We start from the raw sequence: 57,671 nt of genomic DNA on the forward strand, positions 1-57,671 counted from the left end.
TTACATCTCGATCATGTTTTTGGATCAGCTTTTATAGCTGAAAAATATGATTTGGGGCTGGAAGCGAATCAAGGAGACGAGTTTTTGATTGATCAAACAGTAAGCTATGCTGCTCAGTTTGGAGTTGAGGTGGATAAAAATCCTCCGGCCATTTCAAACTATTTGAACGAAGGAGATGTTGTACAGTTTGGAAATTCATCGTTAGAGGTAATAACCGTTCCGGGGCATTCTCCTGGAGGAATTACTTTTTATAGTAAAGAAGATAAAATTGCAATTGTAGGAGATTCTATTTTTCAAGGAAGTATTGGACGAACTGATTTGCCGGGGGGCGACTTTGATACATTAATCAGTCATCTAAAGAGTAAAATACTTACTTTGGATGAGGACGTTCAGCTATTCCCCGGGCACGGACCATCCACAACTGTTGGAAGAGAAAAAAGTAGTAATCCTTTTTTAGTATCGTAAAATTCAATTATTCGTGAAAAGAATTGTTTGAGTTGACGCAGAATACAAAGCATTTCTGAAGAAAGGTGTATAGAAGATGGCAAAAGTCATTGAAATTTATCCGATTTATTCTTCAATTTACAAGGTGAATAGATAAAAGAAGTAACACCAAATAGATATAAAATTTTAACTATGGCAACTGATAAGTTTGTCTCTCGTCACATTGGTCCTAGAGATTATGAGATTGATACAATGCTGAATCGAATAGGCGTTTCATCTGTTGAAGAATTAATCGACCAGACTATACCTGCGTCCATCAGGTTGGAGAAACCACTGAATATTACCAAAGGATTAACTGAGCGTCAGTATTTTAGAAAAATACATGATATTGCCCAATTAAATAAGGTCTACAATACCTACATCGGAATGGGATATTACGATGTGATTACTCCGGCAGTAATCTTACGTAATGTGCTTGAAAATCCGGTTTGGTATACATCTTATACACCTTATCAGGCTGAGATTTCGCAAGGTCGCCTGGAGGCATTGTTGAATTTCCAGACCGTTGTAACTGAAATGACAGGGATGGAGATTGCTAATGCATCGTTACTTGATGAAGCTACAGCTGCAGCTGAGGCTATGATTATGCTTTTTAATGCCAGAAGCAGAAAGCAAGTGAAAGCTGAGGTTAATACCTTTTTTGCTGATGAAAAAATGTGGCCTCAAACCAAAGAAGTGTTAATTACCAGAGCAAAGCCTTTGGGCATTGAATTACAATTTGGTAATGTGCATGATTTTGAATGTAATGATGAGGTGTTTGGAATTATGATGCAATATCCTGATTCAAACGGATCGGTTGAGGATTATAAAGAAATCACTGAAAAAGCCCACTCAAAAGATTGTAAAGTGGCTGTTGCTGCTGATTTGCTCTCATTAGCATTGTTAACTCCTCCGGGAGAGTGGCGAGCTGATGTTGTTTTTGGTACCACTCAGCGTTTTGGTATTCCAATGGGCTATGGTGGACCTCATGCAGCTTTTTTTGCCACTAAAGAAGAATTGAAACGTCAGTTACCGGGTCGAATTATTGGTGTTACCAAAGATGCCAATGGTCGTCGTGCTTTACGTATGGCGCTTCAAACCCGCGAACAACATATCAAGCGTGAGCGCGCTACTTCCAATATTTGTACAGCTCAGGCATTATTAGCCACTATGGCTGGTTTCTATGCTGTTTATCATGGAAAAGAAGGAATCACACGCATAGCTGAGCGTGTTCACTCCATTGCTTATCAAATAGCGCAAGAAGTGGAGAAGTTGGGTTATAAGCAAGTGAATAACGATTTTTTTGATACTATCCGGATTGAATTACCTGAAGGAGTAAAGGTTGAATATGTTGAAAGGTACAGTTTAAAGCTGGAAATGAATTTCCGCTATTTTGATAACGGAGATGTAGGAATCAGCATTGATGAAACAACCAACCTTGATGATATTAACTGGATTGTTGAGGTGTTTGCCAAAGCGGCTGGCAGAGATGTACCAAGGATAGAAGCTATTGGTTCTGATTCAAATGTTAAAGAAGAACATAAAAGGACGTCTGACTTCTTAGCTCAGGATATATTTAAGAAGTATCATTCTGAAGCTGAAATGGTACGTTATATAAAGAAATTAGAACGGAAAGATATTTCACTGACTCATTCCATGATTTCATTAGGATCGTGTACAATGAAATTGAATGCAGCCACAGAAATGTTACCACTAAGCTGGATTGAGTTTAACGGTTTACATCCGTTTATTCCAAAAGATCAGGCTGCCGGATATCATTTAATGATGGACGAATTACGTCAGGATTTATCGGAGATTACAGGTTTTGCTGATGTTAGTTTGCAACCTAACTCAGGGGCAGCTGGTGAATATGCCGGGTTGATGGTTATTCAGGAGTATCATAAAAGTAGAGGTGATGAGCAGCGTAATGTTGCTATTATTCCTTCGTCAGCGCACGGAACCAACCCTGCCAGTGCTGTTATGGCTGGTATGAAAGTGGTTGTGGTAAAATGTGATGAAAAAGGAAATATTGATGTGGCAGACTTGCGCGAAAAAGCAGAGGCCAACAAAGATACTTTATCATGTCTGATGGTGACTTATCCTTCTACGCATGGTGTGTTTGAAGAGTCAATCATTGAAGTTTGCCAGATTATTCATGATAATGGAGGTCAGGTTTACATGGATGGAGCTAATATGAATGCTCAGGTAGGTTTTACCAGTCCTGGACGTATTGGTGCTGATGTTTGCCATCTGAATCTTCATAAAACATTTGCGATCCCTCATGGTGGAGGCGGACCTGGAGTTGGACCAATTGGTGTGGCTTCTCATTTAGTCGATTTCTTACCACAGCATCCCGTTATTGATAATGAGCGCAAAGGTATTACTGCTGTTGCAGCTGCACCTTGGGGAAGTGCTAGTGTTTTGCCAATAACTTATGGTTACATCAAAATGTTGGGTGCCGAGGGATTGAAAAAATCTACCGAGATGGCAATTCTAAATGCTAACTATATGGCCTCATCATTAATGGATGATTACGGAATTCTTTATACGGGTTCTAATGGTCGTGTGGCTCATGAGATGATTTTGGAATGTCGCCATTTTAAAGCTTCATCGGGTATTACAGAAACTGATATTGCCAAGCGTTTGATGGACTATGGTTTTCATGCGCCAACTTTATCATTCCCGGTTCATGGTACTTTAATGGTAGAGCCAACAGAGAGTGAATCGCTGCAGGAGTTAGATCGTTTTATCTCAGCTATGAAATCGATTTATGCAGAAATAAAAGAGGTTGAGAATGGAACGGTAGATAAGGATGATAATGTATTGAAAAATGCTCCTCATCCAGCTTATAAGGTAGTATCTGATGAGTGGAATCATTCTTATGGACGCGAAAAAGCAGCTTATCCGTTAGACTGGATCAGAGAAAACAAGTTTTGGATTGATGTGGCCAGAGTTGACGATGCTTATGGCGATAGAAATCTGGTTTGTAGCTGTGCTCCAATTGAAAGTTATTTATAAAAAGAACTTAACGAATACCGAAATCCCGTTGTTTGACAGCGGGATTTTTTTATTGTCAAAAACCGGAAACTTTATTGAAATAGTGGCGTAACACAACAGCAGAAATCAAATTGTAATAATATTTTAATATGAGAAAATTGTACTTTCTTTTAGTAGTGATGATTGCTACTACTGTTGTTTCAGCTCAAGGATTACAGAAGGTTTATGAAGGTAGCAAGGATTTTGACCAGGTTTCGGCTGTTAAAATCAGTGGAGATTTTTGTAAAGTTGAATTTCAAAAAGGAGACAAGGTTAATGTGACTGCAGAGTTATCAGCTAATAAAGAGTTGGATAATTACGATGTGGCGATGAAGGTGACAGATGGTGTGTTAACAGTTGATGTTAATAAGCCTTCCTCAGGCTGGAGTTCTCACTCAGGCTTTGTAACTGTAACTTTACCTGATGGAGTAAATATTGATGTAGTGACAAGTTCTGGTTATATAACATTGGCCGGCTTTAAAAATGCAAAGGTTAAAGCTGAATCAAAATCAGGCAAAATTAAAGTTAGCAATCTGGAAGGAAGTGCTGACTTATCAACCAAATCAGCTACTATTACGGTTGATAATATTACTGGTGATATTGAGACTTCAAGTAAAGGAGGTGCTCAAACAATTAATAATATTAAAGGAAATGCTGAAATTGTTTCATACAGTGGAAGTTTGATTATTGAAAATGTGGAAGGCAATTGTAAAGGGGAAACAACTGACGGCAACCTCACTATGAAAAATATTCAGGGAGATATAAAATTAAAATCCAATTCGGGCTCAATAAAGCTATCAGATGCAACAGGTAACATTACTTCCTTCTCTGGAGCAGGTAGTCTGAACTTATTTAATGTGAAAGGAGTCTTTGATATTACTTCAGGAAAAGGAGAAGTAATTGGTACCAGAGTTGAGTTTACTGCTTCTTCGAATATAAAAACTACCGAAGGAAAGATCAAGCTCAAACTAAATAATTCAAAAGAAGACTTAGCCTTTGAATGTGAGTCGGAAAAAGGTATGATAGTAGTATACGGTAAAGCTAAGAAGAAGAAAAATAAACAAGGAAAAGGATCTATTTTGATTACTACCTACAGTACAACCGGAGCTCAGAATTATTATTAAGAGTTATATATTAAAGTACAAGAAAGGCTGTTCAGCATTGATGTTGTTCAGTCTTTCTTTTTTTCTAAAATACATGTCCAATTGGAATTTAAAACAAAAAAAGACCATCTATTGAGATGGCCTCACGTACAATATTTTTAATTGTTATTGTCTTGCAATTTGATCCTCGATAATCTCAGAAAAAACATCTTTGATATCTAATCCGGCCGCGGCAATTTGTTGTGGAATAAAGCTGGTTACTGTCATTCCTGGTGTTGTGTTTACTTCCAATAAGTAAATTTTATTATCCGAAATAATATAATCAATTCTAACAATACCCTTACAGCCTAAAATATCATAAATAAGGGATGATATTGATTGAATTCTATCCCTGACTTTATCTTCGATGCGGGCAGGAGTTATTTCTTCAACTTTTTCGGCTGTATATTTGGCTTCAAAATCAAAAAACTCGTTCTTGCTTACTACTTCAGTAATGGGGAGTTTAACTTCCTTATTTAAGGTTTTATAGAGGCCACATGTTACTTCGGTACCTGAAATAAATTGTTCAATAATTACTTCATTACTTTCGGTAAAAGCTTTGGCAATGGAAGGTGTTAACTCATTTGATTCTTTTACTTTGCTAATGCCAAAACTCGATCCACCTGCATTGGGTTTAACAAATAATGGTAGTCCCAACTGTTCAACTATACCCTCTGCATTGTATTCGTGTCCTTTACGAAGAAGAACCGAGTCGGCCACCGCTACACCAAAACCTTTTAAATAGGTATTACACGTAAATTTATTGAATGAGATAGCAGCAGGCTCAACATCGCAGGTGCTATGAGGAATATTAAGCATCTTCAGGTAGCCCTGCAGTAATCCGTCTTCACCCGGGGTACCATGTATGGTGATATAGGCACAATCAATAGTGATTTTGCTTCCATTCATTTGAAAGCTGAAATCATTTTTATCAATAGGATATTCATTCCCATCAATTACTGCGCACCACTTTTCTTTGGTGATTAAAATAGGATAACGGTTGTAAATGGTTTCATCAATAAAAGATAAAACACCGTCTTTACTCTTTTCAGATACTACAATTTCAGAAGAGTACCCGCCATAAATAATGCCAATATTTTTCTTCATAATAACATATAATGGAATACTTAATCGAGGTCTCGTCCGGCAATGTAACCTCTCCATTTTTCAAGAGCCTGCACCATGTCATCAGGTAACTCCGAATCAAACGACATAAATTCTTTGGTTGTTGGATGAACAAAGCCTAATGTTTTGGCATGAAGAGCCTGACGAGGTAAAATGTTAAAACAGTTTTGAACAAATTGTTTGTATTTGGTAAAGGTGGTGCCTTTTAGTATTTGATCTCCACCGTAGCGTTCATCATTAAATAGCGGATGACCAATGTGTTTCATGTGCACCCTTATCTGATGTGTTCGGCCTGTTTCTAAACGGCACTCAACCAACGAAACATAACCCAGGCGCTCTAAAACGGTATAGTGAGTAACAGCATGCTTACCACGCTCTCCATCTTCAAAAACGGCCATCTGCTTTCGGTCTTTCAGGCTGCGGCCAATGTTACCAACAATGGTACCTTCGTCTTCTTTTGGTTGTCCCCACACGATAGCCCGATAGGTGCGTTTCGAAGTTTTTTCGAAGAATTGACGAGCTAAAAAGTTTTTAGCTTCTTCGGTTTTAGCAATAACTAAAAGTCCTGATGTGTCTTTGTCGATGCGATGCACTAAACCGGGACGAGGATCTTCAGAATTGAATATAGGTAGATCCTTGAGGTGATAAGCCAATGCATTTACCATAGTACCTGTGTAGTTTCCGTGTCCCGGATGAACTACCATGCCCGGTTTTTTATTCAATACAATTAAATCGTCATCCTCGTATACAATATCCAAAGGAATATCTTCAGCTATAATCTCAATCTCGCGCGGAGGATAAGACATTACAATGGTAATAACCTCGTTGGCTTTTATTTTGTAATTTGCCTTTACTGGTTTGTCATTAACCCTAATATTACCTGCTGCTGCAGCATCCTGAATCTTATTTCGTGAAGCGTTTTCGATTCGATTGACTAAAAACTTATCAATGCGTAAGGGATTCTGTCCCGGATCAGTAACAAATCGATAATGCTCGAAAAGTTCTCCATTCTCCTCCAGTTCCTCAAATTCATTCTGAATTTCTTCAGCCATCTTAAAATTCCTCATAATTATTACCTGCTTCTTCTTCTTCAACAGGTGGTTCAACTTTCAATGCATCAAAAGAAAGACTATCTGTAGATAAAGTGTCAGGTAGTATTTTTGAAGAGTCGGTACTTAACCAAACATCAATAGATGATCCTAAAGGAATACGTGATCCTGGATCAGCCGTTGGTTTTTGCTTCCAGATAAAAGCAAACAAGGAATCGTCCTGAGATACAACTGTTGAGTCGTAAATAGTTGATCCTAAATTTAATGAAACAGACACCAGGAAATGACGGGCTTCATCAGTTGCCAATCCGGTTAAGTCTGGTATATTCGTTTTTTTATCACTTAATCCCTGACCTAAAAGCAAATCAATAACAGAGCCTTTCTCTATTGATGTGCCTGGCTCAATAGGTTTTCCTTTATAATGTTGCCCCAGTACCTCATTGGTGTATTCGCTAGGTATATAAATGAGTTCACCGGTTTTTAAACCATACGATTCAAGAATCGCTTTTGCGCTTCGCAATGAGTAACTACTTAAATTAGGTACTTGTACTTTTTCAGCCGAATAAGCATTTATCGTAAAGTGGATGGTGCGATTTTTCTTAACCTGTGTTCCTGCCTGAGGTAGTTGTTCAACAACTGCACCCGGAGCAAATCCTGTAATGTGCACCGAATCGATGATGTTAAAGCGGAAGTTTTTTTCTTCCAGCAACTCTTCAAACTGATTCTGGGTTAAACCGGTGCAATCGGGTACTGGTTGGGTTACGCCATGCAGCGTATAAATATTTAGGGTTATAAATGTACCAATCAACAATAGGGCTATAATTCCAATAGCAATACCCAGGTTTTTAAGAAACACTTTGCTGAAAAGAAATTTTAGAAATGACATTTATACTTCAGTTAATCATTGAACATGAACAACACCATTTACGAATGTTGTTTTATCTATCGGTAAACCGATGTCCAAAAGTAATACAAAAAATGTAATCAAACGATTTGTTGATCATAGGGCATAAAAAAAGTAAAGAACCCAATCTGGATTCTTTACTTTTAATATCTTGAAGTATGCTTTCAGCTAATTAAGCTTTGTGTCTTTTTTCGCTGGAAACAGTTAATTTCTTTCTTCCTTTAGCTCTTCTTGAAGCTAATACTTTACGTCCGTTTGCAGATGCCATTCTCTCACGGAAACCGTGCTTGTTACGTCTCTTTCTATTCGAGGGTTGAAATGTCCTTTTCATCGTTTTGTATTTTTATCTTACGACTAATGCTTTAATCTTCTTTTTTCGGACTGCAAAAATAATCGTTTTTTTTATCTTCCAAAAGAAATTTAGGAATTTTATCTCAGGTAATTAACTCTTTTTAGTATTTACATCGATAGGTGAATGATTTTCTTAGTCTCAAAAAATTCTTCTTCGAAATAATTACTCAATGGAGTTACGGATACTCTCTTTTTAAATTCTTCTAATTCCTGATTAAAATCTCCACCTTTTAAATATATAATACCGTTGGTTATGGCATTATGGTTCTTTGGTAAAATTTTGTTCTTACAAAGGTCTACAAAAGCAGGAAATGCAGTTACCGCTCTACTTATTATAAAATCGTATTGTTGCGGGTGGTTTTCTACTCTAACTTGTTCAGCCTTTACGTTATTTAAGCCTAGTTCACTAGCTACAGCATTTACTACTTTAATTTTTTTACCTATCGAATCAATTAGCTGAAACTGACATTTTGGGAACATTATAGCTAATGGTATACCAGGAAAACCTCCTCCTGTTCCAACATCCAGTATGCGTGTTTCGTCAGTAAATTGTATGTATTGTGCAATAGCCAACGAGTGTAAGACATGTCTTTCGTAAAAGTGATCCATGTCTTTTCTTGAAATAACATTGATTCGCGAATTCCAATCGTTGTATAATTGACCCAATAAACTTAGTTTTTCCCTTTTCTCACCATCAAGATGAGGGAAATATTTTTCTATTAACTCCATGTTGTTTCTTGCGGGTGTCAGCCCAATTTGATATCTGAATTTTTTAAAGTGTTGAACAGTAATTCACGGGCTCTAAAAAGTTGTGCCTTTACTGTTCCAAGAGGTAAATCAAGTTCTTCGGCAATTTCTTCGTACGAGAATTCTTTGAAATACCTTAGTTCAATTAAAACACGATAGCGTGGTTTTAACTTTTTAACCACTGTACGCATTAAAATCTTTTTCTGTTCTTTTATCAGATTTTCTTCCGGGTCGGGAGTTTCATCTTTAAGATGAATGGGTTGATCATTTTCTTTATCCTCGGTTATTCCACCATCAATGGATACTAAATTATTTCTTTTCTTTCTCAGAAAGTCAATGCAATTGTTGGAGGCAATTTTAAATAACCAGGTACTAAAAGCATAGTTTGGCGAGTACTGATGAATGTTTTTAAAGGCTTTACCGAAAGCTTCAATAGTAAGATCTTCGGCATCACTTTTATTATTAACCATCTTTAATAACATGAAATAGATGGCATCTCTATATCGTCCCATCAACTCAGCAAAAGCTTTCTGATCACCGCTAACAGCGCTGTCTACCAATTCTAAATCATATTTTGCCTTGTCCGATAGATTTGGGTTTATTTCCATTTCTTTTTGTTTGCACTAAACATGTTTTGAAGCCACACACTTCCAATAATAAAGGGGATGACTACATCAAATAAAATACTCCATATATATAGATTCTTCTCACTCAGAGCCTTGCCTGCCTTAGCTAAAACGATATACTGAACAATAATTCTTGATAAAATCAACCCTAGGCTAATAGGTACAAAAATATGAAAAAAAAGTGAACAAATGCCTAGTGTCCAAAATATTTGCCTGCTCAATGGTTCCAAAGTAAGCAACCATTTGATAGAAAACTTATAATGTTTTGATGTAGTTAAATGCCTTGCTTTTCGGGTTAGCCACTCACTAAAGTTGACCGGTGGTATGGATGTGGTTTGGCTACTTAGATTAGTTATAACAGTTGTGTTGGTTGGTGTAGCGCATTCCTTTATAAAAAGATCATCGTCACCCGAAGCGATATTTAAATATTGCTGAAATACATTTGATTTCTGGAATAGGCTTTTTCTGTAAGCTAAATTTCGACCAACAGCCATAAAAGGTTTCTTACGAAGGGCAAATCCCATGTATTGAACCGTATTAAAAAAAGTTTCGTATCGCAGGAATAAGTTGAATAAAGACTTTTTCTTTTCAAACCTTCCATAACCAATTACAATTTCTTTCGAGTCATCAAAAGCTTTGCTTATCTCTTTTAACCATTGGTCTGATTCGGGATAACAATCAGCATCGGTAAATACTAAATGTTCGTTTTTGGCGGCTTTTACGCCCAATGTAAGTGCCAGTTTTTTGCCTTGATAGAATTGTTTATTTTCAGGTATGGTGGTGTAGTATAAATTGTTGTGCGATTTTTTTAATTCAGCCAATATCATGTCTGATTCATCACTGGAGGCATCATTCACAACAACTACCTCAAAGTTGGGATAATCTTGATTAAGAATTATCGGGAGGTGTTTCTTTAGGTTTATTGCCTCGTTTTTAGCACAAATAATAACTGAAAGATTTGGCGTTGTATGATTGGTAGCAGACGGTTTTAAACGTGAAACCTTTAGCATGAACCATAAATAATAAAATACCTGAATAGCCCAACTAAGACCTAAAATACCTATAAAAACAATTTCAAATTCTATTTTCACCGTCCTGTTTGTTTCTTCAAATTTGCAATAATTTTTTGCAATCTACGCGGCAAGAGTTTTATTTTTTGTGTTTAAATTTTAGATAACTATAAAAAATGCCTGTTTATCAACTTGTCTGTTGATGAGTTTCGTATATTTGCAGCCCTTTTTTGATGATTGAAATTGCAAAAAGCAATTCTTTTGGTTAAGTTTTTGTAAAATAGTGTGATATGAAATTTGAGCTGCAGCATACAGATATAAAGTCCAGTGCCAGGGCTGGTAAAATAACAACTGATCATGGAGAAATTGAAACACCAATATTTATGCCGGTTGGTACAGTGGGCTCGGTGAAAGGTGTGCATTTTCGTGACTTACATGAGGATGTTCAGGCTCAAATTATTCTAGGTAATACTTATCATTTGTATTTGCGTCCGGGATTAGAAACATTAAAGGCTGCCGGAGGATTGCATAAATTCAATGGTTGGGTTAAGCCCATTTTAACAGATAGCGGAGGATATCAGGTTTTTTCTTTGAGTGATAACCGTAAGTTAACTGAAGAAGGTGCTGTATTCAGATCACATCTGGATGGATCAAAGCACTTATTTACTCCTGAAAATGTGGTTGATATTCAAAGAACCATTGGGGCTGATATTATAATGGCATTAGATGAGTGTCCTCCGGGAGACTCTGATTATAAATATGCAAAAAACTCAATGGAGTTGACCCATCGTTGGTTAAAAAGAGGTATTGATCGATTTGATACAACCGAACCTTATTACGGACATTCACAAACATTCTTCCCAATAGTTCAAGGTGCGGGACATCGCGATTTGCGCACCCAGTCTGCCGAATTTATTGCAGAACAAAATAGGGAAGGTAATGCTATTGGTGGTTTGGCTGTTGGAGAACCAACAGAGGTTATGTATGAAATGGTGGAGTTGGTCAATGGAATATTGCCAAAAGATAAGCCTCGATACCTAATGGGAGTTGGAACGCCAGCAAACTTGCTTGAGAATATTTCCTTGGGTGTAGATATGTTTGATTGTGTAATGCCTACTCGTAATGGACGAAATGGAATGTTGTTTACTTCTGAAGGGATTTTAAATATGCGTAATGAGAAATGGAAAAATGATTTCTCACCAGTGGACCCTAATGGTACTTCATTTGTAGATCATCATTATACTAAGGCCTATCTTCGTCATTTATATATTTCAAAAGAAATGCTGGCAGCCCAAATTGGCAGCTTACATAATCTTACCTTTTATTTGTGGTTGGTAAAAGAAGCCCGTAAACACATTATTGAAGGTGATTTTGCCAGCTGGAAAGAAGTGATGGTAAAAAAACTTACAACCAGACTCTAAGAGTTTGGTCATGAGGGAGAATCTTTTTTAACTTTTTATTACACAATTTTTTTGTTCTTTTGTAAAAGCTCAAAAGAGGCGTTGTTAAACTAAAACCGACGTTTTGAAAAAACTGGATCTATATATTCTTAAAAAATTCCTTGGTACTTTCTTTTTTGCTATCTTATTGATTATTAGTATTTCGGTAGTGTTTGACGTTACTGAAAAAGTTGATAATTTTATCGATAAAGATGCTCCGTTAAACGCAATCATTTTTGATTACTATAAAAACTTTATTCCTTATTTTGCCAATCTGTTTACTCCGCTCTTTGTATTTATTGCAGTAATCTTTTTTACTTCAAAAATGGCTTATCAAACTGAGATAATTGCCATTTTATCAAGTGGTGTAAGTTTTCGCCGAATGATGTTTCCTTACTTTATGGGGGCCGCTATTATAGCAATATTTTCCTTTTTGTTAGGTGGTTATGTTATTCCTCCAGCTAACCGAACAAGATTGAAATTTGAGGCTACCTATGTGAAAGATAAACGAGAGGTTGGTTTGAGTGATATACATATGCAAATTGAACCAGGCTTGTTTGTGTTCTTGGGTAAATATTATTCGTATCAGGAAAAAGGAGATTATTTTAATCTTGAAAAATACGATGAGAAGCAGTTGATATCCAAATTGTCGGCTCGAACTGTAAAATTTGATACCGCTTCCGGAAAGTGGCATTTGAGTAATTACATGATCCGTGAATTTACTAATGATATAGAACAAGTTATTGAAAAAGGACGCGAGTTGGATACTTTGATTCCTAATATGAAACCTGCAGATTTTAAGGAGGAAAGAAAGTATTTTGAAATGATGACCAACCCTGAGCTCAATAGATATATAAATGAACAGACAGCGCGTGGAGTAGGTAATTTGGAAGAGTTTTATATTGAGAAATACAAGCGAATAGCTTCTCCTTTTAGTGCTTTTATTCTTACGCTAATTGGTGTTTCTTTGGCATCACGTAAAGTTCGTGGAGGAATGGGATTGCATATTGGAGTTGGCATTGCTTTAAGTTTTTCGTATATTTTATTCATGACAATTTCAACCACCTTTGCCATTAATGGTAGTATGAATCCATTATTGGCTGTTTGGGTCCCAAATATTCTTTTTGCTATAATTGGAATATTCCTCTATCATAAAGCGCCAAAGTAGTTGGTGATAAGCTATTTATTATTGATTAAAAACATTAGGGTTATGTTTAAATGAACGTTTCTCTTTTGTTAAAAAAATAAAATTAGTAATTATGCACCCTGAAAAATTATTGACCAGGGTGATTTTCTCTTGGTTAATAGTAGGTTAAATCAAATTATTGGATTATGTCATTGAAAAAACACATCCTTGACCTTCGTAAACGAAAGGAACAAGTGGAAAAGGGTGGTGGCGACAAAGCCATTGAAAAGCAGGTGGCGAGAGGAAAACAAACCGCTCGTAACCGTATCCTTGCACTGTTGGATAAAGATTCTTTCACCGAATACGATCTTTTTGTTGAGCACGAAGCTCGTGATTTTGGTATGGACAAAAAACAGCTTCATGGAGATGGAGTAATTATTGGTACAGGTACTATTTATGGTGCCCCAATCTGTATTTATGCCCAGGATTTTACCGTTGAAGGAGGTTCATTAGGATTAATGCATGCCCGTAAGATTACAAAAATCATGGATCACGCCTTAAAAATGCGTGTGCCTATAGTCGGTATTAACGATTCAGGAGGTGCTCGTATTCAGGAAGGTGTGAACGCATTGGCAGGTTATGGTGAGATTTTCTATCGCAATACCATGGCTTCTGGTGTGATTCCTCAAATCTCTGTAATATTAGGTCCTTGTGCCGGAGGTGCAGTTTACTCACCGGCCTTGACTGACTTTGTGTTCGTTGTGGATAACATTTCTAAGATGTTTATTACCGGACCCGGTGTAATCGAGTCTGTATTGGGTGAAAAAATCTCAATGGAAGATTTGGGTGGTGCCCGTGTGCATGCAGAAACAACCGGTAATGCGCATTTCTTTGCAGATAGCGAGCTGGAATGTTTCGATCAAATCAAGAAATTGATCACATTTATTCCTTGGAGTAATACAAAGAGAGCGAAGACTTTCCCACCAAAGCCTCCTAAATTTAAAGGCAATATCGAAGACCTTATTCCATCTGATCCACGTCAGCCGTATGATGTGCGTGATGTTATTAAGGCAATCGTTGATGACTCAGATTTCTTTGAAATTCAGGAGTTATGGGCTGCTAATATTGTTATTGGTTTTGGCCGTTTGAATGGCGAAACTGTTGGTTTTGTAGCTAACCAACCATTAGTGTTGGCTGGTGTATTGGACTGCGATAGTTCTGATAAAGCTGCACGTTTCATTCGTTACTGCGATGCTTTTAATATTCCAATTGTTACCTTGGAAGATATGCCTGGTTACTTACCGGGTGTCGATCAGGAACATGCTGGTGTGATTCGTCACGGTGCCAAAGTTCTTTATGCTTATTCAGAAGCTACTGTGCCTAAGGTAACTGTTATCTTGCGTAAAGCATATGGTGGTGGTTATATCGCAATGAACTCTCGTCACTTAGGTGCTGACTTTATGTTTGCATGGCCAACCGCAGAAATTGCCGTGATGGGGCCAGAAGGAGCTGCTAATATTATCTTTAGAAAAGAAATTGAAGAAGCTGAAGATAAAGATGCAATGCGTGCTCAAAAAGTGGAAGAGTACAAAGAGAAATTTGCCAATCCATTTGTGGCTGCGGCTAAAGGATATATCGATTCTGTGATTGAGCCGAGCGAAACACGTGATTTGCTTCTTCATGCAATTGAAGTATCAGCTCATAAAGAAGATCATCGTCCAGCTAAAAAGCACGGAGTTCCACCATTTTAATAGGAGGTTGTATGACTAAAAAGAAAGTTGAAGGATTGGTTGATTTTGCAATACTTAGCATGAAGTATAAAACAAAATTGACCAAGAAATTCGAAAATCGAACAGCATATGAAGCTCCGAATCCAAACAATGTATTGTCCTATATACCGGGTACAGTACGAGAAGTGTTTGTGAAAGAAGGGCAAGAATTAAAAGAAGGAGAATCATTAATGATTCTTGAAGCAATGAAAATGAGAAATCAGATTGCCATGCCTTTTGATGGAAAGGTGAAAGCCATTCATGTAAAGGAAGGTGATAGGATTCCAAAGAGACATCTTATGATTGAGATTGAATAAAAATAAAAGCTGCCCTAGGGCAGCTTTTTTCTTATTATTTCATTTTTCCACTCCACACAAAATAAGAAGGATCCACTTTAAAGTGTGGTTCATCTTTAAATAATCCAAATACTGTAGAACCACTTCCCGACATGGCTGCGTAAGCAGCACCTTGATTATATAGTTCTGTTTTAATTTTTTCTATTTCTGGATATTTTTTGAAAACACTGGTTTCAAAATCATTCTTAACTATATCCTTCCATTGTTCTACCGGAAGGTTCAAGTCGTTTGGTAATATTCTGTCAGATGCTTTAGGGGTAATGCCAGAGTAGGCTTCTGGGGTGCTTACGTGTATGGGTGGTTTAACCAAACAAAGGTAATAATCACTTAAATCGAGATTAATCGGTTGTAATAAGTCTCCAATGCCTGTTGCAAAACTTGGTTTATTGTCAATGAAAAACGGAACATCTGCACCCAATTGGATAGCTTTTTTCTTTAACTCATCATTACTGATATTCAGTTCGAACAATGTGTTAAGCATTGAAAGCATAAAAGCAGCATCGGAAGAACCTCCACCTAAACCGGCTCCAAAGGGAGTAGCTTTATGTAAATGTATTTCGATGGGTGGAATAGTATGATCTTTTTTTATCAACTCAAGTGCTTTCACACAAATATTCTCATTAGTGGGTGCATCAACCGTTATTCCTGTATTGAATAATTGATAATCGTTATCCAAATCGTTATTCACAATTATTTCCAAAGCATCGCTTAATGGGATGGGATAAAAGACTGTTTCCAGATTGTGGTAGCCATCAGGCCTTTTGCTTACAACGTTCAGACCTATATTTATTTTTGCATTCGGAAATTGTATCATTCAATAATATTTTAGGCAAAATAAATGATTTCTCTGGTAATTTCCTTGTTCAGCTTTTACATCCCAAAATTTATTTGCTTGGTTGCTAGATAATCAACTTTTTTTGAAAATATTAGTGTTCGTTACATCCCGAAATTCTCAAAAGTGATTAGTATATTTGTTCCCCGCTTTTAATATTCAAAAATCGTTAATGGCTAATAAACAACAATATAATAAAAATACAATGATGAGCAATGAGCTTGGTAAATTGCCACCCCAGGTACTTGATCTGGAGGAAGCAGTTTTAGGAGCTCTGATGCTTGAAAAAGATGCTTTTGTTCAAATATCTGAGCTTTTAAAGCCGGAGCATTTCTACAAAGAAGCTCATCAGTTTATTTATCAGGCCATAATGAATTTGGAGGCGCAGGAGCAACCTGTTGATATGTTAACTGTAACACAGGAGCTCAAACGTCTTGGTAAGATTGAAGAAGTGGGCGGTGCCTTTTATGTGTCGCAATTAACCAGTAAGGTTGCCTCAGCTGCGCATATTGAGTTTCATGCCCGAATTATTTGGCAGAAGTTTTTACAGCGCCGAATGATAGAGATTTCCAGCGAGCTACAGACCAAAGCATACGACGATGGTATTGACGTTAATGATTTGCTGGAAGAGGCTGAAAGTACCTTTTTTATGCTATCGCAAGGTAGTATGAAAAGAGAGGCGGTTCAGATCAACCCTGTTATTCAGGAAGCGATTGACCGTATTAAAGTTGCTGCTGCCAGAGGTGATGGTTTAAGTGGTGTAGCTTCAGGTTTTACTGCTTTAGATAGAATTACTTCAGGTTGGCAAGGATCAGCATTGATTATTATTGCTGCACGTCCTGCTATGGGTAAAACAGCCTTTGTATTATCCATGACTCGCCAAATGGCCTTGAATCATAAAATTCCGGTAGCTATCTTCTCGCTGGAGATGTCAAACGTAGAATTAGTAAACCGTTTGGTAGTTTCCGAAACAGAGTTATCGGCCGATAAAATTAAGAAAGGTAACCTGGCTCCCTATGAATGGGAACAGTTAGATCATAAGATTCAGAACCTTATTGATGCACCAATTTTTGTGGATGATACAGCAGGTTTATCTGTATTTGAATTAAGAGCCAAGTGTAGAAGGTTGAAAAAGCAACATGATATACAGTGTATCATCATTGACTACCTTCAGCTGATGAATGCCAGTGGTATGAGTCCAGGTAACCGTCAGGAGGAGGTAAGTATCATCTCAAGATCATTAAAAGGATTGGCTAAGGAGCTGGATGTTCCGGTGATTGCACTTTCGCAGCTGAATCGTGGTGTGGAATCGCGTGCTGGAAATGAGGGTAAACGTCCGCAGCTGTCCGACCTTCGTGAATCGGGTGCGATTGAGCAGGATGCTGATATGGTGTGTTTTATTCATCGTCCGGAGTATTATAGAATTACTGAGGATGAGCAAGGTAACTCTTTGATTGGTATGGCTGAGATTATTATTGCTAAGCACCGTGCAGGACCAACGGCCGATGTTCGTCTTCGATTTCGTTCGGAGTTGGCACGCTTTCAGGATGTGGAAGAAGATATGTTTGATGATGGAGGTGGTGGCTTTAGTCAGGAACCTGCAGCACAGAGTTTACCTTCAAAAATGAACTCTGGAGGAGAGGATGGAGCACCTAACCTACCTGATTTTCCGGATATGAATGCGGGCTTTGATAAAGATATGCCCTTCTAATTTAATGGTACAGCTTTTATTTTATTATCTTGTCGTTTATAATGCAAGGTAGTTTCTAGTGCCTTCTGTTTTGATGCATTATTATTGCATGAATCATGTAACCTAACCTTTTTGAACATGAACGAGAACAACTCATTAGCTGTTATTACCGGGCCGACAAGTGGAATCGGAAAAGCTTTTGCTCAGGAATTAGCTAATCAGGGATACAATCTTGTTTTAGTCGCCCGCAATAAACCTAAGCTGCAAGAGTTGATTAGGGAACTAACCGATAAGTTCAATGTTAAAATAAAAGGTGTCGATGCTGATTTGTCTGTAGCAGAGGATATAGCCAAAGTTGAGAAAGTTATTTCATCGTTATCAAGAATTGATTTGTTAATTAATAATGCCGGTTTTGGGGTTGGAGGTTATTTTATAGAGGTTCCTCTATCGAAACAACTGGATATGCTAACTGTGCATTTGAATAGTACTATTCGATTCTGCCGTGCTGCAATTCCTGTAATGGCCAATCAGAAGGTAAAAGGGAATATTATTAATGTTGCTTCTTTTGCAGTGTTTATTGATGTCCCTGGAAATGTAATGTACAGTACAACAAAGTCAGCAGTTGTTCATTTTTCAAAGACATTACAATGCGAGGTTAAAGATTACAACATAAAAATACAGGCCTTGTGTCCGGTATTTACTCCAACATCTTTTCATGAGTCTATCAATCGTGATTTGTCTTTTATGAAGAATATTCCTGATTTCTTTTGGACTCCGGTTGATGATGTTATCAATAGCTCCTTAAATGGGCTTCATTCAGGCAGTGTAATATGTATACCCGGGCGATTTAATAAATTGATCTATTGGTTTAATAAATTCCCTTTATTTTCAATTTTAATACAAAAGCTGACATTAATGCTGAATAATAGGGATAAGGCTCCGGTTATTAATGAAATAGACGAAAAGAAAAAGGAAAAAGTGAGTCTTGTTGAAAGTGAAGTAGTTGATTAAAAAAAGGCGCAAATGCGCCTCTTATCTTCTCTCCAGTAGTACTACATTTTCTACATGGTGTGTATGTGGAAACATATCTACTGGTTGTATCTTAGTTACTCTGTATCGAATATCAAGTAAGTTTATATCTCTGGCCTGAGTTGCGGAGTTGCAGCTTACATATACAATTTTGTCTGGTGCTGAATTTAAAATAGTTTGCACCACATCGGCATGCATCCCGGCTCTTGGTGGATCAACAATCATAACATCCGGATGACCATTCTTGGTTAAAAAATCGTAATTCAAAACGTCTTTCATATCACCAGCATAAAAGCTGGTATTGGTGATGTTGTTCAGTTTCGAATTCTCAATAGCATCTTCAATGGCTTCAGGCACATATTCAACACCGATAACTTTTTTTGCCTGACGAGCCACAAAATTAGCAATGGTTCCGGTTCCTGTGTAAAGGTCGTAAACTATATCATTACTTTTTATATCTGCGAATTCACGAGTTACCTTATACAGTTCATAAGCCTGCTCAGAATTAGTTTGATAAAAGGATTTAGGACCAATTTTAAATTGAAGTCCTTCCATCTCTTCAAAAATATGATCGCGACCACTGAATAATTCTATATTCTGATCTGTAATGGTATCATTCGCTTTTGAATTAATCACATAAAGTAATGATGTGATTTGAGGGAATGTATCCTTGATGTGATTTAATAGCTTTTCTCTATTCTCTTTATCTTCATGAAAAAGAGTAAGAATAACCATTATCTCACCAGTAGATGATGTTCTGATAATTAATGTACGCAGAAAACCTTCCTGTTTCTTCAGATCAAAGAAAGTAAGGTTATTCTCAAACGCATATTTCTTTATTTCTAAGCGAATCTGGTTCGATGGATCGGATTGAAGATGACATTTGTTTACATCAATTACTTTGTCAAACATACCTGGTATATGAAAACCAACTCCGTTTCGTTGAGCTATTTCTTCTCCCGAATTGAGCTCTTCAAAAGATAACCATCGGTTATTCGAAAAGGTGAATTCCAGTTTATTTCGATAAAAAGCAGTTTTGTCTGAACCTTTAATCGGCATTGATTCGGGAAGTTCAATCTTACCAATGCGTTGAAGGTTGCTTAATACTTCGCGCTCTTTGTATTTAAGCTGATGCTCATAAGGAAGAGCCTGCCATTTACAGCCACCACAGGTGCCAAAATGCTCACAAATTGGTTCGGTTCTGATCTCGCTGTATTTATGGAAATGCACCGGATATCCTTCGTAGTAACTTTTGCGCTTTTTATTAACTTGTACATCCACTATATCGCCCGGTACCACCTTTTGAACGAAAACCACACGGTCTTCAATACGGCATAATCCTTTGCCTTCGGCTGCTACATCAGTTATTTCAACTTGTTTTAGTAGCGGTTTATTTCTTCTTGATCTACCCACTGTATCATCATTTTTCGGCCGCAAAAATAGGCAAAATAGTTGAAAAGATTACTTCAAGAGAGCAATTAAGGATCGCATCTGATTAACCAAATTTGCAAACAGATGCGATCCTTAATTGCTTTTACAGGCATTTCCAAATCTTTAGTCGGTCAGTAATGATTATTTATGTAATTTTGTTGATCAAAAGCAAAACAATTAAAAATAGAAATTGATGGAAGAGAAAGTATTAACTTTTAAAGATATTGATTCGAGTATTTTAAAGTCATTGCCAAATCCAACAGGAGAAGCTTATGAGATAAAAATTAAAATACCTGAATTCACCTTTTTAGGTGTAAAGAAGCAGCCTGACTTTGCTGATGTATTTATTACTTTTTATCCTAAAAAGCGAATTATTGAGTTGAAGTCGTTAAAAGAGTATGTTTACCACTTACGTAATATCACCGTTTCATACGAGCGTTTGATAAACGTTTTCTACGATCATATGATGGAAACGTATGATCCGGAACGCATGCGAATTACCATGGTTTGTAATCCACGCGGGGGAATCAGTTCAAAATTAACAGTTGATTCTGATTGGAAAGTCAGAGGAGGAAAAGAAAACTTTAGCGACTGGAAAAATAACCTGGAAGATACCTGGAGTGTAACAATGTAATTACCACTTGATAGAAAAAGAAAATCCCGCCATTGGCGGGATTTTTTTATTTTGTTTCATCAAACGGATTTGATTCAAAATTATTTTGTTGTAGAGGTTCGGATTGATTGGCAACAGGCGGCAAATCTGGTCCGGGAGGACCACTTTCGCTTGCCATCACAAGGCTAATTGAATTATCTACCTTGAATATTTCTATTTGAGGTTTTATATATGTTTTCTTATTATTCATTAACGATACTCTTAGCAACAAATTAACCTATTTTTTATTACTTCAGCAAAACTTTTTGGGCAAATGAACTCTGATTATCAAAGATTCTAACAATCACAATGCCTTTATAAGATATTTGAATCAATGATTTTGATTCTTCCTGTATAATTCCATTTTTTATTGTTCTACCATCGAGAGTTGTGATTTCATATTTCTTGCCAGCTATAGTATTTCCTTCTACAATAATTTGATCGTTGTTTCCATAAATTCTAATGTTTTCTTGCTCATTAGAGTCAATAGAAGTACTTAATTCATTTTCTATATGAATAATAAAACGATCATTGTTATTACCAGATTTATTTACAGAGAAAGAATATGAATCTTGTTCTGATAAATTAATAATCGTTTCATTATAGGTATCTTCTAATAGCACCTTTTTGTTCGTAGGTATATTACTCAATTCAACTGCTTTTATTGAGAAACTTCCAGTCTTGGGAGCTCTAAAACCTATATGAATAGAAATGTCCTCAGTTGTTAGTGCTGCTTTACTATTTATAGCAAGAGAGTTAAATGGTTCTATCGTATAGATTTGAAAGTAATTTTTGTTAGAGCTAAATTTTTTCTCTGCATCATATTTATCTTGTAGGTTGTCACAAAGATCTGAGAATGCAATAGCTGTTTCATCCTTGAATGAGTCATTAAAGCCTGCTAACTTAATTCTAACAGAAGAAGATGATTTAGTAGATTTTAGAATTGTTTTTGAGTTGCTTACAAGAGAGGTTTTGGGTAAAGTTATAGATCCTGAAGTGTAGTTACCTTCCAAAACTTTTAGCCAGAAAGAATGGTTGGAAGGTATTTCTCCGTTATTTAAATTTATCCCTCCTGCAATAGGACTATATGTACCATATAGGCCTTGATCATTCAGATATATCCATATTGCATCAACAATATCTACTTTCAAAGCTTCGTCAATTAGATCCCAGTTTATGGAAGCTGGATATGGATTTCCAACTAGGTTCCACCCCAGACCTGCATTGGCTGTTCTTAAAAGTGGAATTAAATACTGATTTGCATCATTAATAGCACCAGAAAACTCAAGATTGCTGTATGAGTATAGAAGATATCCTGTTCCAGTACTTAAAAAATCATTTCCCGTCATCCAAGCATAACTATCCAATGTATTATCGTAGTAAGACATGCCGTAATCACAACCAATATCATTCATGGTAACCCCGGATACCGGAGAGGAAATGTAATAAGCATTACTTGAGGAACTAATTCGTTGATGAATGTGCACATTTGAATTATCGACAGAAATAGAACCATTATTTATCAAAGAAGCATTACCTATAAGTTCATCATTAGATGAATTCAATGTGAGATCACCGTTAACAGTAAGATCACCATTAGTAGTGATGCTAAGTGAAGCTCCGGCATCTATCAAAATATTTTGAATGGTTGTTGCCCCATCAATGACAGGCATGTTAGTTGCTGTTGAAAGAATGTGAACACTGGCACCTTCATTGAAATTACCATCCCAGTTTTGGTTGGCTGTCCAATCAGAGGAATTGCCTCCGTTCCATGTGACATAGCTGTCAGTTGAAAAAGAGGCGGTAGAAGAGCTTAGTTGTTGATTTCCATAGTAATCTTCTACTGCAACTATTGTTACATCATAACCGGAGTTGTCATTTAGAGGTTCGTCTGGAGAAATGGTTATAATTGATTTTGTGGCATCAATAGTTGCCGTAAATGCAACTGGGTTTGCCGGATTAAGAAGGAAAGTAATTAAGCTGGCAACATTAGAATTGTCTATAATGGTGCCATCAAGCATTCTTACAGGTTCATCAAAAGTAATAACAACATTCGTTAAAATGGATACGTTATTTGCTCCATCTATTGGATTAAATGTAGCAACAGGAGGATTTCTCTCCAATGTTGTAAACGGTATTTGAATCACTTCAGAATCCAGAGATCCAGCACTTGAAGTGGCAACTAAGTACATGTAATAAGTAGTTTCGGCAGTAAGGCTTGAAATATCAAGTGTTTCTCCAAAATTAGTATCGGTTGTCATAGTCCCTGGGCTACCTGAATTACTAATTAAGGCAGCTGAGCCATCTCCATCAAATCCATTTTTTACTTGGGAAGCTGTTGGCATGCTTGCACTTGCAGAAATAATATAATTATATGTTCCGTCTTTATCTGTTTGGCCAACAAAGTCAATATTAGCAAGAGTTAAGTTTTCGGTGAAAGGATAGCCATCTGCCCAGATTGGAACCCCAACAGTGGTAAAACGCCAATTATTCGATTCTGAATTGTTGATACCTGTAAAAACAGAACCGTAAGTTGTTTCAATAACACCATTGGGTATGGTGATATAATATTGAGTGTTTATATCTAAATTCTGTCTAAGAGATATTGATAATTTGTTATTTGTAATGTCTAATAGAGGATCAATGTTGCCAGGCTCAATAATGAAATTTTGTACCGGATTTCCAGTAGATTGATCATAAATCCTAATGTAATACGTTAAAGAGATATCAGCCCATTGAATATCTTGGTTAAAAGTTAATTGGGGATTTTGGTCAACAGGAACACTTGTTGCATTTTGAATAGGTAAGTAAGAACTAATAGCAAAAGGAATTGCGGTTGTAAAATCAACTGCTGTGGCTGGCCCAGACGGAGCTCCTGACTCGATATATTCATTATCATAAGTAGTGGGATTGTAAAAATAAGAAACACAATAAGCTGTGTATTCAGTTCCACTAGTCAAGCCTGAAATAATAGTCGAATATACTTCATCTGAATTGTTTACTGTAATTGTGTTTGTTGCAAGAGCATTTACTTCGCCAATAGTAGCTCCAGCATCTCTTGATTTTACCAGGATTTTTGTATAATATGTGTTGCCTTCAGTATTTGTCAGGTTAGTATTGAAAGTTATTTGTGTTTCTTGAATTTCTGAGGCATTTGGATAGCTGTCTGCGTAACTGGGTGGAGGAGTTGCTGAAGTTGTAAAATCAACAGCAGTTGCAGGGTTCGAAAGAGCTCCCTCTAAGTACTCATTAGAATAGGTTAGAGGATTATAAAAATAAGAAACACAATAGGCTGTGTAATCTGTTTCACTTGATAGGCCAGTTATGTCAATTGAGAATTCTTGATCTGCACTATTCACTGTTATTGTATAGGATGCTAAAGCATTTACTTCTCCTACAGCAGCTCCAGCATCTCTAGATTTTATGAGTATTTTAGTGTAATATGTATTACCACCAGTGTTTGTAATATTTGTGTTAAAGGTAATTTGTGTTGCTTCAATATTAGTGATATTTGGATACCCACTGGTATAGGCTTGCCCAAATCCCAAATTACTAACCAACAAAAAAGCTGATGCAATTAAAAATGCGTAAATATTTTTCATTCTGAATGTATTTTAACCCTTACAATAGTTAATGCAAATTTAAAACTTTGAGTTTATACGTGTTGTATAACTAAAATGTTTTGATGAATTTATATTATATAATGATAAACGGTTATTCCTATTATTTAAGTATAAGTTGTGCAAGGTAGTCGTAGTGAGGGCCATCTATGATTTTTTTAAATTCAAAGCCATTTTCGATAGCTTTCTCCTCTAATAATGCGGGATCGATAAAAAGCCATGGAAAAGGTTTAGTTTTATGATTTTTGTACTTCATGGTATAAATAACCTCCCCGTAATAGTTCTCCATGGGAACCATCATATAACTGTCTTCGTCAATAAAAAGGTAGCGTAAGTCGGAACTGTCTAAAAGTATTTGTCCGCCTGGCTTTAAATGCTTTTTTAGTGTTTGCAGAAAATGATCCAGATTTTTTAAGGTGCCAGCCAGTCCAATGCCATTCATCATTAATAGCAGGGTGTCATATTTTATATTGGTGTCAAACTTATAGAAGTCGACTTGATAATAGCTTTTGATGCCTTTTTGTAAAGCAGCCTCTTTGCATCCTGCAGAGGTGTCGAGGCAATCCACTTCCAAACCTTTTTGTTGCAGATAAAGAGCATGACATCCCACACCTGCTCCAATATCCAAGACTTTACCTTTGCAATGCATCAGTGCTTTTTGCTCTATCTCGGGCATTTCGTTAAACGTCCGAAATAAATAATCAACTGGTATTTGGTCGTCTTCGGCAATGTTGGATCTTACTCTTATTGATAATCCCCTTTTACCACCCATGTAATCAAGGGCAGCTTGTCCCATTGGATCGTTCTGCATAGTGTTAATTATTAGACTGCAAAAATACAAAATTAGATGCAAGGATAGGCTTTAAAAATGGTTGAAATCACCTTTAATACTTCACTAGTATTTAAAATAAAAAAAGCCGGCTCAATGAACCGGCTTTTGAATGAATGTATGAATGTTATTACAATACATTAGCAATTTTATCAGACTTGTATTTACCAGCCTTCAGCTTTTCTTTTACTTCAGAGAATGCTTTAATTGTATATTCAACATCTTCTAAAGTATGAGCAGCTGTAGGAATAATACGAAGCATAATCTGATCTTTAGGAATTACCGGGTAAACTACAATAGAACAGAAAATGTTGTAGTTCTCGCGTAAATCCATTGTCAACTGTGTAGCTTCAGGTACATCACCTTCCAGAAATACAGGAGTAACCGGAGATTCTGTTTTACCCAAGTTAAATCCTTCTTTCTTCAAACCTGATTGAAGGGCATCTACAACTTTCCAAAGATTTGCTTTGTGTTCTGGTTGATCGCGTAGCATTTCTAATCTTTTTAATGCACCCATCACCATAGGCATAGGTAATGATTTTGCAAAGATCTGAGAACGCAAGTTATAGCGTAAGTAGCTAACAACTTCTTCACTACCTGCTACAAATCCACCAATACCGGCCATTGATTTGGCGAAAGTACTGAAGTGAACATCAATCTCGTCAGTTACACCATAGTATTCAGGTACACCTGCACCAGTTTTACCCATGGTACCAAATCCGTGAGCATCGTCAACCAATATTCTAAAGTTAAACTTCTCTTTAAGCTTAACAATGTCTTTTAAATTACCTAAGTCACCTGCCATACCAAAAACACCTTCGGTAATCAAAAGAATACCTCCACCTGTTTCATTTGCTTTTTTGGTAGCAAACTCAAGCATTTTCTCACACTTGGCCATATCGTTGTGAGCAAAAACAAAGCTTTTACCACCTTTAGCCTTATGTAAGAATACACCATCCATGATACAAGCGTGTGACTCTGAGTCGTACACAATAACGTCTTTGCGTCCAACCAGTGTATCAATAATAGATACCATTCCCTGGTATCCGTAGTTTAATAAATATGAGTCTTCTTTTCCAACAAACTCTGCCAATTGTGATTCTAACTCTTCGTGTTTGCTGGTGTGACCTGACATCATACGGGCACCCATTGGGTAAGCCATTCCATACTCAGCTGCTGCATCAGCATCAGCTTTTCTAACATCAGGATGGTTAGCTAAACCTAAATAGTTATTTAAACTCCAGGTTAGTACTTCTTTACCTCGGAATTTCATTTTAGGACTAATCTCTCCCTCCAGTTTTGGGAACATGAAATATCCATGAGCTTCCTTACCATATTGGCCCAAAGGACCCATGTGTGCTTTTATCTTATCGAAAATGTCCACGTTACTGAGCTTTAAAATTTCGGGCAAATGTAATGTTTTTGACAGTGATTGAGAAAAAAACACGTTAAAAAAATCTAAACATGTCGCATATCATATTGTTATCTTTAGGTTCTAGTTGGTGCTTAACGACTGGTAGTTAGGCGGAATGAGGGTGTTTAACCGTTGGGTGACTACTGAAAACTAATATGTTTTGGGTGTTGTGAGGTTGTAATGTAAAGTTTATCTTTGCATGATGTTTAAATACGAATCTTTTTAATTGCCCGTTAAAGAATTGAGAAAAACATTTAGTAAAACTTTATGAGATTAAGAAACGTATCTTTGCTTATTTTATTTATTACCAGTTTGGTAGCAGGTGGCTGTAGTAAATATCAGAAGTTGTTAAAAAGTCAGGATTACGAGTTATGGTATACAGAGGCCATGGCTTATTATGAGAAAGAAGACTACACAAGAGCTTCAACTTTACTGAGTCAGCTGGTTAATATTTACCGCGGAACAGAAAGGGCAGAAGAATTGAATTATGTATATGCAAATTGTTTATATGGATTAAACAATGACTTATCTGCAGGACATTATTATCGCGAGTTTGTGAAGAACTTTCCTGTCAGTGATAAGGCTGAAGAATGTATGTATATGAGTGCAATAACTTATTATAATATGTCACCTAAGCCTCGGTTGGATCAAACTCCTACCGAACAAGCAATTCAGGAGTTTCAGTTGTTTATAAATATGTATCCGAATAGCTCTAGGGTTGAGGAGGCTACTTTGTTAATGGATGAGTTGCGTGATAAATTAGTATATAAGTCGTACCTGAATGCCAAGTTATATTACGATTTGGGTGATTACATGGGTAACAACTATATGTCGGCTGTAATTGCGGCTCAGAATAGTTTAAAAGATTTTCCAGATACTAAATATCGCGAAGAATTATCATTTCTTATTTTGGAGTCAAAATATATTCAGGCTGTTAAAAGTGTAGAGGAAAAGAAAGTAGATAGATTACGCGATGCCATTGATGAATATTACACATTTGTGAATGAGTTTCCGGAAGGAAAGTATAAAAGACGAGCGGATAAAATTCTGAGCGATTCAGAATCAATGCTAGAAGGATATAATAAAGAAGAAGTATAATAAATCAGAAATAGATATGTCAATCGATTACAAAAAGACGAGTGCACCGGTTTCTACCATTACATGGGATAAAAACGTGTTATCACAAGATACTGACAATATTTATGAGTCGGTGGTGGTAATTGCCAAACGTGCTAATCAGATCAGCTCTGAGATGAAGGATGAACTGAATAAGAAACTTCAGGAGTTTGCATCTTACACTGATAACCTGGAAGAGGTTTTTGAAAACCGTGAGCAGATTGAGATTTCTCGATTCTATGAGCGCTTACCAAAGCCAGTTTGTATTGCTGCTCAGGAATTTGTTGATGGTAATGTTTATCATCGCAATCCGGATAAAACAGAAGCCGGCGAATAATTTCTAATCAATCCGGTTTTAATGATATTAAAATAAAGATAAAAGGAGGCTGTAACTTCTTTTATCTTTTTTTATTTTAGGGTATGCTAAAAGGTAAAAAGTTTATTCTTGGAATTTCCGGTGGTATTGCTGCCTATAAATGTGCTCATTTAACTCGTTTACTGGTTAAGGAGGGCGCTGAAGTACAGGTTTTGATGACGAAAATGGCAAAGGAGTTTATTACTCCTTTAACCATGGCAACTTTATCAAAACGTCCTATTTTAGTTGAGTTTTACAATCCTGAAAATGGAGATTGGAATAGTCATGTTGATACCGGTTTATGGGCTGATGCCATGATTGTGGCTCCGGCAACTGCTAATACAATGGGTAAGATGGCCAATGGTATAGCTGATAATTTGCTTATCACTACCTATCTTTCTGCCCGATGTCCGGTGTTTGTGGCTCCAACCATGGATTTGGATATGTATAAACATCCTTCAACTACCCGTAATATGGAACTGTTACGTTCATATGGTAATATGTTGATTGAGCCTGGAGCAGGAGAATTGGCTAGTGGACTGGTGGGTAAAGGTAGAATGGCTGAACCGGAAGAGATAGTGGAAAACCTGAATGCTTACTTTAAAAAAAAAGCATCTAAAAAGCTAGTTGGTAAAAAAGTATTGGTAACTGCAGGACCAACTCATGAAAAGATTGATCCTGTGCGTTTCATTGGAAATTACTCGTCGGGTAAGATGGGTTTTGCCATTGCCGAAGAATTGGCTGCAAGAGGAGCAGAGGTAACACTTGTTAGTGGGCCCAGTAGCTTAAAATGTAATCATGCAGGAATTAAGCGGCTTGATGTGGTAAGTGCTGCAGAAATGCATGAAGCATGTGTTAAGGTGTTTCCCAATAGTGATGTGGCAATTATGTCGGCGGCTGTTGCGGATTATACTCCGGCTGCTCCGGCAGATCAAAAGATGAAGCGAAAATCCGACACATTATCAATAGAGTTAAAATCAACGGTAGATATTGCCAAGGCATTAGGATCGGTTAAAAATGAGAAGCAGTTATTGGTTGGATTTGCCTTGGAAACCAATGATGAACAACAGAATGCTCTTAAAAAGCTGGAGTCCAAAAATCTGGATATGATTGTTTTGAATAGTTTACAAGATAGTGGTGCCGGCTTTAATGTTGATACTAATAAGATTACAATTATCAATAAACAAAATAAGAAGATAGATTTTTCGTTGAAATCTAAAGCGGAAGTGGCGAGTGATATTATTGACGAGATGGAACGCTTAATGAAATAATCATTTAAAACATAGTTATATGTTACGAGTTATTGTTGTACTATTTCTTCTTATTACTGGCTTTCAGATAAAGGCCCAGGAATTTCAGTGCGCTGTTCAGGTGGTTTCGCCTAGTATTCAGGGATCAAATAAAAAGGTGTTTGAAACATTGCAGACGGCCATCAGAGAATTTATGAATAACCAAAACTGGACCAATGATGTTTTTAAACCCGAAGAGCGCATTGATTGTAATATCATGATTAATGTTGCCGAAATGATTTCGGTGGATGAATTCAGAGCTTCTATTCAAATACAAGCTCGTCGTCCGGTTTATAACTCGTCTTATTATACAGTTATATTTAACCATCAGGATCAGGATCTTCATTTTAAATATGTGGAGTTTGAACCTCTGGTTTTTAATCCTAACTCATTCGATTCTAATCTGGTTGGGGTGTTGGCCTATTATGCCTATATAATTTTAGGAATGGATTATGATTCGTTTTCATCCAATGGAGGAACGGACTATTTCAGACAAGCCGAACAGATTGTTAATCAGGCGCAGGGATCTAGTTTTGCAGGATGGAAGTCGTTTGATAGTCAGCGTAACCGTTATTGGTTAACCGAAAATATTTTAAATGAATATCACCGTCCTTTGCGAAAAACAATGTACACATATCATCGAAAAGGATTGGACATAATGAATGAAAAACCAGAAGAGGGACGGGCTGAAATATTAAAAAGCCTCGAGGATCTTCGAAAGGTTTATCGACAACGTCCGGGATCTTTTTTTATGCAGGTGTTTTTTACCGCTAAAAGCGATGAGTTAGTTAAGATTTTTGAAGAGTCATTCTCCATGGAAAAAAACAATGCAATTCAAGTGTTGCAAGAAGTTGACCCTGCAAATAGTAAAAAGTACGATAAGTTAAGTAGTAATTAAAATATGCTCAAGTCTCTTTCTATATCAAATTATGCACTAATTGATAAGGTTAATATTAACCTCGAAAACGGTTTAACGGTTATAACTGGTGAAACGGGTGCCGGAAAATCTGTATTGCTGGGGGCATTATCCTTAATATTGGGTAATCGAAGTGACTTAAATGCTCTTTTAAACAGAGAGAAAAAATGTGTGGTAGAAGGGGAATTTTTTGTGGGCAATAACGGCCTGAGAGAAGTTTTTGAGAATAATGATGTTGACTTTGAAGAAGATACTATTATTCGTAGGGAAATTTTACCATCAGGTAAATCCAGAGCTTTTGTAAACGATACACCTGTTAATCTTCAGTTTTTAAAAGATATTGGCTCAAAATTGATTGATGTTCATTCTCAGCATCAGAATCTCTTATTAGATGATGTTGGATTTCAAAGAATGGTGGTTGATGCTGTTGCTGATAACCGTTCGCTGCAGAGTGATTACCATAAATCGTATAAAGAGTACAAGACTGTAAAAAATCAAATTGACGAGCTTATAGAAGAGAATAATAAGCAAAAAGACGATTTAGATTACCTTCAGTTTCAGTTTGTACAATTAGATGAGGCTAACCTTGTTGAAGGTGAGTTAGAAGAGCTTGAAAAGCAGTTGCAGGAATTGTCGCATGTAGAGGAGATAAAGGTAAATTTGGCTGAGGTAACAAATGCGTTAACTGAAGAACCTAGAATGGTGGTGGATTCGTTAAGGGATGCTTTGGCTAAAATTCAAAAGATAGAGTCGTTTTTGCATGATGGTGAAGAAGTAGCTCAACGCATTGAGTCGGCATACCTCGATTTAAAGGATCTGGCAGATGATTTAGGTACTCGTGTTGAAGATTTGGAATACGATCCACTTCAAATTCAAAAGGTTCAGGATAGGCTTGACTTAATATATAGTCTTCAGAAAAAACATCATATCGAAAGTATTTCTGAATTGATAGAATTGAAGGATAATCTGCAATCGCAATTAGATAAAATTAATTTCTTTGACGAAGAGTTGAATCAACTCAATAAGAAATTAACAGACCTGGAAAAGCTACTTAAACAAAAAGCAAAAAAGTTGTCTGATTCCAGAAAGAAGGTACTTCCACTTGTTAAGTCAACAGTTGAAAAACAATTGCATGCTTTAGGTATGCCACATGCTAATTTTGTGGTGCAAATGAATGCGACTGAAGATTATTTACCTTATGGGATTGATCATGTTGAGTTTTTATTCTCCGGAAATAAAAACGGATCGCCATCAGCCATAAATAAAGTAGCATCAGGAGGGGAGATGTCAAGAGTAATGCTTAGTATCAAGTCATTACTTTCTTCTGCTAAAGGATTGCCGACTATTATTTTTGATGAGATAGATACAGGAGTATCAGGTGAGGTAGCTGATCAAATGGGTGTGATAATGGCTGAGATGGCTAAGGCTATGCAGGTTGTGAGTATTACTCACTTGCCACAAATCACTGTTAAAGGAAGTCATCATTATAAAGTATTTAAAACCGATAATGAGCATACAACAGTATCTCAAATAAAAAAACTTACCCACGAAGAAAGAGTTGTAGAAGTGGCAAAGATGTTGAGTGGTTCAACTTTGTCGGATGCAGCTATGGAAAATGCACGTATTTTATTGAAAAACTGAACATAGCTTCATAAATTGTAAGAACTAAATTTAACTCTGTTTGTTAATTTAAGCTGAACGAAGTATAAATTTTTTAAACTGTAACTTGTGTTGTGCAACATATACTATATATTTGTGCGCTCAAAAATAAACTGATATGGGATTTGATCTTTTAAAAGGAAAAAGAGGTATTATTTTCGGAGCACTTAATGACATGTCTATAGCATGGAAAGTGGCTGAAAGGGCAGTTGAAGAAGGTGCCCAGATTACTTTGTCAAACACACCCGTTGCTTGTAGAATGGGAGAAGTTGTGGATCTTGGCAAAAAATTAAATGCTGAAATTATTCCTGCGGATGCAACTAATGTTGCTGATCTTGAGAATGTATTTGCAAAGTCAATGGAAGTGTTAGGTGGTAAAATTGACTTCGTATTACACTCTATCGGTATGTCATTGAATGTTCGTAAGAAACGTGTATACCATGATCTTGATTATAACTATTTAAATAAAACACTTGACATTTCTGCTATCTCCTTCCATAAGGTGTTGCAAGTAGGTTTTAAAATGGACGCTATTAGCGAGTGGGGTTCTGTTATGGCTTTAAGCTATGTAGCTGCACAGCGTACTTTTTATGGATACAATGATATGGCAGATGCGAAAGCATTGTTGGAATCTATTGCACGTAGCTTCGGTTATATTTACGGACGCGAGCGTAAAGTGCGTGTTAATACCATTTCTCAATCGCCAACAGTAACTACTGCTGGTAGTGGAGTAAAAGGAATTGATGGTTTGATCGATTTTTCTGAACGTATGTCTCCGCTTGGAAATGCTGATGCAATGGATTGTGCCAATTACTGTATTACGATGTTCTCGGATTTAACAAGAAAGGTAACAATGCAAAACCTTTTCCACGATGGAGGATTCTCCAACGTTGGAATGAGTCTAAGGGCCATGACACAGTACAATAAAAGTTTCGAACAGAACGATCTGAAAGATATGTATTAGAGATTCAAAAGGGTGCCGGAAAGCACCCTTTTTTTATAGGGATTGGTTACTGAAAACCATTATCTTAAATTTTCAAAATCTCTCAATATTCATTACATTTGCGGTCGTTTTTGCAACGATCGGCCACTGAGCTGACAAAGGCTTTAATTATAGTAGGAAAATTTTAAAACTTATCATGGATAAATACCGGATAAATCACCTTAAAGAATTAGAAGCAGAATCTATTTTCGTTATCAGAGAAGTGGCTGCTCAATTCGAGAATCCTGTGATGTTGTTTTCTGGCGGGAAAGACTCAATCGTTATGTTTCACCTTGCTCGTAAAGCATTTTGGCCTGCCAAGGTGCCATTTCCATTAATGCATATCGATACCGGACATAACTTTCCCGAAACAATCGAATATCGCGACCGCGTGATGGAGGAAACAGGTACCAAATGTATTGTTGCTTTGGTTCAGGACTCCATTGATGAAGGAAAAGTAGTGGAGGAAAAAGGATTCAACGCAAGTCGTAACAAGTTGCAAACAGTAACCTTGTTAGATGCCATTGAAAATAATAAGTTCGACGCAGCAATGGGAGGTGGTCGTCGTGATGAGGAAAAAGCACGCGCTAAAGAACGTTTCTTTTCACATCGTGATGAATTTGGTCAGTGGGATCCAAAAAATCAGCGTCCTGAGTTGTGGAATCTGTTTAACGGACGCAAAAATATGGGAGAACACTTCCGTGTGTTCCCTATCAGTAACTGGACTGAGATGGATGTTTGGCAGTATATTTACATGGAGGAGATTGAGTTGCCAAGCTTATACTTTACTCACAAACGAGAAGTGTTTAATCGCGACGGTGTTTGGATGGCGAATGAGCCATGTATGCAATTGAAAGATACTGAGAAGTTAGAAATGAAAGACGTACGTTGTCGTACTATTGGTGATGTTACCTGTACCGGTTTAACATTATCAACAGCCAATACTATTGAGGATATTATTCTTGAAGTGGCAGCAACACGTACAACTGAGCGTGGAGGGCGAGCTGACGATAAAAGGTCGGAATCAGCCATGGAAGACCGTAAGCGCGAAGGATATTTCTAAACTTGTATAATCAGAAAAACACAATATTATGTCCGGAAAAGAATCAGGATATTTAGATATGGAGCTTTTACGATTCACCACTGCTGGTAGCGTGGATGATGGTAAAAGTACTTTAATTGGAAGATTGTTATACGATAGTAAAGCAATTTTCGAAGATCAGATGGAAGCTATTGAACGTGTTAGCGAACGTTCTGGTCACGAGGATGTGAACTTAGCTTTATTAACCGATGGTTTAAAGTCGGAGCGTGAGCAGGGTATCACCATTGATGTGGCTTACCGTTATTTTGCTACTCCAAAACGTAAATTTATTATTGCCGATACTCCGGGACATATTCAGTATACCCGTAACATGGTTACCGGAGCCAGTACTGCTAATGTGGCCTTGATTTTGGTGGATGCACGTCATGGAGTATTAGAACAAACTCTGCGACATGCCTTTATTGCATCTTTGTTGCAAATACCACACGTAATCTTCTGTATCAATAAAATGGATTTGGTTGACTATAACCAGGAAACATTTGAGAAGATTAAAGCTGATATTGATGCTGTTTCATCAAAACTTTCAGTTAAAGATATTCGATTTGTACCCATTAGTGCATTAAAAGGTGATAATGTGGTTGATCGTTCAGAATCAATGGATTGGTATGATGGGCCAACATTAATGTACTTGTTGGAAAATATTCATATCAGTAGTGATATTAATCACGATGATTTCCGTTTTCCTGTTCAATATGTGGTTCGCCCGCAATCTGCTGACTGGCCCGATTATCGTGGTTATGCCGGACGTATTGCATCGGGTGCTGTTCAATTAGGTGATGAAGTAAGTGTATTGCCTAGTGGATTCACTTCAAAAGTGAAAAGTATTGATATGATGGAGGAGTCGCTGGAGGTTGGATTTGCGCCTCAGTCGGTTTCTATCACATTAGAAGATGATATTGATATTAGCAGGGGAGATATGTTGGTGAAATCCAATAACGGATCAAAACCAACATCAAGCCAGGATATAGATGTGATGGTTTGCTGGTTCAATGAGCGTAAGTTGGTACCACGAGGCAAATATGTTATTCGTCATACTTCAGCAGAGGCACGTGCCATGGTAACTGAAGTGTCGTACAAAATGAACATCAATACCCTTGAGAAAAACGAAGAAGATAAAGAAATTGGAATGAATGATATAGCACGTATTAAAGTGCGTACCACTAAGCCATTATTCTTTGATTCATACAGCAGAAACCGTAATACCGGTAGTTTAATTTTAGTTGATGAAGCAACGAATGAAACTGTTGCAGCTGGTATGATTATCTAGTATATGATTACTCAATATATAAAGAGAGAGGAAGTTCTGTGAGCTTCCTCTTTTTTTTTGTTTCCTTATAATTATTGATAAATAAAAATCAAGATCAGATTTACCCTTGTTTGAGTTTTTTTGTTTCTGTACCTCAATGCGGATAAGGGCTGCAGAAGGTGCGCACCTCACTTTTAATTGGTGCGTACCTCGCTCGAGTGAGGTAAGCACTAAGTATGTATGTTGGTGCGCACCAACATACATACTTAGTACTGACTTCGCTTTTTTAACCTATATGTATTGATTGGAAATAATATTTAATTAAATAGTTTGCATCATTTTAGATGGCAATAAAAAAACGAACCGGATGTCCGATTCGTTTTCTGTAGCATATATTTTTAATCTAGCTTCTAGCCTCTAATCTTTAACAACTGAAATTCTAAAACTTCCATCCAAAAGTAAAGGAAGCCTGATGTCTTTTATTCGAAATATTGATTGGCTCATCAAAATATACTCCTTCCCAAATGGTATTATCCGTATGTAGGAAGTAGCTGTCGTCATACATCGTCATGGCATAGGCTGCATCAAAGAAGAAGCTCTTTGCTCTAAAGCCAATGCCTCCGGTAAACATCCATTTATCCATTTTAACATCAACCATGTCATCTTTAAAGGGAGAATCAAGGTAGGCTGCTCCACCTCTAATTGAGAAGTAAGGAACGGGCTTAATCTCAAAACCAGCTTTTACATCGTGACTTAATTTAAAGTATTCTTTTATTTCTTGATTCAAAAGTTCGAAATCTGAAACATATCTTCCTTCAGATGTAATTTTTGATGATTTGTTATCAGTCATTTCGTAATCTAAAGAGAGTAGGGCGATTTTACCAAGTACAAAAGCTACACTACCTTGTGCCCGGTATGGAGTACGATAATTGTATTCAAAGGTACCAATATCTGATTCACTATAGTATTGATCGTAATTTAAGTAGTAGGAACGAATACCGTCGTAATAATCTTCAGTAATGCTATAAAAGGTGGGTGAGTGAAAAGAGGCTCCAATTCGCACAGGGTGCAGGTTCAGGATTAATCCTACTTTACCGTTAATTCCAAATCCATCTTGTTTTAAATTTGAATAAGCGTCGTAATAATCAAGATCGGTATTGTAAGCAGGATCAAAGCCAAAGACATTTATTTCTCTAAAGGTTTTTCGTTCTTCAAATCTAAAAGATTGAAAGTTGATAGAACCGCCTAAAAGTAATTTATTGCTAATATTAGCTCCCAATGTAAATCCGTATTCACCTGAGTATCCGCTTTGCTCAATAAGAAAGTTCTGATTAATCCCGTTGGGATTTCGGTAGGCAATGGTACTGGTTCCATCATCGTTGTCGGTAACAATTTCGTAATGACTAAAATATTCTGTTGAACCCTCGAAAAGAGGATCAATTAAATAGTTTTCGTAAGCAAAGTATGCTCTATCAGTCATTGCTCCAGGAGTGTACCCATTGGCTTCAAGCATTATGTTTGTTAAAAGAGTATTGGCAACAATACCATCAGGCAAGTACTCGTCTGTTATACCAACTCCCATCTGAGAGTTCATTTTGTTATTGAAATCGGCTGTTCTGTTATAAGTAAAACCAAAATGAGTACTCACAACACCTTCCTTTTTTTCTCTTAAGGTTTGAGAGGTAGCTACTCCTCCAATCTGATTAAATGGAAAGCTGTATTCATCCTCGGTACCTGAGAATTGTTTAAAATCAGATTCACTTCTATTAAATGAGAATGATGGTGTAAAAGCAAATTCTGAGCTTCTGTATACAGCAATACCTGCTGGATTTATGCTTATTGCGCTTAAATCACCTCCCAGTGCACCAAATGCATTGGCCATTCCCATCGACCGTGCAGTACCTGTTAATTCTCTTTTGTTAAAACGTAAGGCATCGTCTAATGTTTGGGCGCTTAGGTTTACAGATAGACATAATAAGCCTAATGAAAGTATATAAGATAACTTTTTCATGATTTTATAAATTAGAGTTTTGGTTAAGTTTTATCTTCTACCGCCGCTACGGCTCGATCCACCTGAGCTTCTTGAACTGCCACTACTTCTTGATCCGCCTCCCGACGATCCGCCGCTATAACTTCTTGAGCTGGATCCGCTATAGCTGCTTCTTGAACTAGATCCCGAACTGGAGCTTCTTGAGCTGCTACTACTTGAGCTATAACTGCTACGAGAGCTTCTTGAACTACTGCTACTATAACTGCTTCTTGAACTTGAACTCGAAGGAGTATACGAACTCCTACTGCTACTTGATGAACGAGCAGGTGTATAGCTCGATCGTGATGAAGAGCTTCTGGTAGCACTTGAATACCTGCTAGGCGAACTGCTTGAAGTTCTTGCGCTTGTACTGTTTCGGGCACTCGATGAAGAAGTTCGTGTGTAATTACTGTTTCGGTTGTAACTAGCTCTGGATGAGCTGGTGTAATTATTTGAAGGTGAATAACTCCTTCGGGTGGTTCTTGTAGAACTTACCCTTGCATCTGTACTCTTAGTTGTACCTGTAGCACCTCTTGTATAGGTTCTTCCGGTATTGGTATTGGTAATTACTCTTTGGTTTCTATCGTTATACGAAACTCGTGTATTACCTCTTGTATAAGCATCTCTGCTGATTGTGTTTCTTGTATTTTTTAGTTGGCTGGAAGTTCTTGATGTACTGGCTGCTCTGCTTCCCGATCTGCTCGTGGCGTAATTCATGCCTCGTGGACGATATTCTCTGGGGCGCCCAATTGAGCCTCCGCCACCGTATGGAGGATAATAACCTCCACCACCATACCAACCACCACAGTAATATGGAGGGTAGTTGTACCAACCACAGCCACCATACCAGCCACCCCAACTATACAAAGGGTCCCAGTAACCGCCATAATAAGGCCATCCCCAACCCCATGAAGAATATCCCCAACCCCAATAAAAGGAGAAGTTCCAGCTCCAAGGGTTTCTGTTCATACCGTAATTAAACATGTAATCGTTGTAAATTGGATTACTCCACGTAGGTATCATATAGGCATAATTCCCGTCTACATAAACATTCCAATCATAGGTATTCATGAATACTATGTCGTTGAACAATGGCGATCCGTATGGAATACCTGTAAATGGGCCATGGAATTTTATCAATCGTTCAGCATAATTCTGATCCATTTTTGAGCCTTGGAAGCCATCTACCCAATAACCTGTTTCTTCATTGTAATAAAGTAATGAATCAACCTCTGTTATTGAATCATTGCCTAGAAGCGTAAGGTATTCAGTTTGAATTTGCGAGAAATTGCGATTTTCATCTTGTGCTAATTCCGATTTCTCGTATTCGTATTTGAGCTGTTCAAAATCTTTTTCGTCCTGCTTTTGTACATTGGCATCAGCTTGAACCGGCACATACTTGTTAGAGACGGTTAAAGGTTCTTCATTAGGACTGTAATACAAATCATCCTGAAAGTAACTGCTATCATTCCATTTTGTTGAGCTACATGCTGCAAGAAATGACAGTAAAATAAGGCTTATGAATGGCTTTGAACGCATAATGATTCCTCCAATAGTTGAACGGTTTATTTACTTAAAATTGAGCAAAAAGCGTACCATTAATTTAAAAATTGCAAAAAAAGCTAAAAATTATTATTAATTGTTCCCCTGCTTTTTTGTTTAAGCGTATTTGAATGCTGAAGCAAGATTAAAAAAAAGGCACTTAACTGCCTAATGTTTTGGTTGAAATTTTGTTATTTTGTGCATCTTACAAGAATTTGGAATAATATAAGTGAATAGATATGGCAAAAGTGTTAACGCCTAGAAGTGAAAGTTATGCACAATGGTACAACGACCTTGTGTTAAAAGCGGATCTAGCTGAGAATTCGGCTGTTCGTGGATGTATGGTAATCAAGCCTTATGGATACGCCATTTGGGAAAAAATGCAGGCTCAATTAGATCGCATGTTTAAAGAAACAGGGCATGAGAATGCTTACTTCCCCATTTTTATTCCAAAATCATTCTTTAGTAAAGAGGCCGATCATGTTGAAGGGTTTGCAAAAGAATGTGCTGTTGTTACTCACTACCGTTTAATGAATGATCCGAATGGTGATGGTGTAGTGGTTGATCCGGAAGCTAAGCTGGAAGAAGAGCTAATTGTTCGACCAACCTCAGAGACTATTATCTGGAATACATATAAAAACTGGATTCAGTCGTATCGCGATTTGCCAATCAAGTGTAATCAATGGGCTAATGTGGTTCGTTGGGAGATGCGTACTCGTTTATTCCTGAGGACAGCTGAATTTTTATGGCAAGAAGGGCATACAGCTCATTCAACCAAGCAAGAAGCAATTGAGGAAACTGAAACAATGATTGGAGTGTACGCCGATTTTGCTGAAAAATATATGGCTGTGCCGGTTATCAAAGGATTAAAAACTGCAAGTGAGCGTTTTGCTGGTGCATTAGAGACTTATACTATTGAAGCTTTAATGCAGGATGGAAAAGCCTTACAGTCAGGTACGTCACACTTCTTAGGTCAGAATTTTGCTAAAGCTTTTGATGTGAAGTTTGCCAATAAAGAAGGGAAAGAAGATTATGTTTGGGCAACTTCATGGGGAGTATCAACTCGTTTGATGGGTGCTTTAATTATGGCACACTCCGATGATAATGGAATGGTATTGCCTCCAAAATTGGCTCCATTCCAGGTAGTAATTGTTCCAATTTATCGTAAAGATGAAGAACTGGAGAAAATTAAAGTGGTAGCTGAAGATATCAGGAAGAAATTGATAGGACGTGGTATTGATGTTAAATTTGATTTTAGCGATAATAAAAAACCAGGTTGGAAATTTGCTGAGTACGAATTAAAAGGTGTACCAGTTCGTTTAGCTATTGGGCCACGTGATATTGAAAATGGAACTGTTGAGGTTGCTCGTCGTGATACCTTATCAAAAGAAACTGTTCCATTGGAAGGTATTGATGCTCATATTGCTGATTTGTTGGATCAGATTCAAGAGAATATTTATAAGAAGGCAATAGATTTTAGAGCTGAAACCACTACTCCGGTTGAAACATACGATGAGTTTAAGAAAGTTCTGGAAGAAAAAGGCGGTTTTATTTTGGCTCACTGGGATGGTACTCCAGAAACAGAAGAGAAGATTAAAAACGAAACAAAGGCTACTATTCGTTGTATTCCATTAGATCAACCTGATGAAGATGGAGTTTGCATGGTAACAGGTAAGCCTTCTAAGAAAAGAGTATTATTTGCAAAAGCATATTAATAAGCAAACTAAGTTATATAGAGAGAGAAATCATTTTGATTTCTCTTTTTTTTGCCTTTATTTATAGAGTTGATTAAAACCGTTAATCATGAGTCAAAAAAATGAAGTTTCACAGTCTATTGTGCAATTGCTGAATACCAAAGCTGTAGTGAAGCAAGATGTTTTTGCATCAACTCATAAGTATTTCGAAATTCTAAAAGACGTTTTAAAAAAGGCGGTGGATATTTATAATCCGCAGATAAATCCTAAAGATCAACGTCTTGAACTGAACTACACCGATAAAGGAGAGTTTGTTGTGCAGTTAAAGGTGGCGGGTGATGTTTTAGTTTTTCAGATGCATACCAATGCTTTTGTTTTTGATCGCGATCATGAAGTGTGGAAAAGCGAGTATGTTAAATCAGACGTTACTAATTCTTTTTGTGGGGTTATTAATATCTATAACTTCCTGCACGATTCATTCCGGTATAACCGGCTTAATGATTTAGGATATCTGATTGCCCGAGTTTTTATTAATAAAGACGGGCATTATTTTGTTGAAGGTAAAAGACAAAAAGGAACAGGAATCAATCATTTTGGAACTTCTGTGTTAGATGAAGATAACTGGCTTAAGATTGTGGAAACAGCCGTTCTTTATGCCTTGGAATTTGACCTGTTGGTTCCTCCATATGATGACATGAAAATTATTTCGATGATGCAGATGAATGATGAGATTTTGAACTCACAAATGAGGACGGGAAAACGCTTAGGTTTTATTTACAAATCAGACGATGTTAAACAGTAACAACTTAATATAATGGATAATTTATTACAACGATTTTTGGGTTATGTAAAAATAGACACCCAATCTGATACAGATACAGGATTAACACCATCAACACCGGGGCAGATGAAATTTGCCGAAAAGTTGGTGGAAGAATTAAAATCAATTGGACTGAGTGAAGTGGAAGTGGATGATAATGGTTATGTTATGGCCACCGTTCCAGCTACAGTTGAAGGAGATATTCCTGTTATTGGATTCATAGCACATATGGATACTAGTCCTGATTTTAGTGGGCGCCATGTTAAACCTCGTGTTATTGAAAATTATCAGGGAGGAGATATTCTTTTAAACAAAGAGCAGGATATTACGCTTACAGTTTCTGATTTTCCTGAGGTTGAAAAATACAAAGGACAGGATTTAATTGTAACCGACGGAACAACATTATTAGGTGCTGATGATAAAGCCGGAGTAACTGAAATAGTTACGGCGATGGAATATTTACTGGCTCATCCTGAAATCAAACACGGTAAAATTCGTATTTGTTTTACTCCGGATGAAGAAATAGGTGCCGGTGCTGATCATTTTGATGTGGAAAAGTTTGGTGCTGAATTTGCCTACACAATGGATGGTTCTGAAATTGGAGAGTTAGAGTTTGAAAATTTCAATGCTGCCTATGCTAAATTAACCATCCATGGTCGTATGGTGCATCCGGGATATGCCAAACGAAAAATGCGTAACTCTATTCGCATAGCTAATCAAATTATGACCATGTTACCTCGTCATGAAACGCCTGAGCATACTGAAGGTTATGAAGGTTTTTATCATTTAATGTCATTCAATGGTGATGTGGAAAAAACCGAAATGATGTATATCATTCGCGATTTTAAGCGTGATCGTTTTGAAGATCGAAAGAAAGAATTAGACCATCTTATTAATAAAATTAATTCGGAATATGGCGAGGGTACTGCTGAAATTGAGATGAAAGATCAATACTATAATATGCGTGAGAAGGTGGAACCTGTAATGCATGTAGTAGATTTTGCAGAGCAAGCCATGAAGGAGTTAGGAATTGAACCTAATGTAAAACCCATAAGGGGAGGAACTGACGGAGCTCGTTTATCATATATGGGCTTGCCAACACCCAATATTTTTGCGGGTGGGCATAACTTTCATGGAAGGTTTGAGTTTGTGCCAGTTCAGAGCATGATTAAAGCAACAGAAGTTATTGTGAAAATATCAGAATTAGTAGCAAAAAAATAACACTCATCGTTGAACAACAGCAATACTGTTTTGTTTGAAGAGAGTTCCCGGATATCAAACAATTTATATGATAGTTTAGATATTGGATTAAAATTAACTCTGATTTAGATAAAATATTAATTAACATTTAAAAAATATAATTATGGCTGTATTAGTTGGAAAGAAAGCTCCATCATTTAGCGCCAGTGCTGTTGTAAATGGTGGCGAAATTGTTGAAAACTACTCTTTGGATCAATTCTTAGGTAAGAAATATGTAGTACTTTATTTCTATCCTGCCGATTTTACTTTTGTTTGTCCTACCGAAATTATTGCATTTCAGGATAAGATTGCTGAATTTGAAAGCCGTGGCGTTGAAGTTATTGGTGTTTCGGTTGATTCAGAATTTTCTCACTGGAAGTGGTTGCAAACAGAACCTAAAGAAGGTGGTATTAAAGGAGTGAAGTATCCTTTGATTGCTGATAGTAGCATGACTATCTCTGAAAACTATGATGTTTTAGCCGGAGAATATGACTATAACGAAGATGGTCAAATCGTTTTTGCAGGAACACCACAAGCTTATCGTGGATTATTCTTAATCGATAAAGAAGGTATCGTTCGTCATCAGGTAGTAAATGATATGCCATTAGGTCGTAGTGTTGACGAGGCTATTCGTATGGTTGATGCACTTCAGTTCTTTGAAGAAAACGGAGAAGTTTGCCCTGCTAACTGGCACAAAGGAGATAAAGGATTATCTGCTACACAAGAAGGTATTGCTGAGTACTTAGGAAATAACTAATTTATTCAAAAATATGTTTGGAAAGCACCTCAAATGGGGTGCTTTTTTATTTTCATATAGCTTGATGATTGGCTGGCTAAATATTTATTATTTTTGCAGAATGCGAAAGTACTTCGAAATACATCCAAAGGATGATGTTGAATTTAAAAGGCTCATTTGTCAGGCTACCCGTAATGAGGGTGCGGGTGTGATTTTAGATAGTAATGGATTTGTGTCTCCGGAGGTGGTCAACGCATCTCGTCATTACGATTTTATAGCAGGTCTGCAAAGTGTTGGCGATTGCAAGGATGACCTTGCTCAGGTTCAGCTATTTCATGATAAGTATAAAGATTGGATACTTGGTTTTTTATCATATGATATTAAAAATCGCTTTGAAGATCTGACTTCGACTCATCCCGATAAGATAGAATTGCCTGATGTATATTTCTTTCGACCTAGATATTTGTTTTTGTATGATAATAAAACATGGACAGTTGGTTATCTGGATGAATATGATGATGAAGCATCGGTTAATGAGTTTATTGGTGATTTAAGATATTGTGATGAATCAGAAGTTGATTATGGCGAGGTAAAGCTAAATCATCAGGTTTCGCATAAAGAGTATTTGGAGGCTATTGAAAAAATTCAATGGCACATTCAAAGAGGAGATGTTTATGAGCTGAATTATTGTATGGAATTCTTTGCCAATGAGATTCAGATTACTCCTCAGTGTGTTTATCAACGATTAAAAGAAGTGTCTCCAACACCTTTTTCTTCATTTGTAAAATATCACGATAAGTTTTTAATGGGAGCTTCTCCTGAAAGGTATTTGAAAAAGGAAGGTTCCAGAATAATTTCACAACCAATTAAAGGAACTTCACCCAGAGATAATAATCCGTTTATTGACAAAGCGAATAAAGATTATTTGTCGCATTCAGTTAAAGAACGGGCCGAGAATATTATGATCTGTGATTTAGTGCGTAATGACCTTTCAAAAGTTGCTGAGCGAGGATCCGTTAAGGTCGATGAGCTTTGTGGTATTTATTCATTTAAGCAAGTACACCAGATGATTTCAACCATTTCGGCTGAGTTACGAAAAGATGCAAGTTGGTTAGATGCTATCAAAGCTTCGTTTCCAATGGGATCAATGACCGGAGCTCCTAAAATTAATGCTATGAAACTGATTGAAGAATATGAACAAACCAAGCGTGGCTTGTATAGTGGATCAGTTGGGTATGTAACTCCTGAAGGTGATTTTGATTTGAATGTGGTAATTCGCAGTGTTCTTTACAATGCTAAAAGACAATACATGTCATTTATGGTTGGTGGCGCTATTACAGGGCAGTCGGATGCTCAAAAAGAGTACGACGAGTGTCTTTTAAAAGCCTCAGCCATTATGAAAGTATTTAATATCGAAAAATAATGTTGGACCTTACTCCTCGAAATGTACTGAAAATACTTGAAGATAAATGCGGATTATCTGTTCATCAAGCCGTTTTGGTTGCAGTAAGCGGTGGTGCTGATTCGATGGCTTTGCTTCATTTATTAAAAAATCGCAGAATCAATATTAGTGCGGCTCACTGTAATTTTAATTTGAGAGGGGAAGAGTCTGATGGTGATCAACAATTGGTTGAAGAATATTGCGAACAACACGAAATAAAGCTTTACATCAAGAGCTTTGATACGAATTATTACGCCAAAGAAAATAAGGTATCCATTGAAATGGCAGCTCGCGAGTTGCGTTATGATTGGTTTAATTCTTTGATGGATGACCATCAATTTGAGGCTTTGATAACCGGACATCATGGTAATGATTCTATCGAAACATTCTTTTTAAATCTGGTAAGAGGCACTGGTGTAAAAGGCTTGTCCGGTATTCAGTATCGCAACGGAAATGTGTTACGTCCATTGTTGGATTTTTCACGTCATCAGATTGAAGAGTATTGTAATCAATATCAGATTCCTTTCAGATACGATAGTTCAAATTCCGATGTTAAATACTTGCGTAATAAGATCAGGCATGAAGTAATTCCGGTTTTGGAGCAAATGAATCCGTCTTTTTTCAGAACTATGCTTAATAATATGGAGCACCTGCAAGAAGCAGAAATGTTGCTTCAAGAGGTAGTTGAGCGCTTTAATGCAGAGGTTTTGGTGGATGAACATGATAAAGTTCTGATTCCAATTTCAAAACTGAATCTGTATGCTGAAAAGAAAACTATTTTATTTGAAGTGTTGCGCCCATATGGATTTAATGCTTCGGTTGTTGACGATGTAGTTTGTCATTTGGATGGAATTAGTGGGAAGCAGTTTTTCAGTGAGACACATCGTTTGATAAAAGATCGCCATAATTTGTTGGTGATGCCTATAGAGGATATTACGGTTGATCATTTCTGGTTAGAAGAAGGAGAAACTGACTTACCTATTAAAGTAGAGGCTAAAATTTATACAAAGCCTGGTGATTTTTCGTTTTCGACAAATCCCCGGTTAATTCATCTGGATGCTGACTTAGTGGATTTACCTTTGTTGTTTCGAAAGTGGCAGGAGGGAGATCGTTTTATGCCTTTGGGTATGAGTCAGTATAAAAAGGTGAGCGATTTCTTTATTGATAACAAATTCTCATTAGCTGATAAAGAGGAAACCTGGATTGCTATTTCAGGTGAAGATATTGTTTGGATTGCCGGCCATCGGATTGATGACCGGTTTAAAATAACTAAAAGAACCAAACATATTCTGGAGGTGAAGTTGGGTTAACAGTTTCCGGCTACCCAACCCGTGGAGTAGGCTATCTGCAGATTATATCCACCTGTTTCGGCATCCAAATCAATTACCTCTCCGGCAAAATGCAGTCCTTTTATCAATTTTGACTCCATATTTTTAGCTGTAATCTCATTGGTGGGAATTCCTCCGGCTGTTATAATGGCTTCTTTAAAACTGCGATAATTGCTTACCTTGAATGGTAAGTTTTTCATTAAATACCTAATTTGTTTTCTTTCTTTAGCCGAAACCTGATGACAATCTTTATCGCCATCAATTTTAAGGTAATTTAAAACAGCTGGAATCAGTTTTGATGGAAGCCAGAGTTTAAAAGTATTCACCAGCTTCTTTTTACCATGTTCGTTTAAATCGCGTTGAAGACGTAAATCGAGTTTTTGCTCGTCAAGTGCAGGTTTTAAGTCAATAGTAATTTCAACCTTGTTGTTTTGCTGAAGTTCTGTTACGGCAATGCGGCTCAGAGTTAAAATAATGGGGCCAGATAAGCCAAAATGAGTAAAGAGCATTTCGCCAAAAGCTTCGCCCATCTTTTTTCCGTTGGACCAAATAACAGCTTTTGAATTTCTAAGGTTTAAGCCCTGTAACTGTTGAGCTAAATCGCCTTCTGTTTCTAATGGAACCAATGCCGGAATTGCTTTGGTGATTGTGTGACCAAGTGTTTTTGCTAAGGCATACCCATCACCAGTTGATCCGGTTGCAGGGTACGACATACCTCCGGTGGCCAATATTACTTTATCAGCCAAAATCTTTTTTCCATTACTGATAACTCCTTTTACAGCATCTTCCTCAGATATAATTTCATCTACTTTCTGACCGCATCTGATCTCAACTTTGGTATCTCTGCACCAGTTTAATAATGCGTCTAATATGTCTTTTGCTTTTTGACTGGTTGGAAAGTATCGACCACCTCTTTCAAGTGTTACATCAACCTTATAACGTTCGAGTAAGGCAAGAATTTCCTTGGAATAGTATTGGTTGAACACCTTTTTTAAAAAGCGACCATTGGGAAAAACATGTGTGATGAATTCGCTGATAGGTGCACTGTTGGTGATGTTGCATCTGCCTTTTCCGGTAATCAATAATTTACGGCCTGCATTGCGCATCTTTTCAAGCAGTAATACATTTTTTCCACACTCGGCAGCCCTTGCTGCTGCAACCATACCAGCTGGTCCACCGCCAATAACAATTACGTCATATTTTTCCATTTTGCAAAGGTATGTAAAACTACGATATATTAAGGTAAAGATATTCTGTGAGCGAGAAGAGCTGTTGTGTTAACTTATTCCACCACCAATTAATTTATCATCCTGATAAAAAACAATGGATTGACCAGGGGTGATGGCCCAAACATCTTCGTTGAAATAAACTGCTAATGAATTATTATTGATTTCGATTTTTCCCTGATAACCGGGAACGCTATCAAGTCCTCTGACGCGGATAAATACTTCGCGATCCTGCCAGAGTGATTTATCAGTTGTCAGGGAGTATTCATGGAGATGGATCTGGTTGGTGAATAAATCACTTTTCTTACCTGTTATTAAAGCTCTTCGTTCCGGATTGATACTTACAACACACTGACCATTGGCTACACCTTCGATGCCTCTTTTTTGACCAATGGTATAAAACGGAAAACCCTCGTGATGCCCAAGCACGTTATTATTACTGTCGATTACAGGACCTGGTTGCAAAGAAGGGTGATCGGAAGTGAGTAATTTTTTCAGGTAATTGCGGTAATCGGTTCCTGCCAGAAAGCAAACACCCATGCTTTCTTTTTTATCAGCAATGTTTTGATAGCCCAATTCAGAAGCCAGGGCTCTTACTTCAGTTTTCTTTAATTGTCCTAATGGAAATATTGCTTTTGAAAGAACATCCTGACTGAGATTCCAGAGAAAGTAGGATTGATCTTTTGCAGGATCCATTCCTTTTTGAATATAGAAATACTTGTTTTCCTTCAAAACACGAACATAATGTCCGGTGGCAATATGATCACAATCTAATTGCAGAGCAAGATCAAGCAAATATTTCCATTTGATGGTTCTATTGCAGTATACACAAGGGTTGGGCGTACGTCCATTAATATATTCATCTGCAAAATATGTGATGACTTCCTTCTTGAATTCATTGCGGCAGTCGATGAGGTGATGTTCTATTTGAAGTGATTTAGCCAGGTTTTGAGCATCCACAATATTTTTATCATTTGCTTCGGTATGTGTTTGAAGCGTGGCTCCAATTACTTCATAACCTTGGCGCTGTAATAAAATTGCCGACATTGAACTATCCATGCCACCACTCATTCCTAAAATCACTCTTTTCTTCATCCTGCACATTTGAGGGCGAAGATAATAAATAGCTTGGTGTCAATAGGTCTTTGCGGTTGGGTAAATTAGAATTACAGATATCAATTCATTTAATAAATGATATTGAGTGATTGGGGGCGTGTTTGTATAGTAACGTTTTGTTTTTTACCCAACACTTCTCCATCAGTCTGAATAATTTGTTCAGTGTTTAATCTAATATGTGCTTTTGTAGTCTGAATTGTTTTGATGTATTTGAGGTGATTAATTTTACCGGTAAACATTTTAGTGAATAAGCTAAAAATGCTCCACCACGGATAGGGTTTTAATACAATAATTTCAAAAATACCATCATTGATTTTTCCTTTGGGGTTAATAACGGCTCCGGTTCCAAAGCTCTTAGCATTGGCCAATAATATCATTTCGGCTTTTATTTGATAGCTTTTTTTATCTGTATCAATTGTGGCTTTAAATATTTTTTTGCCCTCTTTTAGTTCATTCATTAATTGTTTAGCATAGCCGAACAATCCGCGTGTATTATCTTCTTCAAAGCGTTTAATTAAACGAGCATTAATTCCTATATCACTTAAATGAATACTATAAAACTGATCGTTAATTAATAAAGTGTCAACAGAATGCGCCTTGCCGGCAATAATTTTCTTAATCTCATCGGTGTAATTGGTAGTGATATTTAAGTTGTAAGCTAGCCCATTGGCAGATCCGGTTGGTAAAATTCCCAGTCTAATATTAGTGTTTATTAGTAAAGAGGCTACCAAATTAATGGTTCCATCTCCACCTGCTGCTATTACGGTATGAGGGTTATATTCTTCTATTTTAGCTTTTATTTTGTTTTTATCATTCTCGCCGGTGGTATTAAATATTTGATATGAACACTTCTCTGCTTCACATACTTTTTCAATCAACTCATGTAGGTTTGAATTATCTGTGCTTCCGGAGTAAGGATTGATAACGAATAATAGTATATCTTTTTCCATGTGTAAATATTATGGCTTAGTACTTGATTATAATTATATCAAAATTGATGCTAAACTATGAGCATACTATCTCAATTATATAAATCATTCCTAAAAAGTTTAAACAGGACTTTTAAACGGAGTAATGAAAATTACAACGATTTAGATATCATATTATATACAGGATATGGAAATGCATATACTGTTTTTGTAAGTGGAATGGTAACACTTGAGAGTAAGGTGAAAACCAAGGATAACAAATGGAATAATATGCTGGCAATGATAAATCGTTTTACTCAAACAACGGTACCTCATAAAGAAGTTGAGATAATTATACAGGGTGTGAAAAGTATGGCAGTTACTGATGAATCAGGCTTTTTTTTATTGGAATTCAAGGTTCCTTTTCCCGATCAAATAAAACATATGAGGTGGATACCTATGTTAGCTTCATTGCCTGCTGAGGAAGTGGTTGTGGAAGGTGAAATACAAATTGTTACAGATAAAGATGATGTTGTTTTTGTTTCTGATATTGATGATACGATACTCATTTCTCATTCAACTCAGCTTCTTCGTAAGCTCAATTTAATTCTATTTAAAAATGCAGAAAGTCGATTACCTTTTCCAGATATTCCGCAATTTTATAATCAACTAAAAGGCGGTAAAAACAAACAACAGGATAATCCTTTTTTTTATGTTTCAAGTAGCGAATGGAACCTTTACGATTTGTTATCTGATTTTTTTAATTTCAACCACATTCCCAAAGGAACATTTTTGCTAAAAAAGTATTCCGAAGGATTGATAAAACTGTGGTTATCAGGTAAAAATAATCATGATCGGAAGTATGATAAGATTAAATTTTTATTGCAGCTTTACCCTAAGCAAAACTTTGTTTTGTTGGGAGATAATGGCCAGGAAGATCCCTATATCTATGGTAGATTATCGAAAGAATTTCCTGGTCGTATTGACACGTGCTACATCAGGCAAATAAAATCGATTAGAAGTTTAAAAACTAATCAGGTTAATAACTTGTTTGATGTAAACACAACACTGGTTCAGATTAAACATACTTCTGAAGCAATTGCACATGCTAAAAAGAGGGGATATGTTTAGGAAGAAAAATATTTTTAACGTAAGAGTAACCTGAGGAATGATGTTTGATGTGGGGAATTTCTTCCACAATCAATCGTTTTTTGTATAAAATATTCCACAGTTTGCTCAATTATAAAGTAATAAACCAACCTTATATAAAAAATTTATGAAGGACACCCATTTAGCACATTTTAATAGTGTAAATGCACGAATTGAAAAGTTGCTGTCAGATAATAAAACAAATACCTCTTTGCAGAACGAACTTCTGTTAATTCAACAATCATTAAAAGCTTGTGAAGCTGATAATAAACAGTTTATTAAGGAGCGAAATGAGCTGGAGGATAAGCAAATGAAGTTTACAAAGCTTTATAATGCAATGCTTAATAATTTGCCTGAAATGGATGTTTACCTTTTTGACAGGGATGGAAAGTTTGTTTTGACTGGCGGAAAAGAAAAATCGAAATATGGTTATACTAATTCCGATTTCCTTGGTAAGACATTGGAGAGTGTCTCTAATGAGTTGTTGCAAAATTATTTCCCTCCACTGATAGAGAGAACTATTAAAGGTGAACAACTGGAAACAGAATTTAAGAATAAAGGGAAGTTTTATAAAATCATTACAGAGCCTATATATAACGATAATGATGAAGTGGAATACGGAATTTTGATAGGTCACAATATTACCAAACTAAAGAAAACGCAACAAAAACTAAAGAAATCAAAAATTGAAGCCGAGAATATAGCACGATCCAAGTCCAATTTTTTGGCCAATATGAGTCATGAAATTCGTACCCCACTCAATGCAATTATCGGGTTCTCAGAACAATTGGCTAAAACCCAATTAAGTAGTGAACAAAAGCGATTTAATGATTTGGTAAATGAGTCATCCGATATACTATTATCGCTGGTAAATGAAATTCTTATTCTTCTGAAAATAGGAATGGGAAAGGTTTTTATCGATCGAACTCCTTTTGATGTTCGAAAGGTTTTTGAAGATGTTTATCAGTTTTTTAGATTAAAAGCCGAGCGAAAAGGAATAGAACTAATGTATGTGGTGGACGATGAAGTCTCACCTGTACTGGTAGGCGATCCTTTTCGGTTGAAACAAGTGATTATTAACCTCGTTAGTAATGCCATAAAGTTTACCGATTCTGGTTCAGTACGATTCTCATGTTCTGTTAAAAAAGACGGAGCTGATAAAGTACGCCTTCGGATTGATGTGAAAGATACGGGAATCGGAATCCCCGAAAAGGATCAAGCCATCATCTTTGATGAGTTCTCTCAATCAGAAAATATGATTAAGGAACAACATGGAGGCTCGGGATTGGGATTAACCATCAGTAAAAAATTGGTTGAATTGCAAAAAGGAAGAATAAAGCTTAAGAGTGAACCTGGTAAGGGTAGTCACTTTAGTATTGTTATACCCTATCAAAAAGGCACTGTGGGGGATGTATTAAAAGAAGAGCAAACCTATGTGGTAAATACTGACCTTTTAAAAGGGAAAAGAATATTACTTGCTGATGATGATCAATATAACAGAGAATTAGCCAATACTATTTTAAGTAGTTGGGAAGTTGAGTATGATCTGGCCATGGATGGCGAAGAAGCATTAATTTATACACAGCAGAAAAAATATGATGTTGTTTTAATGGACATTCATATGCCTAAAATGGGTGGTGTGCCTGCAACTCAACAGATTCGATCAGGTCAATCAGATAACATTAATACAAAAATAATAGCTTTAACAGCTAATGTTGTAAAAGGTGATATTAAAGAGTATTTGCAATCTGGTATGGACGATTACATTATCAAACCTTATACAGAGGAAGAGTTATTTAATAAAATAGGTAATGTTTTAGGTATATCAATTGCAAAAGATAGAACTGTAGGGGCAAACCTTGTTAAAACGGATGAAAAAGAGGTTGATACAAGCCTTCATATCGACCTCTCAGATTTGCATAAAGCTATGCGTGGCAATAAAATGATGATTAATAAAATGTTGCAATCTTTTATTGATAACACAAGTGGAGGTGTTGATGAACTTAAAGCAGCTTTAGCCAATAACGACTGGGATGCCATACGAGAAACGGCTCATCGATTGGTATCTTCATTCAGATACTTTAAAATAGAAGCAGCCTCTGGATTACTAAAGGCAATAGAAGAAAATGTTGTTAATGCCAATTATACTGAAATTCCAAAGCAGCTAAACTCATTGTTTAAGCAAGTAGAAGGAATATTACTGGCTGTTGAAAATGAAAAAATAACAGAATAAAACCTGATAATAAGCAACCTAATAAACCAAAATATGAATCAAATATTAGTAATCGACGATGATACTTTCATGTGTAATCTGCTTGAAACCTATTTATCAAATAATGGATATAAAGTAGATGCTGTATATAGTGCCGAAGGTGCCAAAACATTATTAAGGCAAAAAAAATATGATATTGCTGTTTGTGATTTTCGGCTTCCGGATAGTGACGGTTTGGAAATGCTGAAGGCAATTAAATCGAAAAATACAGAAACAAAAGTAATTATAATAACGGCTTATGCAGATGTTCGCATGGCTGTAAAATTGATGAAAGCCGGTGCTTTTGATTATGTAACAAAGCCTCTTCAGCAAGAAGAACTTTTGCAATTGGTGAAGCAAGTGAGCAAAAAAGAGCCAAATGGAAGATCTAACTCTGAAGAAAAGGAGTTTATTATTGGTACTAGTCCAAAAATAAAAGAGGTCATTAGTTTATGTAATGTAGTGGCACCAACCAAAATGTCGGTGTTAATACAGGGGGAAACAGGTGCGGGTAAAGAGTACATAGCACGATTTATTCATCAAAATAGTGATCGGAAAGATAAGCCCTTTGTTGCGGTTGATTGTGGTGCGATACCTAAGGATTTAGCTAACAGTGAACTTTTTGGTCATTTAAAAGGAGCATTCACCGGTGCCATAAATAACAAAATAGGTGTATTTGAGCAGGCAAATGGAGGTACCTTATTTTTAGATGAGGTGGGTAATCTGGCTTATGATCTTCAGGTTAAACTACTGCGAGCCATTCAGGAAAGGGTGATTACTAAATTAGGTAGTACAAAGTCGGTTAATGTTGATGTTAGAATTATTGCAGCTACCAACGATGAGCTGGAAGTGGATATTCAAAACAATAATTTTCGCGAAGATTTATATCACAGACTCAATGAGTTCAAATTAACTCTTCCAGCCTTGCGAGAACGTAAGGAAGATATAATGGTATTTGCCAATCATTTTATTCAGGAAGCCAATAAAGATTTAAATAAGGCTGTAGAAGAGTTGGATCCGGAGGTGATTATTACGATGCAAAACTATCCATGGCATGGTAATCTTCGCGAGTTGAGAAATGTTGTCAAACGATCAGTGCTGCTTTCAACTTCTGCAAGTATTTCTCTCGAAAGCCTCCCCGATGAAATAAAAAACCATAAAAAATTGGAAGCAGGAGATATGGTTAATCAGTTGTTAGGGGAAGTTGCGGATGAAGATGAAAATGCACCCGACTTAAAAAATGCAGCTCATAAATTTGAAAAAGAAGTAATTATTACAACCCTAGAGGAGGTGAATTTTAATAAATCAGAAGCAGCTCGTAAACTCAATATCGATAGAAAAACTCTTTATAACAAAATGAAGATGCTGGAGATTGATTATAAAGCATTAAAACGAATGTAGAACATCGTAAATGAATAATTCTTAACACTAAGAACTGGCTTAATAGGTGTGGATTCTTCTCCACAATTATCAATTGCCTGACTTTTATCTGATTTTTTTCTTGAAAAAAATAATGATTAAAGCCCTAGGCTATCGTGCTGTTGTTCTATAATTTAAAGATAGTATAGATAGTGCATGGGAGTTAGAGATAAAGTTAGGGTTATAGTGTGGCATAGTGCTTGAATTCATTAAATAAGTCGAGAAGATTTATTTGTTGAATCTGCTAATATAATTGTAGCGGTAAAATGAATTGTAAAAGATGGATAAGGAGAGACGAAATAATGTTGAGCTAGAGTTATACAATAAATCCGAAGTTTTTGTGATGGAATATAAAGATAAAAATACAGTCATCAGAAAGACCCAGAGCTTGGGGAAAGAGCTGGAGTATCTAAGGTCTGTTTCCGACGAAAACAAGAGGGCTCAGAAAATTATTGATGTATTACCACAAATAGCCTGGACAGCATCTGCATCGGGACATATTGATTTTTTTAATAAAAGATGGTATAAGTACACAGGTACTCAATACGAGAATGATTTAAATAAACTGTGGTGGAAAATTATCTGTAAAGATGATCATTCAGCCATGGAGAATTTTTGGAATCAGATAAAAGAAAAAGGTATTGCTTCTGAAATAAGGGTACGCATAAAGCATGATGATTTATACCGTTGGCATTTAGTGTCTTTAATTCCGGTTAAAGATGAAGCCAATAAGGTGGTAAACTGGATTGGTACCGGCACAGATATTCATGAGCAGGTAATGCAGACCAAAAAACTGGATTCAAGAAATGCTGAATTATTGGCAATCAATCATTATCTCGAACATTTTGTTCATGCGGTTGCCCATGATTTGAGAGCGCCGGTTTCTAATTTAAGATTACTATCTCAGGCCTTGGACAAAGCTCCGGAAGTAGATAAAGCCAAACTAATGTCCACCATATCCAGTAATGTTAATCGCTTGGATGAAACCCTTACAGGATTAATAAAAGTTATTGATATTCAAAAAACAGACGAGCCTGTTTCCTACGATGTAAATCTGTTAAATGTGGTAAATGAGGTTGTAAAAGATCTGGAAGAAAACTTGAATACCAATAATACTGCTTTACGTATTAATATTCCCGATGGGTTAATATTTAGTTATGTAAAGCCCTTTTTGAAAGTGATAATATCCAATTTACTGGCAAACTCAATAGAGTATTCGAATAAAAACCATTCCTTAAAACTCATCATTGATGCAATCAGGTTTGATGAAGATACCATTCAACTTACCATTGAAGATAATGGGATGGGAATAGATCTGGAAAAAGATGGAAAAAGGTTATTCCGACCGTTTAACAAGCTAAATCAGCACTCGAAAGGGATGGGCCTGGGCTTACATATTGTAGAAACCATGGTTCAACGTAACGGAGGGCGTATTGAAATAGAAAGTGAACTCGATAAAGGCACAAAGATCACCTTGTATCTCAAAGAGTATGATTGATATGAATTATAACAAAGTACTACTAATTGATGATGATCCTTTTTTAATTGAACTCAACAAATTAATGATTGAGTGGGAAGGATTGAATGATTATTTTATTGCGGCCACCAGCGCCGAAGAAGGCTTATCTTTAATTTCGGATCTCAACCAAAAAAAGAAAGCAACTCCTGATTATATACTTCTTGATTTAAACATGCCCGATATGGATGGTTTCGAATTTATGGAACAGTATAAACAGTTGTTTTATGATGGGCATACCTCAACAAAAGTTATCATTGTAACCAGTTCTACCCGCGATAAAGACAAGCAAAAAGCATTGTCATTTCCTTTTGTGGCCGATTATAAGGAAAAACCACTGCCCGATAATTATGTTGCTCAATTGATTTCGCAATCTTAAGTGTGATGTTTTCTCTACACAATTATGTGGAAAGCCACACACATTTTTCTTTTCACTAATTCTTTAAAAAAAACTTATAAATATTTGTAAGGTGCAGTATTTCAGAATGTAGGGTGCTTTAATATATATGGTTTTTCTTGTTTGGCACACTATTCTCAGTAGTATTAGTAAACAACGTTACTGTTGAATATTAATGGAAATAACATTATAAATTTAAAAAGAAAGAATTATGAATAAGTTAGAAATCAAAGGAAACTGGAATGAGTTTAAAGGAAAATTAAAACAGAAATACGGAGAAGTATTGGATGATGAGCTTACGTATTCCGAAGGTGTAGAAGACCAGATTGTAGGAGTGATCCAGGAAAAAACAGGAAGGGCAAAAGAAGAAATTATTGATGAATTAAATGCCTTGAAAAACTAAATCGATCATAGGTTATACTTTCACATGAAAGCTTTAATAATAAAATCATCTGAATAGTTTAACCGATACGAATTAATTAGACGCATCTAAAAAAGACAATATTATTTAATCAAAAACAATTAAAAACTTAGAACTATGAAGAAGTTAAAAAATATATTACCAGTTACAGCAATATTACTATCAGTCATCTTATTTTCATCTTGTAATCAAGGAAAAAAGAAAGAAGAGAAAACAGAAATTGAAAAAAATTTAACAGCGTTTAAACAGGACTTAAAAAGTTTAAATGAGTCGATAAAAGATGCTGCAGAAGATAATACCGAGGCATTTAAAGATAAAGCGGAAGCTGTTATTGATGATGTAGATGATAAAATTGAGGAGTTTGAAGACAATGCCGAGGATGCAGGAGAAGAGATAGATGATGCTACCCAGGAAGCCATTGATAACCTGAAAGACAAAAGTGAAGACTTGAAGGATAAAATGGAAGAACTAGGTGAAGATGGAAAAGATGAGTGGGCTGATGTGAAAGAGGAGATTAAGGATGATTTTAATGAGTTTGGCGAAAGTGTAGAAGATTTTCTGAAAGGTGATGCTTAATATCAGAAATAACATATGGATTGATAGTGCTTTTGAACGACTATTAAATAATTGGATGCTGGTATTGTACTTGCATCCAATTGTTTTTTTGAGCCCGAAGAGTTAGGATTTACTATTAAATAAACACAAATGTTAGATAAAATAAACCAGGCTTCTGATAAGATTATAAACAAACTGCTGGATTGGGCTGAAACCATCATTACTATGTTGCCAAACTTAATTGTGGCAATTGTTGTATTGGTGATATTTTTTACCATTGCCAAATGGGTGCGTAAACTATTAAACAAAGCTCTTTTTAAGGTGTCATCCAATCATTCGGTTAATAGCCTGATTGCAACCATTGTTTTTACAGCTATTACTTTTGCCGGGGCTTTTGTGGCATTAAATGTACTAAACCTCGATAAAACGGTTACGTCACTTTTAGCCGGAATTGGTATTGCCGGTTTAGCCATTGGATTTGCTTTTAAAGATGTTGCTTCTAACTTTTTATCCGGTATTTATATGGCGGTTAAAAGTCCGATTAATGTGGGTGATATTA

At 36.5% G+C, this 57,671-nt stretch carries 50 protein-coding genes (2 of these 50 running past the window's edge); 32 read left to right on the plus strand and 18 right to left on the minus strand.

The features are described 5' to 3' along the window. The 3 genes from KEM10_RS11725 to KEM10_RS11735 form a co-directional block, all read left to right on the plus strand. Window positions 1–465, plus strand: the 3' portion of a protein-coding gene (locus KEM10_RS11725) for an MBL fold metallo-hydrolase (RefSeq protein ID WP_212216192.1). 180 nt of this gene lie to the left of the window's left edge; only the last 465 of its 645 coding nucleotides appear in the window; the start codon falls outside the window, past its left edge; it ends in the stop codon at window positions 463–465. Between the two features lie 171 nt (window positions 466–636). Continuing rightward, window positions 637–3,501, plus strand: a complete 2,865-nt coding sequence (gene gcvP, locus KEM10_RS11730) for an aminomethyl-transferring glycine dehydrogenase (RefSeq protein ID WP_212216193.1) — start codon at window positions 637–639, stop codon at window positions 3,499–3,501. Window positions 3,502–3,629: 128 nt separating this feature from the next. After that, the gene (locus tag KEM10_RS11735; protein ID WP_212216194.1) at window positions 3,630–4,643 is read left to right on the plus strand and encodes a DUF4097 family beta strand repeat-containing protein; all 1,014 of its coding nucleotides are present in this window, start codon (window positions 3,630–3,632) and stop codon (window positions 4,641–4,643) included. Window positions 4,644–4,787: 144 nt separating this feature from the next. On the opposite strand, the gene KEM10_RS11740 is transcribed toward KEM10_RS11735, so the two are convergent. From KEM10_RS11740 to KEM10_RS11770, 7 genes are all read right to left on the minus strand, one after another. Continuing rightward, a complete protein-coding gene (locus KEM10_RS11740; RefSeq protein WP_212216195.1) occupies window positions 4,788–5,768 on the minus strand; it encodes a D-alanine--D-alanine ligase in 981 nt (326 codons plus the stop codon). A gap of 20 nt (window positions 5,769–5,788) precedes the next feature. Then, complete coding sequence (locus KEM10_RS11745) at window positions 5,789–6,853, minus strand: RluA family pseudouridine synthase (RefSeq protein WP_212216196.1); 1,065 nt, start codon at window positions 6,851–6,853, stop codon at window positions 5,789–5,791. Next, a complete protein-coding gene (locus KEM10_RS11750; protein ID WP_212216197.1) occupies window positions 6,840–7,721 on the minus strand; it encodes a PASTA domain-containing protein in 882 nt (293 codons plus the stop codon). The genes KEM10_RS11745 and KEM10_RS11750 overlap by 14 nt, the downstream gene beginning before the upstream one ends. Before the next feature lie 190 nt (window positions 7,722–7,911). Beyond that, entirely contained in the window at window positions 7,912–8,070 is a 159-nt protein-coding gene (gene rpmH, locus KEM10_RS11755; protein ID WP_212216198.1) for a 50S ribosomal protein L34, read from the minus strand. Window positions 8,071–8,198: 128 nt separating this feature from the next. Further along, window positions 8,199–8,819: a 16S rRNA (guanine(527)-N(7))-methyltransferase RsmG gene (gene rsmG / locus KEM10_RS11760; protein ID WP_212216199.1), complete on the minus strand. Its 621-nt coding sequence runs from the start codon at window positions 8,817–8,819 to the stop codon at window positions 8,199–8,201. A 17-nt stretch (window positions 8,820–8,836) separates the two neighbouring features. Next, entirely contained in the window at window positions 8,837–9,445 is a 609-nt protein-coding gene (locus tag KEM10_RS11765; RefSeq protein WP_212216200.1) for an RNA polymerase sigma factor, read from the minus strand. Next, window positions 9,436–10,554 (minus strand): glycosyltransferase, encoded by a 1,119-nt coding sequence (locus KEM10_RS11770; protein WP_212216201.1) that lies wholly within the window; start codon window positions 10,552–10,554, stop codon window positions 9,436–9,438. Before KEM10_RS11770 ends, KEM10_RS11765 begins: the two co-directional genes overlap by 10 nt. A gap of 209 nt (window positions 10,555–10,763) precedes the next feature. Here KEM10_RS11770 and tgt point away from each other — a divergent pair, with 209 nt between their 5' ends. The 4 genes from tgt to KEM10_RS11790 all read left to right on the plus strand — a co-directional run bounded on the left by tgt (window position 10,764) and on the right by KEM10_RS11790 (window position 15,124). Beyond that, window positions 10,764–11,894, plus strand: a complete 1,131-nt coding sequence (tgt, locus tag KEM10_RS11775; protein WP_212216202.1) for a tRNA guanosine(34) transglycosylase Tgt — start codon at window positions 10,764–10,766, stop codon at window positions 11,892–11,894. 103 nt (window positions 11,895–11,997) lie between these two features. Then, the gene (locus KEM10_RS11780; RefSeq protein WP_212216203.1) at window positions 11,998–13,080 is read left to right on the plus strand and encodes an LptF/LptG family permease; all 1,083 of its coding nucleotides are present in this window, start codon (window positions 11,998–12,000) and stop codon (window positions 13,078–13,080) included. 164 nt (window positions 13,081–13,244) lie between these two features. Then, window positions 13,245–14,789, plus strand: a complete 1,545-nt coding sequence (locus KEM10_RS11785; RefSeq protein WP_212216204.1) for an acyl-CoA carboxylase subunit beta — start codon at window positions 13,245–13,247, stop codon at window positions 14,787–14,789. Between the two features lie 11 nt (window positions 14,790–14,800). Continuing rightward, complete coding sequence (locus KEM10_RS11790) at window positions 14,801–15,124, plus strand: biotin/lipoyl-containing protein (RefSeq protein ID WP_212216205.1); 324 nt, start codon at window positions 14,801–14,803, stop codon at window positions 15,122–15,124. 34 nt (window positions 15,125–15,158) lie between these two features. On the opposite strand, the gene ispE is transcribed toward KEM10_RS11790, so the two are convergent. Beyond that, on the minus strand, window positions 15,159–15,977 hold the full coding sequence (gene ispE, locus KEM10_RS11795) for a 4-(cytidine 5'-diphospho)-2-C-methyl-D-erythritol kinase (RefSeq protein WP_212216206.1): 819 nt from the start codon (window positions 15,975–15,977) through the stop codon (window positions 15,159–15,161). 190 nt (window positions 15,978–16,167) lie between these two features. On the opposite strand from ispE, the gene dnaB reads away from it, so the two are divergent. Both dnaB and KEM10_RS11805 read left to right on the plus strand, forming a co-directional pair. Further along, on the plus strand, window positions 16,168–17,706 hold the full coding sequence (gene dnaB, locus KEM10_RS11800) for a replicative DNA helicase (protein ID WP_212216207.1): 1,539 nt from the start codon (window positions 16,168–16,170) through the stop codon (window positions 17,704–17,706). A gap of 117 nt (window positions 17,707–17,823) precedes the next feature. Beyond that, window positions 17,824–18,696 (plus strand): SDR family NAD(P)-dependent oxidoreductase, encoded by an 873-nt coding sequence (locus KEM10_RS11805; RefSeq protein WP_212216208.1) that lies wholly within the window; start codon window positions 17,824–17,826, stop codon window positions 18,694–18,696. A 21-nt stretch (window positions 18,697–18,717) separates the two neighbouring features. Here the strand turns inward: KEM10_RS11805 and rlmD are convergent, their stop codons facing one another. Next, complete coding sequence (gene rlmD / locus KEM10_RS11810) at window positions 18,718–20,127, minus strand: 23S rRNA (uracil(1939)-C(5))-methyltransferase RlmD (RefSeq protein ID WP_212216209.1); 1,410 nt, start codon at window positions 20,125–20,127, stop codon at window positions 18,718–18,720. A gap of 211 nt (window positions 20,128–20,338) precedes the next feature. Here rlmD and queF point away from each other — a divergent pair, with 211 nt between their 5' ends. Continuing rightward, the gene (gene queF / locus KEM10_RS11815) at window positions 20,339–20,779 is read left to right on the plus strand and encodes a preQ(1) synthase (protein ID WP_212216210.1); all 441 of its coding nucleotides are present in this window, start codon (window positions 20,339–20,341) and stop codon (window positions 20,777–20,779) included. A 46-nt stretch (window positions 20,780–20,825) separates the two neighbouring features. Here queF and KEM10_RS11820 read toward each other — a convergent pair whose 3' ends face one another. The 4 genes from KEM10_RS11820 to KEM10_RS11835 all read right to left on the minus strand — a co-directional run bounded on the left by KEM10_RS11820 (window position 20,826) and on the right by KEM10_RS11835 (window position 26,630). Next, window positions 20,826–21,008, minus strand: coding sequence for a hypothetical protein (locus KEM10_RS11820; RefSeq protein ID WP_212216211.1), 183 nt, complete (start codon window positions 21,006–21,008; stop codon window positions 20,826–20,828). Window positions 21,009–21,045: 37 nt separating this feature from the next. Next, window positions 21,046–24,399, minus strand: coding sequence for an Ig-like domain-containing protein (locus KEM10_RS11825; protein ID WP_212216212.1), 3,354 nt, complete (start codon window positions 24,397–24,399; stop codon window positions 21,046–21,048). Window positions 24,400–24,520: 121 nt separating this feature from the next. Beyond that, a complete protein-coding gene (locus KEM10_RS11830) occupies window positions 24,521–25,228 on the minus strand; it encodes a class I SAM-dependent methyltransferase (RefSeq protein ID WP_212216213.1) in 708 nt (235 codons plus the stop codon). 148 nt (window positions 25,229–25,376) lie between these two features. Further along, window positions 25,377–26,630 carry an aminotransferase class I/II-fold pyridoxal phosphate-dependent enzyme gene (locus tag KEM10_RS11835; RefSeq protein WP_212216214.1) on the minus strand — a complete coding sequence of 418 codons (1,254 nt, stop codon included), beginning with the start codon at window positions 26,628–26,630 and terminating at the stop codon, window positions 25,377–25,379. Between the two features lie 297 nt (window positions 26,631–26,927). Here KEM10_RS11835 and KEM10_RS11840 point away from each other — a divergent pair, with 297 nt between their 5' ends. The 8 genes from KEM10_RS11840 to KEM10_RS11875 all read left to right on the plus strand — a co-directional run bounded on the left by KEM10_RS11840 (window position 26,928) and on the right by KEM10_RS11875 (window position 35,346). Beyond that, a complete protein-coding gene (locus KEM10_RS11840) occupies window positions 26,928–27,758 on the plus strand; it encodes an outer membrane protein assembly factor BamD (RefSeq protein ID WP_212216215.1) in 831 nt (276 codons plus the stop codon). Window positions 27,759–27,774: 16 nt separating this feature from the next. Continuing rightward, window positions 27,775–28,113: a DNA-directed RNA polymerase subunit omega gene (locus tag KEM10_RS11845; RefSeq protein WP_244825785.1), complete on the plus strand. Its 339-nt coding sequence runs from the start codon at window positions 27,775–27,777 to the stop codon at window positions 28,111–28,113. 83 nt (window positions 28,114–28,196) lie between these two features. Next, window positions 28,197–29,402, plus strand: a complete 1,206-nt coding sequence (gene coaBC, locus KEM10_RS11850) for a bifunctional phosphopantothenoylcysteine decarboxylase/phosphopantothenate--cysteine ligase CoaBC (protein WP_212216216.1) — start codon at window positions 28,197–28,199, stop codon at window positions 29,400–29,402. Window positions 29,403–29,421: 19 nt separating this feature from the next. After that, entirely contained in the window at window positions 29,422–30,318 is an 897-nt protein-coding gene (gene porD, locus KEM10_RS11855; protein ID WP_212216217.1) for a type IX secretion system protein PorD, read from the plus strand. Between the two features lie 3 nt (window positions 30,319–30,321). Beyond that, entirely contained in the window at window positions 30,322–31,977 is a 1,656-nt protein-coding gene (gene recN / locus KEM10_RS11860; RefSeq protein WP_212216218.1) for a DNA repair protein RecN, read from the plus strand. Window positions 31,978–32,113: 136 nt separating this feature from the next. Further along, window positions 32,114–32,959 (plus strand): enoyl-ACP reductase FabI, encoded by an 846-nt coding sequence (locus KEM10_RS11865; protein ID WP_212216219.1) that lies wholly within the window; start codon window positions 32,114–32,116, stop codon window positions 32,957–32,959. Window positions 32,960–33,134: 175 nt separating this feature from the next. Next, a complete protein-coding gene (cysD, locus tag KEM10_RS11870; RefSeq protein WP_212216220.1) occupies window positions 33,135–34,040 on the plus strand; it encodes a sulfate adenylyltransferase subunit CysD in 906 nt (301 codons plus the stop codon). Window positions 34,041–34,068: 28 nt separating this feature from the next. Continuing rightward, on the plus strand, window positions 34,069–35,346 hold the full coding sequence (locus KEM10_RS11875; protein ID WP_244825787.1) for a sulfate adenylyltransferase subunit 1: 1,278 nt from the start codon (window positions 34,069–34,071) through the stop codon (window positions 35,344–35,346). 418 nt (window positions 35,347–35,764) lie between these two features. On the opposite strand, the gene KEM10_RS11880 is transcribed toward KEM10_RS11875, so the two are convergent. Both KEM10_RS11880 and KEM10_RS11885 read right to left on the minus strand, forming a co-directional pair. Further along, window positions 35,765–37,336 (minus strand): OmpP1/FadL family transporter, encoded by a 1,572-nt coding sequence (locus KEM10_RS11880; protein ID WP_212216221.1) that lies wholly within the window; start codon window positions 37,334–37,336, stop codon window positions 35,765–35,767. 30 nt (window positions 37,337–37,366) lie between these two features. Further along, window positions 37,367–38,893 carry a hypothetical protein gene (locus tag KEM10_RS11885; protein WP_212216222.1) on the minus strand — a complete coding sequence of 509 codons (1,527 nt, stop codon included), beginning with the start codon at window positions 38,891–38,893 and terminating at the stop codon, window positions 37,367–37,369. Between the two features lie 242 nt (window positions 38,894–39,135). Between KEM10_RS11885 and proS the strand changes: the two genes are divergently transcribed. From proS to tilS, 6 genes are all read left to right on the plus strand, one after another. After that, a complete protein-coding gene (proS, locus tag KEM10_RS11890) occupies window positions 39,136–40,611 on the plus strand; it encodes a proline--tRNA ligase (protein WP_212216223.1) in 1,476 nt (491 codons plus the stop codon). Window positions 40,612–40,699: 88 nt separating this feature from the next. After that, window positions 40,700–41,392 carry a hypothetical protein gene (locus KEM10_RS11895; protein ID WP_212216224.1) on the plus strand — a complete coding sequence of 231 codons (693 nt, stop codon included), beginning with the start codon at window positions 40,700–40,702 and terminating at the stop codon, window positions 41,390–41,392. A gap of 12 nt (window positions 41,393–41,404) precedes the next feature. Then, a complete protein-coding gene (gene pepT, locus KEM10_RS11900) occupies window positions 41,405–42,631 on the plus strand; it encodes a peptidase T (protein WP_212216225.1) in 1,227 nt (408 codons plus the stop codon). A gap of 142 nt (window positions 42,632–42,773) precedes the next feature. Beyond that, window positions 42,774–43,406 carry a peroxiredoxin gene (locus KEM10_RS11905; protein WP_212216226.1) on the plus strand — a complete coding sequence of 211 codons (633 nt, stop codon included), beginning with the start codon at window positions 42,774–42,776 and terminating at the stop codon, window positions 43,404–43,406. A gap of 100 nt (window positions 43,407–43,506) precedes the next feature. Then, window positions 43,507–44,808: an anthranilate synthase component I family protein gene (locus KEM10_RS11910; protein ID WP_212216227.1), complete on the plus strand. Its 1,302-nt coding sequence runs from the start codon at window positions 43,507–43,509 to the stop codon at window positions 44,806–44,808. Next, the gene (gene tilS, locus KEM10_RS11915) at window positions 44,808–46,136 is read left to right on the plus strand and encodes a tRNA lysidine(34) synthetase TilS (protein WP_212216228.1); all 1,329 of its coding nucleotides are present in this window, start codon (window positions 44,808–44,810) and stop codon (window positions 46,134–46,136) included. Before KEM10_RS11910 ends, tilS begins: the two co-directional genes overlap by 1 nt. Here tilS and KEM10_RS11920 read toward each other — a convergent pair. The 3 genes from KEM10_RS11920 to KEM10_RS11930 all read right to left on the minus strand — a co-directional run bounded on the left by KEM10_RS11920 (window position 46,133) and on the right by KEM10_RS11930 (window position 49,446). Continuing rightward, window positions 46,133–47,362, minus strand: coding sequence for a BaiN/RdsA family NAD(P)/FAD-dependent oxidoreductase (locus tag KEM10_RS11920; protein WP_212216229.1), 1,230 nt, complete (start codon window positions 47,360–47,362; stop codon window positions 46,133–46,135). The two genes, tilS and KEM10_RS11920, sit on opposite strands and share 4 nt — an antisense overlap. A 69-nt stretch (window positions 47,363–47,431) precedes the next feature. Continuing rightward, entirely contained in the window at window positions 47,432–48,475 is a 1,044-nt protein-coding gene (mnmA, locus tag KEM10_RS11925; RefSeq protein WP_212216230.1) for a tRNA 2-thiouridine(34) synthase MnmA, read from the minus strand. 89 nt (window positions 48,476–48,564) lie between these two features. After that, on the minus strand, window positions 48,565–49,446 hold the full coding sequence (locus tag KEM10_RS11930; protein WP_212216231.1) for a diacylglycerol/lipid kinase family protein: 882 nt from the start codon (window positions 49,444–49,446) through the stop codon (window positions 48,565–48,567). Window positions 49,447–49,503: 57 nt separating this feature from the next. Here KEM10_RS11930 and KEM10_RS11935 point away from each other — a divergent pair, with 57 nt between their 5' ends. The 8 genes from KEM10_RS11935 to KEM10_RS11970 all read left to right on the plus strand — a co-directional run. After that, a complete protein-coding gene (locus tag KEM10_RS11935) occupies window positions 49,504–50,535 on the plus strand; it encodes an App1 family protein (RefSeq protein ID WP_212216232.1) in 1,032 nt (343 codons plus the stop codon). 145 nt (window positions 50,536–50,680) lie between these two features. Continuing rightward, window positions 50,681–52,786 (plus strand): ATP-binding protein, encoded by a 2,106-nt coding sequence (locus tag KEM10_RS11940; RefSeq protein WP_212216233.1) that lies wholly within the window; start codon window positions 50,681–50,683, stop codon window positions 52,784–52,786. 33 nt (window positions 52,787–52,819) lie between these two features. After that, window positions 52,820–54,205, plus strand: a complete 1,386-nt coding sequence (locus KEM10_RS11945; RefSeq protein ID WP_212216234.1) for a sigma-54-dependent transcriptional regulator — start codon at window positions 52,820–52,822, stop codon at window positions 54,203–54,205. A 298-nt stretch (window positions 54,206–54,503) separates the two neighbouring features. After that, window positions 54,504–55,721 (plus strand): sensor histidine kinase, encoded by a 1,218-nt coding sequence (locus KEM10_RS11950; protein ID WP_212216235.1) that lies wholly within the window; start codon window positions 54,504–54,506, stop codon window positions 55,719–55,721. A 1-nt stretch (window position 55,722) separates the two neighbouring features. Further along, entirely contained in the window at window positions 55,723–56,118 is a 396-nt protein-coding gene (locus KEM10_RS11955; protein WP_212216236.1) for a response regulator, read from the plus strand. Window positions 56,119–56,347: 229 nt separating this feature from the next. Next, a complete protein-coding gene (locus KEM10_RS11960; protein WP_212216237.1) occupies window positions 56,348–56,539 on the plus strand; it encodes a CsbD family protein in 192 nt (63 codons plus the stop codon). A gap of 135 nt (window positions 56,540–56,674) precedes the next feature. Continuing rightward, window positions 56,675–57,133 carry a sll1863 family stress response protein gene (locus KEM10_RS11965; protein WP_212216238.1) on the plus strand — a complete coding sequence of 153 codons (459 nt, stop codon included), beginning with the start codon at window positions 56,675–56,677 and terminating at the stop codon, window positions 57,131–57,133. A gap of 129 nt (window positions 57,134–57,262) precedes the next feature. After that, on the plus strand, window positions 57,263–57,671 hold the 5' portion of the coding sequence (locus KEM10_RS11970) for a mechanosensitive ion channel family protein (RefSeq protein WP_212216239.1). 497 nt of this gene lie beyond the right edge of the window; the window shows 409 of its 906 coding nt (coding positions 1–409); it begins with the start codon at window positions 57,263–57,265; its stop codon lies off the right edge, out of view.

The sequence above is a fragment of the Carboxylicivirga linearis genome (genome assembly GCF_018271995.1).
GTDB classification, from domain to species: Bacteria; Bacteroidota; Bacteroidia; order Bacteroidales; family Marinilabiliaceae; genus Carboxylicivirga; species Carboxylicivirga linearis.

Bases quoted from the DNA above. Each gene is read 5' to 3' on its own strand.
- gcvP (WP_212216193.1), top strand. From the start codon at position 637: ATGGCAACTGATAAGTTTGTCTCTCGTCACATTGGTCCTAGAGATTAT.
- KEM10_RS11735 (WP_212216194.1), top strand. From the start codon at position 3,630: ATGAGAAAATTGTACTTTCTTTTAGTAGTGATGATTGCTACTACTGTT.
- KEM10_RS11740 (WP_212216195.1), bottom strand. From the start codon at position 5,768: ATGAAGAAAAATATTGGCATTATTTATGGCGGGTACTCTTCTGAAATT.
- KEM10_RS11745 (WP_212216196.1), bottom strand. From the start codon at position 6,853: ATGAGGAATTTTAAGATGGCTGAAGAAATTCAGAATGAATTTGAGGAA.
- KEM10_RS11750 (WP_212216197.1), bottom strand. From the start codon at position 7,721: ATGTCATTTCTAAAATTTCTTTTCAGCAAAGTGTTTCTTAAAAACCTG.
- rpmH (WP_212216198.1), bottom strand. From the start codon at position 8,070: ATGAAAAGGACATTTCAACCCTCGAATAGAAAGAGACGTAACAAGCAC.
- rsmG (WP_212216199.1), bottom strand. From the start codon at position 8,819: ATGGAGTTAATAGAAAAATATTTCCCTCATCTTGATGGTGAGAAAAGG.
- KEM10_RS11765 (WP_212216200.1), bottom strand. From the start codon at position 9,445: ATGGAAATAAACCCAAATCTATCGGACAAGGCAAAATATGATTTAGAA.
- tgt (WP_212216202.1), top strand. From the start codon at position 10,764: ATGAAATTTGAGCTGCAGCATACAGATATAAAGTCCAGTGCCAGGGCT.
- KEM10_RS11785 (WP_212216204.1), top strand. From the start codon at position 13,245: ATGTCATTGAAAAAACACATCCTTGACCTTCGTAAACGAAAGGAACAA.
- KEM10_RS11790 (WP_212216205.1), top strand. From the start codon at position 14,801: ATGACTAAAAAGAAAGTTGAAGGATTGGTTGATTTTGCAATACTTAGC.
- ispE (WP_212216206.1), bottom strand. From the start codon at position 15,977: ATGATACAATTTCCGAATGCAAAAATAAATATAGGTCTGAACGTTGTA.
- dnaB (WP_212216207.1), top strand. From the start codon at position 16,168: ATGGCTAATAAACAACAATATAATAAAAATACAATGATGAGCAATGAG.
- KEM10_RS11805 (WP_212216208.1), top strand. From the start codon at position 17,824: ATGAACGAGAACAACTCATTAGCTGTTATTACCGGGCCGACAAGTGGA.
- queF (WP_212216210.1), top strand. From the start codon at position 20,339: ATGGAAGAGAAAGTATTAACTTTTAAAGATATTGATTCGAGTATTTTA.
- KEM10_RS11820 (WP_212216211.1), bottom strand. From the start codon at position 21,008: ATGAATAATAAGAAAACATATATAAAACCTCAAATAGAAATATTCAAG.
- KEM10_RS11825 (WP_212216212.1), bottom strand. From the start codon at position 24,399: ATGAAAAATATTTACGCATTTTTAATTGCATCAGCTTTTTTGTTGGTT.
- KEM10_RS11830 (WP_212216213.1), bottom strand. From the start codon at position 25,228: ATGCAGAACGATCCAATGGGACAAGCTGCCCTTGATTACATGGGTGGT.
- KEM10_RS11840 (WP_212216215.1), top strand. From the start codon at position 26,928: ATGAGATTAAGAAACGTATCTTTGCTTATTTTATTTATTACCAGTTTG.
- KEM10_RS11845 (WP_244825785.1), top strand. From the start codon at position 27,775: ATGTCAATCGATTACAAAAAGACGAGTGCACCGGTTTCTACCATTACA.
- coaBC (WP_212216216.1), top strand. From the start codon at position 28,197: ATGCTAAAAGGTAAAAAGTTTATTCTTGGAATTTCCGGTGGTATTGCT.
- porD (WP_212216217.1), top strand. From the start codon at position 29,422: ATGTTACGAGTTATTGTTGTACTATTTCTTCTTATTACTGGCTTTCAG.
- recN (WP_212216218.1), top strand. From the start codon at position 30,322: ATGCTCAAGTCTCTTTCTATATCAAATTATGCACTAATTGATAAGGTT.
- KEM10_RS11865 (WP_212216219.1), top strand. From the start codon at position 32,114: ATGGGATTTGATCTTTTAAAAGGAAAAAGAGGTATTATTTTCGGAGCA.
- cysD (WP_212216220.1), top strand. From the start codon at position 33,135: ATGGATAAATACCGGATAAATCACCTTAAAGAATTAGAAGCAGAATCT.
- KEM10_RS11875 (WP_244825787.1), top strand. From the start codon at position 34,069: ATGTCCGGAAAAGAATCAGGATATTTAGATATGGAGCTTTTACGATTC.
- KEM10_RS11880 (WP_212216221.1), bottom strand. From the start codon at position 37,336: ATGAAAAAGTTATCTTATATACTTTCATTAGGCTTATTATGTCTATCT.
- KEM10_RS11885 (WP_212216222.1), bottom strand. From the start codon at position 38,893: ATGCGTTCAAAGCCATTCATAAGCCTTATTTTACTGTCATTTCTTGCA.
- proS (WP_212216223.1), top strand. From the start codon at position 39,136: ATGGCAAAAGTGTTAACGCCTAGAAGTGAAAGTTATGCACAATGGTAC.
- KEM10_RS11895 (WP_212216224.1), top strand. From the start codon at position 40,700: ATGAGTCAAAAAAATGAAGTTTCACAGTCTATTGTGCAATTGCTGAAT.
- pepT (WP_212216225.1), top strand. From the start codon at position 41,405: ATGGATAATTTATTACAACGATTTTTGGGTTATGTAAAAATAGACACC.
- KEM10_RS11905 (WP_212216226.1), top strand. From the start codon at position 42,774: ATGGCTGTATTAGTTGGAAAGAAAGCTCCATCATTTAGCGCCAGTGCT.
- KEM10_RS11910 (WP_212216227.1), top strand. From the start codon at position 43,507: ATGCGAAAGTACTTCGAAATACATCCAAAGGATGATGTTGAATTTAAA.
- tilS (WP_212216228.1), top strand. From the start codon at position 44,808: ATGTTGGACCTTACTCCTCGAAATGTACTGAAAATACTTGAAGATAAA.
- KEM10_RS11920 (WP_212216229.1), bottom strand. From the start codon at position 47,362: ATGGAAAAATATGACGTAATTGTTATTGGCGGTGGACCAGCTGGTATG.
- mnmA (WP_212216230.1), bottom strand. From the start codon at position 48,475: ATGAAGAAAAGAGTGATTTTAGGAATGAGTGGTGGCATGGATAGTTCA.
- KEM10_RS11930 (WP_212216231.1), bottom strand. From the start codon at position 49,446: ATGGAAAAAGATATACTATTATTCGTTATCAATCCTTACTCCGGAAGC.
- KEM10_RS11935 (WP_212216232.1), top strand. From the start codon at position 49,504: ATGAGCATACTATCTCAATTATATAAATCATTCCTAAAAAGTTTAAAC.
- KEM10_RS11940 (WP_212216233.1), top strand. From the start codon at position 50,681: ATGAAGGACACCCATTTAGCACATTTTAATAGTGTAAATGCACGAATT.
- KEM10_RS11945 (WP_212216234.1), top strand. From the start codon at position 52,820: ATGAATCAAATATTAGTAATCGACGATGATACTTTCATGTGTAATCTG.
- KEM10_RS11950 (WP_212216235.1), top strand. From the start codon at position 54,504: ATGGATAAGGAGAGACGAAATAATGTTGAGCTAGAGTTATACAATAAA.
- KEM10_RS11955 (WP_212216236.1), top strand. From the start codon at position 55,723: ATGAATTATAACAAAGTACTACTAATTGATGATGATCCTTTTTTAATT.
- KEM10_RS11960 (WP_212216237.1), top strand. From the start codon at position 56,348: ATGAATAAGTTAGAAATCAAAGGAAACTGGAATGAGTTTAAAGGAAAA.
- KEM10_RS11965 (WP_212216238.1), top strand. From the start codon at position 56,675: ATGAAGAAGTTAAAAAATATATTACCAGTTACAGCAATATTACTATCA.